Origin of the sequence: Kosmotoga sp. DU53, from assembly GCF_001639905.1 — a bacterium.
GTDB lineage: Bacteria > Thermotogota > Thermotogae > Petrotogales > Kosmotogaceae > Kosmotoga > Kosmotoga olearia.
This window is the reverse complement of sequence record NZ_JGCK01000059.1, coordinates 1-57043: the sequence shown is the minus strand read 5'-3', so window position 1 is coordinate 57043 and position 57043 is coordinate 1. Positions and strand designations below refer to the sequence as shown.

At 42.4% G+C, this 57043-nt stretch carries 49 protein-coding genes, 5 tRNA genes and 2 pseudogenes; 35 read left to right on the top strand and 21 right to left on the bottom strand.

The genetic code is table 11. The annotated features are described in order from the left end of the window. Window positions 1-394, bottom strand: a pseudogene (locus tag DU53_RS07470) (ISNCY family transposase); the annotation flags it as partial. 349 nt (window positions 395-743) lie between these two features. Between DU53_RS07470 and DU53_RS07465 the strand changes: the two are divergent. The 3 genes from DU53_RS07465 (at window position 744) to DU53_RS07455 (ending at window position 3862) form a co-directional block, all read left to right on the top strand. Then, on the top strand, window positions 744-2054 hold the full coding sequence (locus DU53_RS07465) for an ABC transporter substrate-binding protein (RefSeq protein ID WP_015868762.1): 1311 nt from the start codon (window positions 744-746) through the stop codon (window positions 2052-2054). A gap of 91 nt (window positions 2055-2145) precedes the next feature. Further along, window positions 2146-3012: a carbohydrate ABC transporter permease gene (locus DU53_RS07460; RefSeq protein WP_015868761.1), complete on the top strand. Its 867-nt coding sequence runs from the start codon at window positions 2146-2148 to the stop codon at window positions 3010-3012. Between the two features lie 10 nt (window positions 3013-3022). Further along, on the top strand, window positions 3023-3862 hold the full coding sequence (locus tag DU53_RS07455; protein WP_015868760.1) for a carbohydrate ABC transporter permease: 840 nt from the start codon (window positions 3023-3025) through the stop codon (window positions 3860-3862). 146 nt (window positions 3863-4008) lie between these two features. On the opposite strand, the gene proB is transcribed toward DU53_RS07455, so the two are convergent. The 3 genes from proB to DU53_RS07440 form a co-directional block, all read right to left on the bottom strand. Further along, window positions 4009-5088 carry a glutamate 5-kinase gene (gene proB, locus DU53_RS07450; RefSeq protein ID WP_015868759.1) on the bottom strand — a complete coding sequence of 360 codons (1080 nt, stop codon included), beginning with the start codon at window positions 5086-5088 and terminating at the stop codon, window positions 4009-4011. Window positions 5089-5090: 2 nt separating this feature from the next. Beyond that, window positions 5091-6335, bottom strand: coding sequence for a glutamate-5-semialdehyde dehydrogenase (locus DU53_RS07445; RefSeq protein ID WP_015868758.1), 1245 nt, complete (start codon window positions 6333-6335; stop codon window positions 5091-5093). Window positions 6336-6727: 392 nt separating this feature from the next. After that, the gene (locus tag DU53_RS07440; protein WP_015868757.1) at window positions 6728-7501 is read right to left on the bottom strand and encodes an N-acetyltransferase; all 774 of its coding nucleotides are present in this window, start codon (window positions 7499-7501) and stop codon (window positions 6728-6730) included. Between the two features lie 1217 nt (window positions 7502-8718). Here DU53_RS07440 and DU53_RS07435 point away from each other — a divergent pair. The 3 genes from DU53_RS07435 to DU53_RS11965 are packed head-to-tail and all read left to right on the top strand — an operon-like array spanning window position 8719 to window position 10332. Then, window positions 8719-9222: a hypothetical protein gene (locus DU53_RS07435; protein WP_015868754.1), complete on the top strand. Its 504-nt coding sequence runs from the start codon at window positions 8719-8721 to the stop codon at window positions 9220-9222. Between the two features lie 13 nt (window positions 9223-9235). After that, window positions 9236-10021, top strand: coding sequence for a vWA domain-containing protein (locus tag DU53_RS07430; protein ID WP_161484777.1), 786 nt, complete (start codon window positions 9236-9238; stop codon window positions 10019-10021). Beyond that, complete coding sequence (locus DU53_RS11965; protein ID WP_153020841.1) at window positions 9958-10332, top strand: hypothetical protein; 375 nt, start codon at window positions 9958-9960, stop codon at window positions 10330-10332. The genes DU53_RS07430 and DU53_RS11965 overlap by 64 nt, the downstream gene beginning before the upstream one ends. Window positions 10333-10377: 45 nt before the next feature. Here DU53_RS11965 and DU53_RS07425 read toward each other — a convergent pair whose 3' ends face one another. Next, window positions 10378-11733, bottom strand: a complete 1356-nt coding sequence (locus tag DU53_RS07425) for a sodium:glutamate symporter (protein WP_015868752.1) — start codon at window positions 11731-11733, stop codon at window positions 10378-10380. Between the two features lie 543 nt (window positions 11734-12276). Between DU53_RS07425 and DU53_RS07420 the strand changes: the two genes are divergently transcribed. From DU53_RS07420 to DU53_RS07405, 4 genes are all read left to right on the top strand, one after another. After that, the gene (locus DU53_RS07420; protein WP_015868751.1) at window positions 12277-13602 is read left to right on the top strand and encodes an MBL fold metallo-hydrolase; all 1326 of its coding nucleotides are present in this window, start codon (window positions 12277-12279) and stop codon (window positions 13600-13602) included. A 61-nt stretch (window positions 13603-13663) separates the two neighbouring features. Beyond that, a tRNA-Leu gene (locus DU53_RS07415) sits at window positions 13664-13752 on the top strand. A 45-nt stretch (window positions 13753-13797) separates the two neighbouring features. Beyond that, a tRNA-Met gene (locus tag DU53_RS07410) sits at window positions 13798-13874 on the top strand. 10 nt (window positions 13875-13884) lie between these two features. Continuing rightward, window positions 13885-13961: transfer RNA gene (locus DU53_RS07405), tRNA-Met, on the top strand. Between the two features lie 492 nt (window positions 13962-14453). Here DU53_RS07405 and DU53_RS07400 read toward each other — a convergent pair. After that, complete coding sequence (locus DU53_RS07400) at window positions 14454-15164, bottom strand: hypothetical protein (protein ID WP_063728288.1); 711 nt, start codon at window positions 15162-15164, stop codon at window positions 14454-14456. A 107-nt stretch (window positions 15165-15271) separates the two neighbouring features. Between DU53_RS07400 and DU53_RS07395 the strand changes: the two genes are divergently transcribed. The 7 genes from DU53_RS07395 to infB all read left to right on the top strand — a co-directional run bounded on the left by DU53_RS07395 (window position 15272) and on the right by infB (window position 22408). Further along, window positions 15272-16819 carry an NAD(P)H-hydrate dehydratase gene (locus tag DU53_RS07395; RefSeq protein ID WP_015868749.1) on the top strand — a complete coding sequence of 516 codons (1548 nt, stop codon included), beginning with the start codon at window positions 15272-15274 and terminating at the stop codon, window positions 16817-16819. Then, complete coding sequence (locus DU53_RS07390) at window positions 16809-17972, top strand: RNA polymerase subunit sigma-54 (protein WP_015868748.1); 1164 nt, start codon at window positions 16809-16811, stop codon at window positions 17970-17972. The genes DU53_RS07395 and DU53_RS07390 overlap by 11 nt, the downstream gene beginning before the upstream one ends. Next, complete coding sequence (locus DU53_RS07385) at window positions 17969-18622, top strand: thiamine diphosphokinase (RefSeq protein ID WP_015868747.1); 654 nt, start codon at window positions 17969-17971, stop codon at window positions 18620-18622. The genes DU53_RS07390 and DU53_RS07385 overlap by 4 nt, the downstream gene beginning before the upstream one ends. After that, complete coding sequence (gene yfcE, locus DU53_RS07380; protein WP_015868746.1) at window positions 18598-19149, top strand: phosphodiesterase; 552 nt, start codon at window positions 18598-18600, stop codon at window positions 19147-19149. Before DU53_RS07385 ends, yfcE begins: the two co-directional genes overlap by 25 nt. Window positions 19150-19335: 186 nt before the next feature. Continuing rightward, on the top strand, window positions 19336-19974 hold the full coding sequence (locus tag DU53_RS07375) for an MBL fold metallo-hydrolase (RefSeq protein WP_015868745.1): 639 nt from the start codon (window positions 19336-19338) through the stop codon (window positions 19972-19974). 42 nt (window positions 19975-20016) lie between these two features. Continuing rightward, complete coding sequence (locus DU53_RS07370; protein WP_015868744.1) at window positions 20017-20343, top strand: ribosomal L7Ae/L30e/S12e/Gadd45 family protein; 327 nt, start codon at window positions 20017-20019, stop codon at window positions 20341-20343. Beyond that, window positions 20321-22408: a translation initiation factor IF-2 gene (gene infB / locus DU53_RS07365; protein WP_015868743.1), complete on the top strand. Its 2088-nt coding sequence runs from the start codon at window positions 20321-20323 to the stop codon at window positions 22406-22408. The genes DU53_RS07370 and infB overlap by 23 nt, the downstream gene beginning before the upstream one ends. Before the next feature lie 288 nt (window positions 22409-22696). Here the strand turns inward: infB and DU53_RS07360 are convergent, their stop codons facing one another. Together DU53_RS07360 and DU53_RS07355 are read right to left on the bottom strand one after the other, a co-directional pair. Then, a complete protein-coding gene (locus DU53_RS07360) occupies window positions 22697-23950 on the bottom strand; it encodes a Glu/Leu/Phe/Val dehydrogenase (RefSeq protein ID WP_015868742.1) in 1254 nt (417 codons plus the stop codon). Between the two features lie 220 nt (window positions 23951-24170). Further along, window positions 24171-24245: transfer RNA gene (locus DU53_RS07355), tRNA-Arg, on the bottom strand. Window positions 24246-24336: 91 nt separating this feature from the next. On the opposite strand from DU53_RS07355, the gene DU53_RS07350 reads away from it, so the two are divergent. Genes DU53_RS07350 through DU53_RS07340 form a run of 3 tightly spaced genes read left to right on the top strand, consistent with a single transcriptional unit; the run spans window position 24337 to window position 27395 of the window. Continuing rightward, window positions 24337-25047 carry a rhomboid family intramembrane serine protease gene (locus DU53_RS07350; RefSeq protein ID WP_015868741.1) on the top strand — a complete coding sequence of 237 codons (711 nt, stop codon included), beginning with the start codon at window positions 24337-24339 and terminating at the stop codon, window positions 25045-25047. 22 nt (window positions 25048-25069) lie between these two features. Further along, window positions 25070-25939, top strand: a complete 870-nt coding sequence (locus DU53_RS07345; protein ID WP_015868740.1) for a pseudouridine-5'-phosphate glycosidase — start codon at window positions 25070-25072, stop codon at window positions 25937-25939. Next, a complete protein-coding gene (locus tag DU53_RS07340; RefSeq protein ID WP_015868739.1) occupies window positions 25926-27395 on the top strand; it encodes an amidohydrolase in 1470 nt (489 codons plus the stop codon). Before DU53_RS07345 ends, DU53_RS07340 begins: the two co-directional genes overlap by 14 nt. 14 nt (window positions 27396-27409) lie before the next feature. Here the strand turns inward: DU53_RS07340 and DU53_RS07335 are convergent, their stop codons facing one another. Beyond that, window positions 27410-28117 (bottom strand): queuosine precursor transporter, encoded by a 708-nt coding sequence (locus tag DU53_RS07335; protein ID WP_015868738.1) that lies wholly within the window; start codon window positions 28115-28117, stop codon window positions 27410-27412. Between the two features lie 95 nt (window positions 28118-28212). Beyond that, window positions 28213-28290: transfer RNA gene (locus tag DU53_RS07330), tRNA-Ile, on the bottom strand. A 53-nt stretch (window positions 28291-28343) separates the two neighbouring features. Here DU53_RS07330 and DU53_RS07325 point away from each other — a divergent pair. Continuing rightward, complete coding sequence (locus tag DU53_RS07325; protein ID WP_015868737.1) at window positions 28344-28523, top strand: hypothetical protein; 180 nt, start codon at window positions 28344-28346, stop codon at window positions 28521-28523. Between the two features lie 20 nt (window positions 28524-28543). Here the strand turns inward: DU53_RS07325 and mnmG are convergent. Continuing rightward, window positions 28544-30447 (bottom strand): annotated as a pseudogene (gene mnmG / locus DU53_RS07320) (tRNA uridine-5-carboxymethylaminomethyl(34) synthesis enzyme MnmG). Between the two features lie 51 nt (window positions 30448-30498). Here mnmG and DU53_RS07315 point away from each other — a divergent pair. The 7 genes from DU53_RS07315 (at window position 30499) to lpdA (ending at window position 40498) form a co-directional block, all read left to right on the top strand. Continuing rightward, entirely contained in the window at window positions 30499-31896 is a 1398-nt protein-coding gene (locus DU53_RS07315; RefSeq protein ID WP_015868735.1) for a pyruvate carboxylase subunit B, read from the top strand. A 192-nt stretch (window positions 31897-32088) separates the two neighbouring features. Beyond that, entirely contained in the window at window positions 32089-33279 is a 1191-nt protein-coding gene (locus DU53_RS07310; protein WP_063728287.1) for a maltose ABC transporter substrate-binding protein, read from the top strand. Window positions 33280-33369: 90 nt separating this feature from the next. Continuing rightward, complete coding sequence (locus DU53_RS07305) at window positions 33370-35115, top strand: DUF4896 domain-containing protein (protein WP_015868733.1); 1746 nt, start codon at window positions 33370-33372, stop codon at window positions 35113-35115. Beyond that, window positions 35115-37166, top strand: coding sequence for a hypothetical protein (locus DU53_RS07300; RefSeq protein ID WP_082853878.1), 2052 nt, complete (start codon window positions 35115-35117; stop codon window positions 37164-37166). Before DU53_RS07305 ends, DU53_RS07300 begins: the two co-directional genes overlap by 1 nt. A 310-nt stretch (window positions 37167-37476) precedes the next feature. Then, window positions 37477-37884, top strand: a complete 408-nt coding sequence (locus DU53_RS12520; RefSeq protein WP_201030025.1) for an ABC transporter permease subunit — start codon at window positions 37477-37479, stop codon at window positions 37882-37884. Window positions 37885-37932: 48 nt separating this feature from the next. After that, window positions 37933-39126: an alkaline phosphatase family protein gene (locus DU53_RS07295; RefSeq protein WP_049753302.1), complete on the top strand. Its 1194-nt coding sequence runs from the start codon at window positions 37933-37935 to the stop codon at window positions 39124-39126. 19 nt (window positions 39127-39145) lie between these two features. Further along, window positions 39146-40498, top strand: a complete 1353-nt coding sequence (gene lpdA, locus DU53_RS07290) for a dihydrolipoyl dehydrogenase (protein WP_015868730.1) — start codon at window positions 39146-39148, stop codon at window positions 40496-40498. On the opposite strand, the gene DU53_RS07285 is transcribed toward lpdA, so the two are convergent. From DU53_RS07285 to DU53_RS13215, 7 genes are read right to left on the bottom strand one after another with little or no spacing between them, the layout of a single operon-like run. Next, a complete protein-coding gene (locus tag DU53_RS07285) occupies window positions 40489-41127 on the bottom strand; it encodes an endonuclease III domain-containing protein (RefSeq protein ID WP_015868729.1) in 639 nt (212 codons plus the stop codon). The genes lpdA and DU53_RS07285 overlap by 10 nt on opposite strands. Next, entirely contained in the window at window positions 41111-41782 is a 672-nt protein-coding gene (gene tsaB, locus DU53_RS07280) for a tRNA (adenosine(37)-N6)-threonylcarbamoyltransferase complex dimerization subunit type 1 TsaB (protein ID WP_015868728.1), read from the bottom strand. Before tsaB ends, DU53_RS07285 begins: the two co-directional genes overlap by 17 nt. Window positions 41783-41799: 17 nt before the next feature. Further along, window positions 41800-42660: a YitT family protein gene (locus DU53_RS07275; protein WP_015868727.1), complete on the bottom strand. Its 861-nt coding sequence runs from the start codon at window positions 42658-42660 to the stop codon at window positions 41800-41802. A 4-nt stretch (window positions 42661-42664) separates the two neighbouring features. After that, on the bottom strand, window positions 42665-43774 hold the full coding sequence (gene dnaJ / locus DU53_RS07270; RefSeq protein WP_015868726.1) for a molecular chaperone DnaJ: 1110 nt from the start codon (window positions 43772-43774) through the stop codon (window positions 42665-42667). Window positions 43775-43783: 9 nt separating this feature from the next. Beyond that, window positions 43784-44404, bottom strand: a complete 621-nt coding sequence (gene grpE, locus DU53_RS07265; RefSeq protein WP_015868725.1) for a nucleotide exchange factor GrpE — start codon at window positions 44402-44404, stop codon at window positions 43784-43786. Window positions 44405-44423: 19 nt separating this feature from the next. Further along, entirely contained in the window at window positions 44424-44870 is a 447-nt protein-coding gene (locus DU53_RS12875; RefSeq protein ID WP_255358894.1) for a hypothetical protein, read from the bottom strand. A gap of 1 nt (window position 44871) precedes the next feature. Further along, window positions 44872-45471 carry a hypothetical protein gene (locus DU53_RS13215; protein WP_255358893.1) on the bottom strand — a complete coding sequence of 200 codons (600 nt, stop codon included), beginning with the start codon at window positions 45469-45471 and terminating at the stop codon, window positions 44872-44874. A 108-nt stretch (window positions 45472-45579) separates the two neighbouring features. Here DU53_RS13215 and DU53_RS07255 point away from each other — a divergent pair, with 108 nt between their 5' ends. Genes DU53_RS07255 through murC form a run of 7 tightly spaced genes read left to right on the top strand, consistent with a single transcriptional unit; the run spans window position 45580 to window position 54188 of the window. Next, on the top strand, window positions 45580-47073 hold the full coding sequence (locus DU53_RS07255) for a UDP-N-acetylmuramoyl-L-alanyl-D-glutamate--2,6-diaminopimelate ligase (protein ID WP_015868723.1): 1494 nt from the start codon (window positions 45580-45582) through the stop codon (window positions 47071-47073). Then, on the top strand, window positions 47070-48410 hold the full coding sequence (gene murF, locus DU53_RS07250; protein ID WP_015868722.1) for a UDP-N-acetylmuramoyl-tripeptide--D-alanyl-D-alanine ligase: 1341 nt from the start codon (window positions 47070-47072) through the stop codon (window positions 48408-48410). Before DU53_RS07255 ends, murF begins: the two co-directional genes overlap by 4 nt. Next, window positions 48400-49335: a phospho-N-acetylmuramoyl-pentapeptide-transferase gene (mraY, locus tag DU53_RS07245; RefSeq protein ID WP_063728285.1), complete on the top strand. Its 936-nt coding sequence runs from the start codon at window positions 48400-48402 to the stop codon at window positions 49333-49335. The genes murF and mraY overlap by 11 nt, the downstream gene beginning before the upstream one ends. Next, entirely contained in the window at window positions 49335-50684 is a 1350-nt protein-coding gene (gene murD / locus DU53_RS07240) for a UDP-N-acetylmuramoyl-L-alanine--D-glutamate ligase (RefSeq protein WP_015868720.1), read from the top strand. The genes mraY and murD overlap by 1 nt, the downstream gene beginning before the upstream one ends. Next, complete coding sequence (locus tag DU53_RS07235; RefSeq protein ID WP_015868719.1) at window positions 50684-51781, top strand: FtsW/RodA/SpoVE family cell cycle protein; 1098 nt, start codon at window positions 50684-50686, stop codon at window positions 51779-51781. Before murD ends, DU53_RS07235 begins: the two co-directional genes overlap by 1 nt. Continuing rightward, window positions 51774-52847, top strand: a complete 1074-nt coding sequence (locus tag DU53_RS07230; RefSeq protein ID WP_015868718.1) for a glycosyltransferase — start codon at window positions 51774-51776, stop codon at window positions 52845-52847. Before DU53_RS07235 ends, DU53_RS07230 begins: the two co-directional genes overlap by 8 nt. A 3-nt stretch (window positions 52848-52850) precedes the next feature. Continuing rightward, a complete protein-coding gene (murC, locus tag DU53_RS07225; RefSeq protein WP_015868717.1) occupies window positions 52851-54188 on the top strand; it encodes a UDP-N-acetylmuramate--L-alanine ligase in 1338 nt (445 codons plus the stop codon). Here murC and DU53_RS12870 read toward each other — a convergent pair. The 3 genes from DU53_RS12870 to DU53_RS07215 all read right to left on the bottom strand — a co-directional run. Further along, on the bottom strand, window positions 54166-55155 hold the full coding sequence (locus tag DU53_RS12870) for a radical SAM protein (protein ID WP_235599749.1): 990 nt from the start codon (window positions 55153-55155) through the stop codon (window positions 54166-54168). The two genes, murC and DU53_RS12870, sit on opposite strands and share 23 nt — an antisense overlap. A gap of 61 nt (window positions 55156-55216) precedes the next feature. Next, window positions 55217-55939 (bottom strand): hypothetical protein, encoded by a 723-nt coding sequence (locus DU53_RS12865; RefSeq protein WP_235599748.1) that lies wholly within the window; start codon window positions 55937-55939, stop codon window positions 55217-55219. Window positions 55940-56560: 621 nt separating this feature from the next. Continuing rightward, window positions 56561-57043: DDE-type integrase/transposase/recombinase (locus DU53_RS07215; protein ID WP_153020840.1), on the bottom strand; the 483-nt coding region annotated here is incomplete at its 5' end.

Here is a 57043-nt window from a genome sequence, read left to right as displayed (position 1 = left end):
TTTTCCTCTCGCTGGATAACAATCTGTCGATAGTGGAAGCACTTATATTAAGAAGCTTCCTTTTTGTTTCTTCAGTCAATGTTAGATGCCCATTGCGAACAAGATTATCTATTACTTCACCCATCACTGCTTCGAGCCTTTTACCACACGGGAAATCCATTATCTCCCATATCCTCACGAGTTTCACGAAGACTTTGTGATCATATTTTTTCTTTCGACCCTTTTTCTGGCTGGGTGAGGTTGTCTTTCGCTTTTTTGAAGCTCCTCGTAGTAAAAACGATGCATAACTACGATTATATTTGGTAACTCGGGTGAACTCTTCTAGAATTTCGGATTTTTCCTTTTTGCGAGCTTTCCTGTACCTTTTTGAATAATCTTCCACCACATTTTTCATATCTAACCTCTTCATCTTCTCGCCTACCTTCCCGGGTATTCGAGAAGATTATCCCTCTTTTTTGAGTAGATTTATTTTTGACGCAACGTTCCCTTTTCGAGTAGATTTTTTTTGAAGCAATTCGAAATCTTGACTTTGTACATCACATTTTGCTATACTAAGAGCAGTGGTAGAGACCAAAGAGAAAACCACCGCACTAATTTGTTGCGGTGGTTTTTCTTTTAACTGATATACCAAAACGTTGATATCTTGTTTTTTTGGAGTAGCAAAAACATCTATAAATCTGTTAATATATTTTGTTCTTGAGTGGGGCGTCTTTCGTGCGCCTAATTTTGGGGGAGGTGTTTGTATGAGAAAGTTTTTTCTGATTGTATTGTTGGTAGCCCTTTTAGCAACTCTTGGGCTTGCCAAGGTAAAAATCCAGTTCTGGCATGCAATGGGAGGCTGGAGGATAGCGCTCCTCCAGGAAATGGCAGAAGAATTCATGGCTCAAAATCCAGACATCGAAGTTGAAGTACAGTATACAGGGGGTTACGGTGATACAATCAACAAGCTGAATGTCGCCGTGCAGTCGAACACAGCACCACATGTCGTTCAGGGTTATGATATCGCTACACAAATGCTCATCGATGGACAGATTGCTGTCCCGATGCAGGACCTTATAGACAAGGATCCTGACTTCGATATCAACACTTTCTTACCACAGGTACTTAACTACTATAAAGTAAATGGAAAACTCTATTGTATGCCATTTAATTCTTCGAACCCCATTCTCTACTATAATAAAACCCTCTTTAAAAAAGCTGGGCTAGATCCAAACAAACCTCCAAGAACCTTCGAAGAACTGATTGAATACGCCAAGAAATTAACTATTAGGGATGAAAAAGGAAACATAATCCAGGCTGGGATCACATGGAACCTCCACAGTTGGTTCTTTGAACAATTTATGGCTGTTCAGAATGCTCCACTTGTTGATAACAACAATGGTAGAACCGGAAGGCCCACGAAGGCTGTTTTTAATTCTGAAGCAGGTTTAAGGTTCTTTAAGTTGTGGTATGATCTGACGAAGAATGGATACATGATCAATACGAAGGTTCACGATTGGACCGGCGCCAGGAATCTCTTCATATCACAGAAAGTTGCCATGTTGATAAGTTCCACTTCTGACGTTAGGTTGATGGTAGATTCCTCAAAGGAAAATGGTTTCGAACTTGGTACTGCTTTCCTCCCGAGACCAAAAGATGCCGAATCAGGTGGTGTAGCCATAGGTGGAGGGAGCCTATGGATCATTGCTGGACATCCCAAAGAAGAAATTGACGCTGCCTGGCGTTTTGTCAAGTTCATGGCTGAACCGGAACAACAAATAAAATGGCACAAAGGTACCGGTTACTTCCCGGTTCGGAAAGACGCTATAGAGACTTTATTAGCCAGCGGATACTACAGTGAAAATCCTCACAATCTCACCGCAATCCTGCAACTTCTCCTTTCGACTCAAAATTACAACACAAATGGTGCTATAATCGGTGCTTTTGCTGAAGTTAGATCAATTGTAGAGAACTATGTACAGAAGATGCTCAACGGTGATATGACACCTGAAGAGGCATTGGCGGCTGCAGAAAGGGAAGCTACTAAAGCAATAAGAGAATACGAAGGTTATTGATAAAATTTGATTTAGTCCGTTCGGGGCGGATATATCCGCCCCGATTATAGTTCTATTTCAAATTTTTGTGTGTCGTATTGGGGGTGCAAAGATGCGGAGATGGGTACCATACCTCCTTCTCATTCCTACATTTTTGATCATCGTGCTATTTATTTATATACCAGCCGGATATTCTTTGAAAAATAGCTTTTACAAAGTTCTTCCATTTGGTAGAGGGATGCGCTACGTTGGATGGAGGAACTTTCAAAGGCTTTTTGAAAATCCGGATTATATACATTCGGTTGTTTTTACGCTGATCTATGTAGTTGTTTCCGTCACGATTACTATTTTCCTTGCATTCATAATCGCTTTATTGTTGAGTCAAAAGCTACCTGGAACAAGAGTTTATAGAACTCTTCTTTTTGCACCTTATGCGATTTCCCCAGCTATCGCAGGAACCTTATGGACATTTTTACTGAATCCTGTTGTGGGACATGTGAGCTACTTTTTCCAAAAGGTTTTCGGACTTCAAGTCGAGTGGTTGACCACCAAGCCTTATGCTTTCTATGCTTTGATATTTGCAACAGTATGGAAAATGCTTCCTTTTGATATGCTTTTCTACATCGCAAGTATCCAAGATGTGCCCGGAGAATTACTTGAGTCTGCCACTCTTGATGGAGCCAAAACCATGACCAGAGTATGGAAAATTATTTTTCCTTTAGTTTCCCCGATAACCTTTTACCTCGTAATAATGAATGTTGTGACGACGATGTTTTCGTCTTTTGCGATAATCGATGTCATGACGAAGGGGGGACCCGGAAATTACACAACAAATATGATTTACAGGTTATACCTTGATGCTTTTTACTTTCAGAAAGCCGGAGTTGCTTCCGCACAAAGCATCATTTTGATGGCGATAATGATAGTGGTTACCATAGTATATTTTACTTTTGGCGAACGCCGTGTCCATTATCAATGAGGTGAGGCCTATGAGGATCTCTTCTAGAAAACGAATGAACACGATTTTAAGTGAGACTGTTCTTATAATAGTATCCTTTATCTTTATATTGCCTTTAATATTGGCAGTGATCATGAGTATACAACCGCCTCAGAGTGTTTTTTCATTTCCACCCAAATTCTATCCCACGGGGTTTCACTGGCAAAATTATGTTGATGCTTTCAAAACGGTTCCGTTTGGAAGGTTACTTTTAAACAGTACATTGGTTGCTATTATGATCACGGTTGGAAAATTAATTACAGGAACGCTGGCAGGCTATGCTTTTAGTAGTTTCAAATTCTTTGGAAAAAACTTTGCCTTCGCATTTCTTTTTGCCACACTGTTTTTACCTGCTGAAACGCTCATGATTGTTCCTCTCTTCTCTATAATGAAAAAATTTGGTTGGGTGAATACTTATTGGGCTTTAACAATACCTTTTATGGCAAGCGCAACCAACACTTTTTTGATGCGACAGCATTTTTTAACAATCCCCAAAGAACTCGAGGATTCTGCGAAGATAGACGGCGCTGGACCAATGACGTATTTTGTGAAGATTCTGCTCCCGCTTTCCAAATCAATGATAGGTGGAGCTGCTATTATAAATTTTGTATATGCTTGGAATTTGTATTTATGGCCATTGATAGTTACTATGGAAGATAGAATGAAGACCGTTCAAATTGGCGTAAAGATGCTAATAGACGCCGAAGGCGCCAACAACTGGGGAATTATCATGGCTGGAACGGTTAGTGCGGTGTTTCCGACACTTCTTATGTTTTTCCTATTACAGAGTGTCTTTGTGAAGAGTCTCGTAAGATCTGGAATCAAGGGTTAATCCTTGTCTCATTATTGGGGGTCAGACCGGATGCTTTTTCGTACAACCCACAACCGACAACGATGATGAGCGAAGCGAGAAGTAACATCATTGTCGAAGGCAATCCTAGCATCGGTCAGCTCTACTGGATTCCAACATCGCAATTATCAATTATCCCGTTTCCATAGGTTATCGATATGTATAAGAACCTTACTGCAAGAATATCCGAGCACATCTTCCAGTTGGTCGCTCTTTAGACCAACTATTTTTTTTGCTTCTGCGGATGAGAAATTTATAATTCCTTTTCCGAGGAACGTACCATCATCTAATCTGATTTCTACAACATCCCCGGCTTGAAAGTCCCCTTCTATGTGAACAACACCAACGGGAAGGAGGCTGCGGTTGTTTTCGATTGCTATTTTTGCTCCTTCATTGATGAAGATACTGCCTTTTGGTTTTGAAAGGAATCCAATCCACGCTTTTTTGGCTTTTATAGGCCCAACCCTTTCGAATACGGTTCCAGTTTGGCCGGTGAGGACGAATTGTGCAATATTTTCTAGTTTTTTCCCATTACAAATAGAAGTTTGTATCCCCGCTGCGGCTGCAGCTCTGGCTGCACGGATTTTGGAAGTGATTCCCCCAGATCCCCAGCGTGAAGAGGCGTTTTTGGCAATCGCCATGTTTGTAGTATCCTCACGGTAAAAAGGTATTACTTTCCCATTTTGGTCTATAACTCCATCTACGGAGGTCATCAATAAGAGATAATCGGCATTCCATCCAATTGCAAACATTGAGGCAAGAACATCGTTATCCCCGAACATGATTTCCTCGGTTGCCACAGAGTCGTTCTCATTTACTATGGGCAGAATTCCCATTTCTGTGAGACCGATTAACGTGTTGCGAAGATTCAAAAAACGTTTGCGATGACTGAAGTCTTCGCGTGTAAGCAGGATTTGGGCTACTTTGATCCCGTAAAAGCTCATAGCACTTTCATAGAGTTTCATAAGCTGCACCTGTCCAACAGCGCACAAGGCTTGCTTCATGTAGAGATCCGCTTCCTGTGCATTGCTCTTGTTGAGATACCCATACCCTGCGGCACGTGCACCTGAAGACACTAGAACTACCTGATGTCCTTCAGACATTAAATTACCGATTTCACGACAGAGTTCTACTATATATCGTTTATCTAGCTGACCGTCTTGTTGCACTAACAGGTTGCTACCAACTTTTATGGTTATCTTTGCCATAATTATCTCCTCACGTTGTAATCACCAAGAATCACGTATTTATAAGTGGTCAAGCCTTCGAGTCCTACAGGCCCTCTTGCGTGGAGTCTCTGCGTACTGATTCCGATTTCACCGCCGAAGCCAAACTGCCCACCGTCAGTGAATCTGGTGGATGCGTTCACGTAAACCGCAGCGGCATCGATATTCTCAACGAATTTTTTTGCGTTGAAATAGTTCTCCGTAAGGATCGCCTCAGAGTGACCGCTTGAATATTTCTGTATATGGGCTATCGCTTCATCCAGTGAATTGACCACGCGAACGGCCAAAATGAGGTCGAGAAATTCGGTTTCCCAATCAGAATCGGTTGCGGGTTTAACTTTTATAAATTTCTGTGTCTGGCTACATCCCCTAATTTCGACACCTTTCTTTGAAAGGCGATCTGCCATCATAGGGAGGAAGGCTGCTGCAATACTTTGGTGCACCAGAAGTGTCTCAACAGCATTGCAAGTTCCCGGGCGCTGGGTTTTTGCATTGTCCACAATTTCTAAGGCTTTTTCAAGATCCGCAGAATCGTCTACGAATATGTGGCAGTTACCAACACCCGTTTCAAGTACCGGTATGGAGGAATTTTCAACGACGTATTGAATCAACCTGTTACTACCGCGGGGAACGATAAGCGAAAGATACTCCCGAAGTTTCAACATCTGTTCTACCAGTTTTCTGTCTGTGCTTTCAACAATTTCAATTGATTCCACGGGAAGAGAACTGCGAGAAAGTCCCTCTTTGATCGCTTTTACGATAGCCATATTGGAGTGAAATGCGTCCGAGCCACCACGCAAAAGGATTGAATTACCTGTTTTTAGGGCCAGGATAGAAGCTTCTACGGTAACATTTGGCCTGGATTCATATATTATTCCAATCGCCCCGATGGGAACCCTGACCTTACTTATACGTAAACCATCACTTTGCACCCAGGAAGCGATAACCTCACCTACGGGATCTTTAAGACCTGCAACACGGTGACATGATTGAATCATGTCATCGATTCGTTTTTGATTCAAAGCGAGACGGTCAATTAAGGAATCTCTGATTCCCTTATCTCGTGCTTCCTTTACGTCCATTTTGTTGGCTTTAAGAATGGCATCTTCCTTTCTTTTGAGCGCAGCCCCAATCTGAAGTAACGCTTCATTCTTCTGGACGGTTGAAACGGATTGAAGTTTTATGCTGGCTTTTTTCACCGAACGTGCTTTTTGGATTAATTCTTCCATTTTTTCATCCCCCTTTATCCCATTCTCGGGATTTATCAACTGTTTAATCAATACGAGATCTTGGAATTTTTTGAATTTTACAGTTTTTTTATGAAATTGCGGTTAGAAGCAATTTAAGGAGAAGCGATATTCAAGATTCGAGAACGGCTAACACCGTTGATGTTTGGGTTTGTTTACGGTAATTATGCTGGGAGCGCCTGCTAAAAGAGCGAGATTGGATGTTAGGTACTAGAGAATTGAAAAACCGATAACCGAGAACCATTATTGTAGGGGCATAGCATGCTGTGCCCTGTAATAGGTTTTTATAAAGGGCAGAACATGTTCTACCCCTATGATAAAAAATAGCAACATTGTCGAAGGCAATTCCAGTATCCGGAACGAAGTTCCGCATTTCAATTATCTACCACCATAAAACAACTCCAATCAGTAATCGTAAAACCGAGCCTTTCATAAAGATGCATTGCAGGATTCTTAACCGCCACTGATAATATCGCCCTAGAAAAGCCCTTGGTTTTTCCACGCCTGAGGACCTCTCTCATCAAAGAGGTTGCAATCCCCTGCCTTCTGAATTTTTCGAACACAAGAAGATCTGCTATCAAGAAAGCCCCGTTCGTTGATGGGCCGTCCATCTTGGCGCAGGTCACAAATCCTTTTAATGGGGTTCCTATTTTAATGGACAGTTCCGGAAGCCAATGCCCGAATTTTTCATTTATCATGAGATCTTCGAACATGCGTAACAGCTGATCTCTCATCTTTATGCCAAAAGCTTTCTTATCAACTGGAGAAAACGCATCGTAGATTTTATCAATGTTTTCTACAATATCTTCAAAGGTTAAAGCCTCAACCTTTTCATTTTCAGGGTAAGGGCCAAACTTATCGATCTCTAACTCCATCTGGACCCTTTTAATTACCTCAAAATGGGGCCCGTTGATTTCTTTGTCTACCCTTCCTATGTTCAAAACAATAGTTTTATCAGGAAAGGTCCTTTTTAGAAGTTCCGCCAATTTGTCCAGATAATTAGAAAAAACCTCTTTGTGTATTTTCTCATCCATAACAAGCCTGGCAGTGAAAAGTTCTGGTTCTGTTCTGAAATTAATAAGTCTGGCAGTGATTTTTCCGCTTTCAGTAATTTCGAAAATCTTCATGTTTTTCCTGATCAGTTTCATCCCTCAGCACCTCTTTCACAACAACAAAAATTTCTTCTTTACCCATCAATATAATACCACCATCTTTGGAATTTATCCGATCACCTCGAATAAATTTGTTGGATATTCCATAAAATTTTAAAGTGCACTATAATTTTTTGTACATGACCATTCTCCCCTCATAAACACAACTCGGCTATTAAAGCCACTTTTATTCAATACCAATTAGTATGTCCATTCCTCTCTCAAAAAAATTTGGAAAGCCAATCATAAAATTTATAATGTTATGCTTGACATTTTTAATTATTGATGGTATATTATTGATGTCAAAGATAAAAATCCTCACATAGGAGGGATAAAAATGAAAAAGAGAATCGTTGAAAGAAAGATTGAAAGACAGATCGAGGAAAGAAAGATCGAAGCATTACAGAGGTTGTATTCCGAGCCCCGTGCATTCTGAAAGCGGGCAGGCAGAAAGGGGGAGCACAACTATGGACAAGGAAAAAAAGATTCATTACAAAGAAATAGACAACCAATTAGAAAAGATAAAGATTGAAGTTTTAAGGCGTCTGTACGTTCAAAGCTAAAAGGCCAAATATAAAAAAGCACCGAGGAATAGGACATCCTCGGTGCTTTTTTATCAAGATTAAATCCTTCTGACTGAATGGGTGTGTCACATATTTTGTGTAAACCCCAAACTCCGGAAAAGATCAGACATAGGATTTCACCCAATCAAATTCTATCATCAAAGTGGCAAGGATTTTATCCCATTCATTTATTCTTCTGGTCCTTTCTTTGGTTATATTAATGCCAGTTTCATGAGTATCATGTCAGGATGAGTCAACAATTCATTTCATTCCAATCCTTCACTTTAATCTTCAATCAACAAAATTAAAGCAGCGCTTTTTATTCTCCCCTTGCGTAAGAAATAATAATTTAGTTACCTGAAAGTTTGCTTTGTATAAAGTCAAATAATAAATATATTTATTTCTTTCAGGTTAAATGTGGCAATTTCAAAATAATTCGCAGAAAAATTCAAACATCATGTTACAAACTCTTAAGTACTATCATCACAGAAAACGTTAAAGGCCTCTGGAAATATTTCTTTACGAATTACAACTGTTGTTTGGAACTGTTAACAATTCTTGACAGTTTATACAAATTCGAGTGTATAAAAATCTTTGTCAAATATTTGCATATTGATAAAATACAAACATACTCGAAGGGAGGTGTAAGTTATGAAAAAGCTTTTGATCACATTTTCTGTTCTTCTTTTGATCACATATGCTTTTTCTCTCAGTTTTCACGGACTTGCAGGAAGCGAGTTTGGTGGTTTGAACAGGCAGTTCATAGGAGCTGGCGTAGGCCTTGGTAACGGTCTACTGAGACTCGAAGTAAATGCATTTCTCCCGGTATCTTCATTATCGGATGTACCGGATCTTGACTGGAAAGAGATCAGCGTTTTAGAAATTGATCCAATGTTACTTTTAAACATTAGATTAGCCAAAGGCCTTGCAATTTACCTTGGAGGCGGTCCCATCATACTCGCAGATATAAAGGCTCCTGCTTTCATAATTTACTCAGACAGGATTTTCCACGTAAAAGGTGGAGCAAGTTTAATGTTAGGTAGCATACGCATTTTCGCTGAAGCAATGACCTCAATAGGCCTTATCGGTGGTCCTATAGGTTTTGGTTGGTCCGGCATTTACAGCATCCACGTTGGTGCCGGACTGGTGTTCTGAGGAGGTGATGGGAATGAAAACGAGAACAAAACTGGCTTTAATAATACTGGGAGTCATAATTCTTGCAGCCTGTGGCATCGTTCCAACGCTTCCTGGCCTTATTCCGCCAGATCCATTTGGGGTATCAAAACCTGATTTTTGGGGTGACGAAGTTCCAATTTATGGAAGTGTTGATAAAGCACCTATTTTAACACCTATTGATCTGCCTCTTGCGGTTAAAATCCGTGTCAGCATACCTGGATACGCAGAAGGATTAACTCCAGATAATTTCCTCGTTTTTGAAGACGATCGGGCTCAAGGATTCGCTCTGGTTAAGGAAGCTGAAGAAAGAAGAGGCGCCGACATTGTCTTTATTGTCGATGTAACAGGAAGTATGGGCACAGAAATAGCTGGTGTAAAGAACAGCATGGTTAACTTCATTCAGGCCCTTGAGGCTGGAGGTCTCGATGTAAGGGTTGGTATCGTTCCTTACGGTGATTACGCACCAGCAAGAGCCGATACTTCGGATAATATAGGTTTTGACCCCGCATTTCTAAATCTGTCGGATCCTACCGTAGCAGAGGGTTACGCTAATGGCCTCGGTGTTGGTTATGGAGCTGATGGCCCTGAAAATGCCTATGGAGCCATAATGTACGCATGGAACAATATGGCCTGGCGAAGAGGAACTCAGAGGATTTTCATCCTTATTACCGATGCTTTTAGTCATTATACTGGTGATATCGCTGATGGTCTCGAATGGCCGAGTGGTTGGGGCCCTCAAACGACTTCGACCCAAAATACACAAAAGATGAAGTTATAAATGCCCTTTATGGCTTTGCTACCCTTCACATCGTCGCATCTACCGGCGGGTACTACAATACCACTGATACTGATTTCTCTCACCCCGGCGATCCCAGAGAAATCGCGCTTTTAACCGGTGGTTTGATCATTTATCAGGATCCTTACGGAGAACCCGATCTGTCCGCCATCGGAATCACTGAATATATAGCCTCTTCGTGGCTTATCATCTTTGAAAGCGATTCACCAGCCACTACTCATAATGTAGATGTTTACTTTGAAGGACCCGATGGTAAACGTGGAGAACTTCACCTGGCGGGAGTAACTTACTGATATAATAGACATGGAATAAAAAACCGGGCTTTAGAGCCCGGTTTTTTATTTTCTCCTAACGCTTAAATACCAAGTAAAAAAGATCGCTAAAAGATACACACCAAGGGCAAGAAGAGTATAGAAGAAATATGTTGGATTATTCGTCTTTATCCCGATAATCGGAATATTAATGATCACCAACAATGGAATCCCGAAAATCAAGGCCACCCCGCTGCCAAGAACCATATTTTCAGCCGCACCGCTTTCAAAGTTTGGGTCTATCTCCCTGAGAAGTGCCATACCCGTAGATATTGTACCGGTTTCCATTCCAAAAAGCGCGAGGGTGTTTTCCAGTACCGATTCCCTGTACGTTCTTTTACTGAACCAGATTGTGTAAAAAACAGTAAGAACCCCTCCAATGGTGGTTATCAGAAGAATTGGAACAAAATTCTCTTTCACCATTTTAAGCGGTATGGCTGCAATCGATGCAGCAACCATATAGTCGAACACCGCACCGGCAATTCTTTGAAGAAGAAAGTCATTCAGATACTGTGTTGTGTATTTCTCATCTCTTCTTAGAAAATCGTAGACTTTCCTGAATAAAAACGCGAACAGCACGCCCACGACAAAGTGTAATCCCCAGAGAACCCGGGCAAACGTCTCGCCATAAGAGTTGCCGCCGATACCAAGAACTGCTGTTATCCATTTTATAAAACCAAAGGTAACCAGGTAAACGATACCAATTGCCAGTAACTGAATAGTCATACCGTCTATGTCCGAAAACTCGTAATCCCTTACTGTTGAAACAACACTTTTTTTGATAAACTTTTTTTCAGATACGAGCTTGCTCTTTTTCTTAAAGAAAACAATGATATTCAAAAGAAATATTCCTCCGATGGTAGCCCAGAGAAATCCTATGGTAGCCATCACAAGCCCTATTGCCCCACCCGAACGAAAACCAAGTGCTTCCCATTGTGACCCTATCGAAAAGGCCTGGCCGGGTCCCTGGTCAAATGCAAGAGGCAACAAAAGCCCCATTAACGGGAATACATCCTTTGTAATAAGATAATAGAGAAATAGACTTACAGCAAAGCCAGCGATAGCTTGAATCGTCAAAGACATCGTAATTATCAACCCGGTATTGAACCCGGTTTTGGAAAGTTTTGAATTACTTTTCTTCAAGGCAACTGCTATAAAACCTATTGCGAGCATATGGTATATCATGAACCCAAGATTATCGCTATTGAAGTTGAAAATCCCAAGAACATCAGGGCCAAACAACACCGCTAAAAAGCCAGCGATGATTGAATTTGGAATGAGTAATTTTCTCATTCCCGGAATGCTCCGTTTAATGACAGCAGAAAGACCAAGAAGAAAAGAAAGATACATGAAATCCATAACAAGATCCCAGCTTCCATCCATGCTTTGTTACCCCCCTATCAGGTGCAACCTCAAATTGATTTATACAGATTGATCTTTCCCGGTTTCGTGATACCATGAACCTATACTATTATAATAATGTCCTTAACATTTAAAAAGCACTCTTACTCAGGTTTTTGAAAAGTTCTCTCAAGTTATGCAAATAACTGTTATAATGAGTGCGGAGCAAAACTCCGGAGGCTGGGAATCAGCTTCGCTGACTGATGCTTGGAATGGCTACGCCATTGACGCTTGCGAGGCTGTTAGCTGGTAAGCACGCTTCGCGTGGGTAAGCACAACTACGCTGGGGGTAAGCCCGGTTATGCCAGGGGTAAGCACTCCTTTGGAGTGGGGAAAAACAAGAGGCTTGCAGACGCTGTGCGTGACTTCGTCACGGCTGTGCGCCTTCGGCGGATAAAAGCCGAGACTCTTGTGTTTTTCGTACAACCAACAACGTACAATTGCCGCGCAGCGGCTTTCTCGGATTCTCGGATCTCGATTTCCGGCTCTTGGTTCTCGATCATAGCGAAAAATAGGAGGAAATGTATGCGTTTTGTACCATTAGGTGGTGGAAAAGAAATAGGAGCAAACAGTTATCTGTTGCAGGTTGATGGAAAGAATATCCTGATAGATTGCGGTCGGCACCCGATTAAAGAGGGTTACGAATCGTTACCAGCTATCGATGAAATAGACAAGCTCGATTATGTTTTCATATCTCACTCTCACTACGATCATCTTTCATCATTACCACATCTTGTGAAATTTTTTCCAAATGTTCGTGTTTTAACCTCAAGAGAAAACAAAAAGCTTTCGGTAAGGATTCTCCGCAATTCAGTAGAGGTAATGAAGAAGAAAAACGAAAAAGATGGCGAGCCGATACTTTACAACCATTCAGATGTGAAGAAAGCTAAAAAGAGAATGATAGGAGTGGAATATTACGAACCATTCAAGATTTCTAAAAAGCTGTTCGTAACCTTTTATCCAGCCGGGCATGTAATGGGGGCCAGTTCTATATTGCTCGAATATAAAGGAAAGAAGATTTTCTATACAGGTGACATCTCTCTTTCTGACCAATTAACAATTCCTTCTGCTGTTTTGCCCGACAAAGTCGACGTTTTAATCTCTGAAGGGACCTATGGACTTAAGGAAGAAGCGACCGACACACGGCATTCTGAAATACGTCGGCTGGAGCTCTCAATAAAAAAAGTTCTAAAAAACAAAGGCCGCGTACTCTTGCCAGTTTTTGCACTTGGGAGAGGCCAGGAAGTTCTTTACATGATCCTAAAAATGCTGGATGAAGAAAAGATCCCGGATGTTCCAGTTTATACAAACGGCATGGTTTCCATCATAACAAACCTCTACCTTCAGGAATACGCCGGCATGCCACCGGAAAAGAAAAAGTGGTTTAATAATGCCATCTTAAGAAGGGTCCGAACCGTTCCAAAAAATTACAAAACACTTCTATACGACAAAAGACCCATGATACTCATTCTCAGCTCAGGAATGCTCATAGAAGATACTTTATCTTATTTATTCGCAAAGGAAATCCTTCAAGACAACCTGAGCGCTATCTTTTTCATGGGCTACCAGAGCCCGGAATCCATTGGTTACTCCATACTTGAAGCCGCCAGAAGCAGAGAAGAAGAAATTTCATATGGTGAGGAAAGGATTCAGCTCAGATGTACAGTTAAAAAATTCAACTTTTCTGGCCACGCTAGCTACGAAGAACTGATTTCACTTCCCAGAGAACTCCAACCTTCAAAACTTGTATACGTACACGGAGATGAAGAGGCACTTTTGAACCTTTCAAAAGAGCTGGAATATGAATTTGACATATCCGTGCCATCGAACCTCGAAACGGTACTTCTTTAGTGGATACAAAGCTCTAAGGATCTTGACAACCTTTTTTGTAGGTGTTATGATAATAAACGGCGCCGGGGTGGCGGAATTGGCAGACGCAACGGACTTAAAATCCGTTGGAGCGAAGGCTCCGTGTGGGTTCGACTCCCATCCCCGGCACCACTGGGAGAGAATGATGCCAATGGCCTTTGTAATATAGATATGCGGTGCGGGGTGGAGCAGTCAGGCAGCTCGTTGGGCTCATAACCCAAAGGTCGCAGGTTCAAATCCTGCCCCCGCTACCATTTTTTGTGTGGCGGTGTAGCTCAGCTGGCTAGAGCATGCGGTTCATACCCGCAGAGTCGACAGTTCGAGTCTGTCCGCCGCCACCAACCAAAAAAATCCCCTCCAACTGGAGGGGATTTTTTAATTTCATCATTCCGAAAGGCTGCTACGCAGCGATAAAGACCGTTGTCGGTTGTACGTTGTGCGTTGTACGCAAAAAAACGAGAACCGAGAGTCTGGGAGCCGGTAAGCACGCTGACGCGTGGGTAACCCGGCTGCGCCGGGGGTGAGCCTGACGAAGTCAGGGGTAGGCACTCCTTCGGAGTGGGGGAATAATAGACGCTTGCGACAAAAAACACTAGAATCCGAGAGTCCGAGAATCCGAGAGAGCCGCTGTGCGGCATTTCCAAAGTACTAGTCACCGGCGGAGCCGGTCGGGACAACTCCGCAGGAGTTCGTAACACTGGCGAAGCCAGTCGCAACCACGCGAAGCGTGCGTGCCCGGCCGCAGGCGCTTACCCTGATGAAGTCAGGCTTACCCACGCGCTGGCGTGCTTACCTGCTGACAACGTCGTGAACCCCCGGGGCGCAACCCCACGTCAATCACCAAAGGATTGATAATAAATCTTTCTCAAGTTCTCAAAAATACCCGTATGCGTTTCGAAATCAAAAGTTTTGAAGGTTATGGTTATTGATTCTCTTTTCAACCGATCGCTAATCTTTAGATAGAGTGGAATAGGGAACCTTCCTTCTTTGCCTTCCAAAGCAAGTTCAAGACTCATAATGTTTGGAATATATCCCCCGCCCCCAATCAATCCAAGAAACCTCAATTTTGCTTCGTTGGGTTCCAGTTTGTAAAGATAAAGATCTTCTTTTTTCTCCTTTACCCAGGAAAAATTCCTTTCATCCAGCAATCCCTTGAAGAAGGTTGATAGGAATCCTCCGAGAACATACAGATCGTCCTTCGTGCGGTACTGTTTCCATGGGTTCCCATCGATCACGCTGAACAAAATCTCTTCCTTTTCTAAATAAACAAATTCAATGCCGGCCAACTCTTCAGGACCAGTTACGGAGATCAACCAATCGGAATTCTCGTTTGTCTCAAATTTAAAAGCAAAACTAAAATCAAAATAAGAAGGCGTAGCAGCCTTTTCGTCAAATATATGGAAATTAACTGACACATCTGTAGAAAAGGAACGGGTTCTATTGAGTTCGCTTATTAACAACGTTATCGGTTCAGATTCCACTGAAAAAACAGAGACCAAAGTAGCAAAAACAAAAAAAACCAAAAATATAAAGACTTTTCGCATTATAAACACCTCACAAACGATTATAACATCTCCATGTTCCTAAAAACTCTGAAACAAAAAATGAAATATGCCGGGGTTAATGCTAATATTAAGTGGGGGTGTGGAAAGTGAAAATAGCTTATCCCGATGAAATGAAGAAAATAGATCGCCGGACCATCGAAATAGGTGTTCCCTCAATAGTGCTTATGGAAAGTGCGGCGATTGCGGTCGCCAACGAAATAATGAAAAAAATGCCAAAAAAGGTGACTCTGCTGTGTGGTAGAGGAAACAACGCCGGTGACGCTTACGCTGTGGGGAGGCACTTATTAGCGAACGGTGTAGAAGTTTTCGCCGTAATGTTAGCTGAACCTTCCACAAAGGATTGTAGAAAGAATTATCGGCTCTTTCGTAGATTCGGTGGAAACGTTATTAAATTCTGTGACCTGAAGAAACACTGGAATAAAATCAAAGAATCTGATGTGTTTGTAGATGGGATTTATGGGACGGGATTTAAAGGAGATTTATCATCGGAAATCGTCGAGTTGCTTGAGGCGGTCAATAAAATTCACGCTTTTCGGGTTGCTGTGGACATTCCTTCCGGAGTTGACGGGAAAAACGGTGAGGTCCGTCCTACCGCTTTTAAAGCCAACCTTACCGTAACGTTCGGTCTTGCTAAACCCGGACATTTCTTCTATCCCGGAAGAGCTTTTGTCGGCAAATTGAAAATCATCAATATAGGTTTTCCTGAGAAATTTATGACCGAAGAGGCTTCTTTGAATCTACTTACCGATAAAGAAGCCTCTGAATTACTTCCATCACGCCCACCTTACGGACACAAGGGAACCTTCGGTAAGGTCTTGACCATAGGGGGAAGCGAGGATTACAGTGGTTCAGTTGTATTAGCCGCCCTCGGAGCAATAAAAGTGGGAGCGGGTATGGTTTTTACCTTCACTCCAGAAAAGGTTCAGAGCGTGGTCAGAAACAATATACCAGAAGTAATAGCCCTTGCCGGTAACAAACCTCATCTGGCTATCACAGATCTTGAAAGCATTCTGTCTACACTTTCAAAGGTAAACGTGGTTATAATAGGTCCGGGAATAGGAAGAAAAGAAGAAACCTTTGAGCTTATTAAAGAGCTGTTGATCGAATCTTCAGCACGAAAAATCCCGGTCATCGTGGATGCGGATGCCATACATGCTCTTAAAAGTCTCAACCATGATCAGATTAACTGGGAAAATATCGTCATCACACCCCACCCCGGTGAATTCTCATCTATCACAGAGCGAAAAATCGAGGAAGTGATAAACAATATAGATCTTGTAAAAGAGTTCTCAAAGAAAAACAAAATAAACGTTCTTCTCAAGGGAGCAACCTCTATTTTTAGTTCGTATACAGGGGAAATCTGGCTAAATACGACCGGAAACACCGGTCTGGCAAAGGCGGGAAGTGGAGACCTCCTAACAGGAACAATTGCTGGATTTATCGCTCAGGGGATAGATATGAAAGCTGCCACAATACTTGGGGCCTATTTCATGGGAAAAGCTGCGGAGATGTGCGAGATATATGAAGCCTCTATGAGCGCGTCACAGGTGAGTTCTGTTTATTCTAAAATATTTAAACACCTTAATACAATTAGGGCTTCTACAGGAAAAATCGGGGGCAATCATGAAACTTGAACACAAACTTTCGCAAAAGCTCGAACAAAAGTTGCACCTATCTTTGAAAGTGCAGCACGTGTTGAAACTATTACAACTAAATTCACTAGAGCTCATGACAGAGCTCAGAGAAATTGTTGATGGCAACCCCCTACTTGAACTGGAGGGAGAGGATTACAAATTAATCGACGAAAACGATATTGAAACACCCGAAGAAGAAAATTACGAGTCCAAAAGTGATTCCCCTTACTTTCCGAAGCACTACAACCCCGATTTCGACGGTTGGGACTTTGAACGTCTTGAAGGGCCGCAGCCTTCTTTTGAAGAAATGCTTCGCAATTTCGCTTTTTACATTTTAGAGGACGATGAATTCAAAATATTCGAAATTCTTATGGACAACATGAACGAGTTTGGTCTGTTAAAAAGGTCAATCGAAGAGATTTCAAGAGAAGTTGCGGTGAATGAACGCGACATAAGAAAAGTTATAAAAAAGCTCAGAGATTCCGGATTTGACGGTCTGTTCGCCGAAAAGCTCGAAGAATTGAAGGAACTCGGTGAAGGAATCGTACTTCCCTCATCCGGTTACAACGATGGAAATCCTATCATGTACATAGAGCCTGAACTTTACATTGATTTCGTGGATAATAGATTCATTGTTACTGCAAAGGATTACGGATTGGCCATACGGGTGGACGAAGTATATCGGGAACTTCTAAAAAACGAAAAGGATGAAGCAGGGAAATTCCTTAAGGAAAAATTCCAGGAGGCGGAGTTTTACGTAAATGCCCTTGAAAAAAGACGCAGTACATTGATCACAATAGGTGAAGAACTGGTTAGAACTAATCCTGATTTTCTACTCGGTTACTGCAAAACCCTCAGACCTTTAAAAATGACAGACATTGCTGAAAAGCTCGATGTTGTTGTTTCAACCATTAGCAGGGCGGTGAAAGGAAAATTCGTACAGACTCCCATAGGGACCTTCCCGCTCAGATACTTTTTTGGTAGCGAACAAACACGCGAACAGGCCATGGAAATCATAGCCAAGCTTTTGAAAGAGAATCCAAAGTTGAGCGATTCAGCGATAGCAAAAAAACTAAATGAAATAGGTATAAAAATAGCCCGAAGAACGGTTAATAAATACCGTAACGTTCTTCTCAAAAAAGGTGAACTATGAATTTAGCGGCAGTTTTTCTTGGCGGGAATGATGGACATTCCGACAAATTTTATAGAGAAAAAGCAAATTCAGCAGATTTGATCGTCGCTGTCGATTCCGGAGCTGAGGTCCTTAGACGACTGAACATCGTACCGCATCTCCTTATTGGTGATATGGACTCCATTTCTCCAGAAACCCTTTCCTGGTGTTCCAGTATGGGTACTGAGATAAAGAAATTCCTTTCTGAAAAGGATGAAACCGACACAGAGCTTGCCATTGATGAATTGGTCAAGCGCGGGATTAAAGACGCTCTTCTTTTAACGGCTACTGGTGAGCGCCCTGATCATTTTTACGCTATACTCATGCTTCTTTATGCCTTTTCAAAAAAACTAGAGCTGAAAATCTTAACTGAAGAATTGGAAATCGGTGTAGTTCATAATGAAGAAAAATCCTTCGTGGTTTCAACAAAAGAGGTCTGGTCTATATTTCCTATTGGCAGTCAAATACCCGTGGTAACATTGAAAGGATTCAAATACTCCATTACTGAAAAGGAAATGCCATTTGATAAACCCTATGGTGTTTCCAACATTTCCATCTCGTCTTCAGTATCTATAAAAACCAGCAGAGGGGCGGTGATTTATTACAGATGGTTGAAGCGAGAAGATTGTTAGTTATATCAGATACCCACGGTTCATTGACAGCCGTTCAGAAAGTTTTGGATAGAGTCAAAGATTTTGATGTTCTTCTCCATGCTGGAGATTACCTTTACCATGGACCCAGAAATAGAATTCCCAAGGGTTATGATCCCATTGGACTATCTGAACTTTTCCAGAGTCTGGGAACAAAACTCGTAGGAGTTCGCGGGAATTGCGATGCCGACGTAGACCTTATGGTTATGAAAATCGATGATTTACCGCAAAGCAAGATCTTCTCATTAAGAGGGATGGAAACTTTTCTTTACCACGGCCATCGGGATCTAAAGATTCCTGATTCATCGAGGATCATTATCTCGGGTCACACCCATATCTCGCAACTAAAAATGATCGGAGATACTATCTATTTGAATCCGGGAAGTGTAGCTCTTCCTAAAGATTCTACAGATGGCACTTACGCCTTAATTGAAATCTTTGATATTATAAGGCTCAATTTGTTTGACATTCACGGCAACCTGTTAAAAGAATTGGAACTAATCCAATGAAGAACAACTACCAGATAGAAAGGGTAGCTTTTTTAGAGAATAGCTGGTTCGCTTTTGCTTTAACTCCCGAAATATTCGTGATTTAAATAAGCTACAAATTTCAAAGGTAGCTCATTTAATTTTCATAACGGTTGGTACAATACCGTATTTGAGAAGCGTGCTATAATTACGGTGGGGGTGGTGAAAATGTTGATACGCTGGCACGGTCACGCTTGTTTTACGATAGAAAGTGCAGGTAAAACACTTCTCACCGATCCTTTTGATTCAAGTGTCGGGTACGCTATTCCAGATATTGAACCAGATATAGTCACAGAAAGCCATCAACACTTTGATCACAACGCTCATCATTTACTAAAAGGCAATTTTAACCTAATCAAAGAAACGGGGCACTTTTTCGTTGAAGGATACAGAATTAACGGATTTCTAACCTATCATGATGAGTTCAAAGGCAAAAAACGCGGCACAAATATCATCTATGAAATCATAACTCCTGACGGGTTTAGAATCGTTCATCTTGGAGATCTGGGAGAATCTCTAAGCAGGGAGCTGGAACAGAAGCTAATGCACCCTGATATTCTTATGATTCCCGTTGGAGGAATTTACACAATAGGACCAAAAGAGGCCCATAATCTGGCAAACGAGTTGAAACCATCAATTGTAATTCCGATGCATTTCAAAACAAAAAACCTAAAATTCGAGCTAAAGGAACTGGAGAATTTCACAAGTAAATTCGAAAATGTTGAAAAAATGAAGGAGCTCAACCTTAATTCCAGGAAAGAAGTCGAAAATCTCCATTTGAAAGTAATTGTTTTAGACTACGAATAGATCTGGAGGTGCTCTATAATAAACGAACAGAAAATTCTTGCGATGCTTGGCTTTGCGGCAAAAGCAAGAAAAATTGTTTTTGGTAAAGATCAAATCAGAGCGTATCTCAGAAACAGAAGACAAAAGAAAAAAGTTCTCGTTCTGGCAAGCGATGCCAGTGAATCTATAAAAAAAGACTGGCTGAAGCGTTGTGAGAGCCAAAAGGTTCCTTTTGTTTTGCTGAAAAATACTGATCGCATAAGTTTGGCAAAAGCGTTAGGCAAAGTCAGCTTTTCAGCCGTTGGAGTTACCGATGAAGAACTCGCAGCTGAGATCGTAAGATTAGCCGAAGCAGGAGGTGAAAAAAATGGCGAAGACCCGAGTTTATGAACTCGCTAAAAGATTGAAAATCACTACCAGGGAACTTATAGACGAATTGGAGGAGCTGGGAGTCTCTGTTAAAAGTCACATGTCCGTTTTAGATGATGAAATTGTCAATATAATCGTCGGCCTGTATGAGGAAGAAGAAAAAGCAGCAAAAATTAAGAAGTCAGCTTCTTCCAAGAAGAAAACCGAAAAAGAAGTAGAGGAAGAAGAAATTGAAACTCCCAAAAAGAAAAAGAAACAGGAGGAGAAAATCCCTGGTGAGGAAAAAGTCCTTCGTATCACCCCCGATGAATTGAAGCTTGACTTACTCGCCGAGAAAATGAGGGTACCTGTTTCAAAAATCGTGAAAGATCATTTTATGAAAGGGATCATATTACGCCCCGCACAGTCATTATCACTTGAAGACGCTAATCAAATTGCCGCTCAATACGGTTGGAAGCTTGAAATAGAAAAAGAAGAGATGGCTGACCCGCTGGAAGCACTCAAGAAGAAATATGAAGAACTATACAAAGATGAATCCAGACTTGTACAACGTCCCCCGGTAGTAACGGTTATGGGTCATGTTGACCATGGAAAAACAACGCTTCTCGATAGAATAAGAAAAACCAGTATAGCAGAAAAAGAAGTTGGTGGCATCACACAATCAATCGGTGCGTACCATGTAGAGGTAAACGGAAAAAAAATAACCTTTATAGACACTCCCGGCCACGAAGCATTCACAGAAATGAGAGCAAGAGGTGCTCAAGCAACGGATATAGTCATCCTTGTGGTTGCGGCCGATGATGGTGTCATGCCTCAAACCGTTGAAGCTTACAACCACGCAAAAACCGCTCAGGTTCCTATAATAGTCGCCATAAATAAAATCGACAAACCAAATGCAAGTATCGAAGCAACCAAACAGCAGCTTGCTTCAAAACTCGGGCTCGTTCCCGAAGATTGGGGCGGAGATACGATAGTTGTTCCCATATCGGCAAAAACAGGCCAGGGTATCGACGAACTTCTGGAAATGATTCTGCTTGTGGCCGAGATGTCGGAAATAAAGTGTATTCCCACAGGAAATGCTAGAGGAATTATTATCGAGTCTGAGCTTGATAAAGGTGTTGGTCCACTTGCGACAGTTATAGTTAAGGATGGGATATTGGAAGCCGGCGACTATATCGTTGCAGGAGCTACATACGGTAAAGTTCGCGCTTTGAGAGATGAAAAGGGTAAGCGTGTTAAAAAAGCTGTCCCGGGCGACCCTGTTCAGATAATAGGGTTCAATGAGGTACCGGATGTTCACGCCATACTCTACGTGGTAGATTCTCTCGATCAAGCGAGAGAAGTAGCGGCCTTTGCTCAGGAAAAACAAAAGAAAGAAAAGCTACTGAAAGGCAAGCGTCACGTGAGATTGGAAGAATTCATGCGTATCGGTGGTAAAGACGAAACAAAAGTCCTGAACCTCATACTTAAGTCCGACTCCTTTGGTTCTGTCGAAGCTTTGAGACAAACGATAGCCAAACTGGAAACAGAAGAAGTTCATATCGAGGTAGTTCATTTTGGAATAGGTACGATAAACGCAAGTGACGTTATGCTTGCAGCAGCTTCTGATGCCGTAATTATAGGTTACAAAGTAAAGCCAGACAGCCAGGCTCGAAGACAAGCAGAAGAGGAAGGCGTTCAGATCCGCGTTTATCAGGTAATCTTCGATCTCATCGATGACCTCAAAAAAGCCCTTGAAGGTCTTCTGGAACCCGAAGAAATTGATGAAACCGTTGGCCATGGCGAAATCAGAAAAGTGTTTAAGATAAAGAAAGTTGGTAGCATAGCCGGTGTACAATTACTCGATGGCTATGTAACAAAAAAAGGTTTCGTCAGAATATACAGGAACAATCAAGAGATATTCGATGGTGAAATTGAGTCGCTTAAACATTACAAAGATGAAGTCTCCAGAATAGACGCACCCAAAGAATGCGGAATCAAATTCCTGAACTTTGACGATATTCAAGAAGGTGATCAGTTAGAGTTCCATGTAAAGAGGAAAGTGAAGAGAACATTAGACTTCAACGAAAGCTCTTCGGATAGCTAAATAACGAGAACCGAGAGTCCGAGAGCCGAGAGCCTAGAAATAGAAAATGGGGACTGTCCAACAGAGGACTGTCCCCTTTTTCCCTAATCTCAGGTTTTTCCAAACCCTAGACCTGATATTTGCTCCTCCCGCCGAAGATGCGCATCATCGGCGAAGCCGATTTAGACAACTGCTCAGCAGTTCGTGACAGCCACGAAATGGTTCGAAACAACTCCGAAGGAGTTCGCAACAATCCCGAAGGGATTCGTATCTTCGCTGCGAAGCAGTTTTCTCGGATTCTCGTTTTTCTTATGGATAAATACCTCTAAGCTTCGTCGCAGTTGCTACCCTATCGATGGCAACGATGTAAGCTGCCGTTCTCATATCTGTGTCATACTTTCTCATCGTGTTGATAACACTGTAGAAGGAATCGCGCATTATTTTATGAAGTGCCTTCCTAACATCTTCGATGTCCCAGAAGTACCACTGAAGACCCTGTACCCATTCGAAATATGAAACAGTAACACCTCCAGCGTTGGCCAGGAAGTCCGGAACTATGAAGACACCTTTTTTAAGGAGAACCTCTTCAGCTTCTGGGGTTACAGGTCCGTTTGCACCTTCAACAATTATTTTTGCCTTAACGTCTTCAACGTTGTTCATTGTGATCGCGTTTTCGAGAGCAGCGGGAATAAGGATGTCAACGTCCATTGTCAGCAGTTCCTCGTTTGTCATTGCAGTTGCCTTTGGATATCCTTTAATGAGTCCATTGTTTTGATCGCGGTAGGCTACAACATCATCTATATCCAGGCCATCCGGATTATAAATAGCACCAGAAACATCGCTAACAGCAATGATTTTGCTTCCAACTTCTTCCTTTATGAGCTTTGCGGCGTAAGAACCAACATTTCCGAATCCCTGAACGGCAACTGTACAGTTCTTGGGATCAAGGCCGTTGTAGTTTATAGCCTCTTCAGTGACTACCCTGACACCTCTACCAGTTGCTTCTGTTCTACCAGCAGAACCGCCAACATCTAACGGCTTACCGGTAACGATTCCTAAAACCGAATGGCCAACATTCATGGAATACGTATCCATATACCATGCCATGACCTGGGGGTTCGTATTAACATCTGGAGCAGGTATATCTTTATCCTCACCGATTATTACCTGAATTTCGGAGAAGAACCTTCGAGAGAGTCTTTCTAATTCAGCTGGTGAAAGTTCTGCTGGATCAACAGCAACTCCACCCTTACCACCGCCATAGGGAATCCCAACAACGGCACATTTCCATGTCATCCAGAAAGCGAGAGCTTTGACTTCATCAAGAGTAACGCTTGGGTGATAACGGATACCACCTTTAGCTGGTCCTCTTGCAATGTTATGCTGGACCCTGTGTCCGGTGAATACTTTAATGCTTCCATCATCCATTCTTACTGGGAAATGGACTGTAAGCTCCCTTTTAGGGTGCGAAAGAACCTCGGCTATACAGGGATCGAGTTCCATAACTTCCGCAGCCTTGCGAAATTGCTTTAAAGCATTTTCAAAAAGACTGATGTCGGACACTTGTAACCCTCCTCAAGAAAAAGTGGTTTTCCACGTTGATTTTATTCCTCGCCTTTATTTGTGAACAACTCCACAAAATCATAAAGGAAAGGCGTTATTTTCAATTAGAATGCTCTATGTCTCTATTGCACCAATCTCTTTGAGTATGCGAAACCATTGATACATTCTCAACTCACATTTTGTAGCTCTCTAAAGAAAAACGCGGGGACTTCCCCCGCAATGGTACCCCCGGAAGGAATCGAACCTTCATTTACGGATTAGGAATCCGCCGTTCTATCCGTTGAACTACGGGGGCACAACCGCTGGTAATTATATCATTACCCCCTTCGCATTTCAACTGTCAATTTGGTAGAATCTATTGATAACTCAGTTGGAGGCGATAGTAGATGTTCCCTTTAAGAGACACAATTCCCAGTGAGAAAAAACCTTATGTGATGTGGACGATTATTCTGATAAATGTTGGGGTTTTTCTATACGAGTTACTCCTTTCAGACGGTGAACTTCTTCTCTTTATGTACAGACACGGTCTCGTTCCTTCAAGATACACCAAAGGTTACGCTACTTTGGAGCCTTATTACACATATGTCTTAAAGCTAAATCGATTTAACCTTTTTCCCTTCGTTACCTCGATTTTTTTACACGGAGGTTGGACCCATATAATCGGAAATATGTGGACACTGTGGGTCTTCGGAGATAATGTGGAAGATAGATTAGGACACTTCAGATTTCTACTCTACTACCTCTCATGGGGAATCGCTGCCAACCTGTTTCAATTTCTGGTGGCGCCCATATCATCTACCCCCATCATCGGCGCTTCAGGCGCAATCGCTGGTGTTATGGGAGCTTATCTGTTCTTTTTCCCATGGAGCAGGATCCTCACCTTTATTCCTATCTTCATAATCCCTTTCATAATCGAAATACCGGCATTCATCTTCCTAATCATATGGTTTACAATACAGTTTTTCAACGGGACCCTATCAATAGTCGGTGCTAACTTCTCTGGAGTTGCATGGTGGGCACACATTGGAGGCTTCCTTGTGGGTCTTTACATGGCCAAACGATTTGAGACAAAATATCCAGGATACTGGTATAGATAATTTAAGCTGGAGGGATTGAAAAATGAAGAAACAACCCATTGTAGCTCTAGAATCAACGGTAATAGCTCATGGCTTACCATGGCCAACTAATTTTGAAACAGCGGTTTCCATGGAAAACAAAGTAAAAGAAAAAGGTGCCATACCAAAGACATTGGGCATAATAAACGGCGAGATAAAGATAGGCTTGACAGAAAAAGAAATAGAACATCTGGCAAAAGCAAAGAATGTTATGAAGATCGGTACGGCTGAAATCGCGGCAGCCATTGCCTTAAGGAGAAATGCAGCAACCACCGTCAGTGCCACGATGCGCCTGGCGAAAAACGCAGGGATAGACGTTTTTGCTACCGGTGGCATAGGCGGGGTACATCGGAACGTTCCCTGGGATGTTTCACAGGACATAATGGAACTCTCCAAAACACGAATGATTGTGGTTTGTGCCGGTTTCAAGAGCATTTTAGACGTAGAAAGAACTATAGAATTTCTCGAAACCTTTCAGGTGACCGTTGTCGGATATCAAACGGACTATATGCCCTTATTCCACACAAAAGAAAGCGAATACAAAGTCAACATACGTGCTGATTCCCCCGAAGAGATCGTGGCTATATTCAACGAAAAAGAAAAACTTGGAATTGAAGGAGCTATTCTCGTTGCCAACCCCATACCAGAACAATCCGAGATCCCAAGAGAAGAATTGGAAGAATACATAAAAAAAGCTGTCGCTCAAGCAAAGGAAAATGGTATTTCAGGAAAATCCCTGACACCTTTCCTTCTAAGCAGATTGACAGAACTCTCAGGTGGCAAAACGCTCACCGCAAACATTGCTTTACTCAAAAATAACGCCTCACTTGCCGGAGAGATAGCGGTGGCTCTTAGCAGGGGTGGTAGAGATTAAAAAAGTATGCTTCCGAAACGCAAAACTTTATGACCCAAAAATTGATTCATATATCAAAAGGGATTTACTCGTTGTAGACGGAGTTATCGTCGAAGAAATCTCTAAGCCTTTTGTAAACATAGACCTTAACGATAAATATGTCTATACTGGATTTGTAGATTCACACGCCCATCTTATTGCAACGGGGAAGTCCAGACATACCCTCGATATCACAGATGTAAAAACGGCTGAAGAACTCAAAGATGCTATCAAAAAAGCTCAAAAATATTCCGAAATAATTCGTGGCAGAGGATGGAATCAGGAAACACTCGGATTTATACCCAATAGGAGTTTCATTGATAGCATCACCGAAATACCGACCATACTCGTAAGAAGGTGTGGACACGTCGCCACGGTAAACAGCAAAATGATAGAAAAATTCAATCTTGAGGAACTCGATGGTATGGATGGCTCTGATATAAGCAAGGGTTTCTTGAAAGAACGTGCTCTGGACGAATTCCGAAAAAGAGTGAAACTGACAAAAGCTGAAATAAAGGCTTTCCTGAAAAGTGGAGCAGAAGAATTTTTGAAGTACGGAGTAACCGCTGTGCATTCCGACGACTATCATGACTCAGATCTCGATGACCTTCTGGAGATTTTATCTGTTCAGCAATTGATAAGGATTTTTGAAAAGCTGTACCTCGAGGATGCCAGTCAGATTAAGTTTTTCGATAAAATCAAAAATTACCAGAATGCTTTCCTCGATCTAAAAGCCGCTAAAGTCTATTTGGACGGTTCTTTTGGGGCAAGAACCGCTGCTTTGATAGAACCCTATGCTGATGATCCCGAAGATAAAGGTATTCTCTATATGGATCGTTACCAGCTGAAGGAATACGTTAAAGCTTGTGAAGAAAGGGGCATTCAACTAACCGTTCATGTCATAGGTGACAGAGCACTGGAAGAAGCGCTGGCGGCTTTTGAAGGAATAAAAAAAGGCAATCCTTTAAAACACCGGCTTATCCATGTTCAAATTGCCTCAAACGAGCAGATCGAAAAGATAAAAGAACTTAACCTTAAAGTCTCGGTTCAACCCATATTTTATCCATCAGACCGTGAAATGGCTATTTCCAGGCTTGGAGATAGAAGGTTCAAGCAAGCTTATCCATTCAAAAAACTTTTTGAAAAAGGAATAGGCGTCTCGCTTTCTACAGATTCACCTGTTGAGAGCTCGAACCCTTTCAAAAACCTGATTGCTGCCGAGAGCTTTTTCGACAGAAAGACGGCTTTTAAGCTTTATACCGAATCTGGAAGACGTCAGGCTTTTTCTAACGAAAGCGGGAGACTAATACCGGGAGAAAAAGCAGATTTCTTTGTTACAGAACAAGACATTTTTACTCTTCCAAAGGAAGAACTCTCAAAATTGTCTGTTTACATGACCGTGGTAAATGGCGAGATTGTTTACGCGCGCTCTGAATAGCCTTTTTAGTACCTTTAAGCCTTAACTTCTTTCTCCCAGAGCCATTTCGCAAGGTATATGAAAGGCGTATCGATAGCAGCAACGATCCATTTGAAGATATATGTTGTCCATAGCACCTGCCACCAGATCGAGAAATCGAAAACGCCCCAGAAAGCTATGAAAACGAACACAAAAGAATCGATAAACTGACTGACCATTGTCGAAAGGTTGTTTCTCAACCACAAATGCTTCCCGGAAGTAATCTTTTTCCAGAAATGAAAGGCCCAGACATCATGAAACTGAGATATAAGGTAAGCTGTGAGACTTCCCAGAGCAATTCTCGGCATGATGCCGAAGATCGTCTGGAGAGCATTTTGAACCGCATTAGCCTCCTCAATTGGCTTTATGTAAAGTGCAAATTGCATGTACAGCGTCATCATGAGAAGTGATGCGAATCCAAGGATTACACCCCTTCTCGCTTCCTTCTTGCCATAGATTTCACTGAGAATGTCAGTGGCAAAGAAAATTGAACCATACAAAATATTTCCAAGAGTCGCGGTGAAACCAAAAAGTTCGACAAGTTTTACAACCTGTATATTTGCCAGAATGATATTGCCCACAATTAGCATATAAAGGCCGTCCCGCTTGAAAAACTTAAAAAGCACAACTGCAACGGATAAATCCACCATCATGAAGATAAACCATAGTAGTTCATTCGGAAGGGAACTAAAAAAAGCAAACAAGACGATCACCTCAATCGATACCATTACAAATTGCTAAAAACCGTGAAATATGTTAAAATTAAATTAGTACAACAAAAGAGCGGCCTTTGCCGCTCTGGTGGGCTCGGGTGGATTCGAACCACCGACCGCCCGGTTATGAGCCGGAAGCTCTAACCAAACTGAGCTACGAGCCCTCAGTCAGAGAGATTATAATATGCTTATAAGCTTCTGTCAAGAGGTTTAGGAGATGGTAGATTTGCCTGCCAAACGATTAGCAAAGAGGGCAAAGCCTGACCCGATCAAAAGTCTAACCTGTCGTTACCCAAGAGTTCTTGTGCTGAAAGCCGCATTCAGAATGCTCAAAGACGGGAAGCGCTTAAGCCTGAAAGAATTGGAAATCTTTTTGGAAAAGCTTCTAAAGAATTGAGGAACGGTGAAAACCGTTCCTCAATCTTTTTGCCCCTCGCCAATATTCCTCAAAGATTTTAGATAAACTGACAGGTTCATTATGTCTGCCGGTGTAATCCCCGGAATTCTCATGGCCTGTCCAATGGACCGTGGCCTCAATTTTTTCAGCTTTTCACGGCTCTCAGTGGAGAGATTCGGCACCTCATCATAATTGACCTTTGGCGGAATTATCTCCATTTCCAACCTTTCGAAGCGTTTAAGTTCCTGCTCCATTCTTAATATATATCCTTCATATTTTAGCTGTATTTCTACTTGCTCCCTCAGTAAAAGATCCTCTATCGGTTCAGGATCGAACTCTTTGAGTATTTCATAGCTCACCTGGGGCCTTTTGAGCAACTGAGACAAACGCGTCGATTGGTATATCGGCGATGTTCCAGCTGCCACAAGTTTATTATTGAGCGTACTCAAAGGCTTTACGACTACATTGTTTAATCTCTCTATCTCTCCCTCTATCTGTCTTTCTAAATCGAGAACCTTTTCGTAGAACCATTTTGGAATCAACCCGTATTTGTATCCATACTTGCTGAGTCTGATGTGAGCATTGTCGTGCCTTATCAACAGCCTATACTCCGCCCTGGAGGTTAACAAACGATAAGGCTCATCGACTCCCTTTGTAACCAGATCATCTATCATCACACCTATGTACGACTCCGAACGTTTTGGAACAAACTGCTCCATACCAAGAAGCTTTGCCGCCGCATTGATACCCGCAACGATCCCGAGCCTGCGGCCTCTTCATACCCGCTGGTGCCGATAACCTGACCGGCAAAATACAGATTCTCCACCAATTTTGATTCTAAAGTCGGATAAAGCTGGTCGGGAGTGACATAATCGTATTCAACAGCGTAAGCCGGCCTCACAATAACCGCATTCTCCAATCCGGGAACAGTACGGATCATCTCCACCTGTGTTTCAAAGGGAAGACTCGTTGAAAGACCGTTCAAATAGTACTCATCTGTATTCTTTCCTTCAGGTTCAACAAAGACTTGATGGCTCTCTTTTGAAGAGAATTTAACAACCTTGTCTTCTATTGAAGGACAATAACGCGGCCCAATCGATTGGATCAGCTTCACATCACCGTAAAGGGGAGAAAATTTCAAATCACGCCTTATGACAGCATGAGTAGAAGGATTTGTGTGGGTCAACCAGCAGGGGTAATCTTTGGGAAGAACCCTGGGTTCATCAAAATATGAAAAAGCCAGCGGTTCATCAGAAGTGTCCTGTCTCTCCATTTTTGAAAAATCTATGCTCTTCCCTTGTATTCTTGCGGGAGTTCCTGTCTTGAACCTCGAAAGCGTAAACCCAAGAGTCTCAAGGGATTGACTCAATGCTTTCGCTGGAAATTCACCGAGCCTTCCAGCCTCAAAAACCTTTTGACCTACAAATATCTTTCCCCTGAGAAAGGTCCCGGAGGTAACAACAGCCGCCCTGCAACGGTACACGACACCGAAATGTGTGACAACACCTGAAACCTTCCCATTTTCCACGAGAATTTCTGAAGCTATTCCACTCCTTATGAAAAGATTTTCTTGAGATTCCAGTATTCTCTTCATTTCCATGCTGTATTCATGTTTATCGATCTGAGCTCTCAGAGCTCTAACAGCTGGTCCTTTGCTTGTATTCAGCATTCTAACGTTTATCATCGTGGCGTCAGTGGTTTTTGCGATCTGTCCCCCGAGAGCGTCCACCTCTCTAGCTACAATCCCTTTGGCTGGCCCACCAACAGCTGGGTTGCAAGGAGCCCAGCCAACAGTATCGAGATTTATTGCTAAAACAAGTGTTTTCAACCCCATCTTTGCAGCGGCGAGTCCAGCTTCAATGCCGGCATGCCCCGCACCAATAACCACTATATCAAAGTTGTAATCATTAATTGTTTTGGACATAACATCCCTCCTTTATTCTTATTAATTGTACAACAGAGGGGAGGAGTTAGCGTGGAAAAAGTTACTTTCACAGATACAACTTTTCGAGATGCCCATCAATCGTTGCTTGCTACAAGAGTTTCAACAAACGAACTAAAAGAAATTGCCCCCTTGGTTGATGAGGTAGGTTACCACGCTGTTGAAATCTGGGGCGGTGCCACCTATGACGCGTGCGTTAGGTACCTTTTCGAAGATCCCTGGGAAAGACTTGATGAACTTCGTAAACGCTTCAAAAAAACGAAAATACAGATGCTTCTTAGAGGTCAAAATCTTCTGGGATATAAACATTATGCAGATGATGTCGTTGAGTTGTTCGTAAAAAAGATGGCAGATCACGGCATGGACATAGTCAGAATCTTCGACGCATTAAACGACTTTAGAAATATCGAGAAGACCTGTAAAGAAGTAAAGAAAAATGGAATGCACCTGCAGGTGGCGTTAGCTTACACCATCAGTCCCGTTCATAACGTGGAATATTTTGTTTCTTTAGCCGAAAAAGCTGTTAATCTCAACGCAGATTCCCTTTGCATAAAAGATATGGCAGGCCTTTTAACACCCGGCAAAGCCTATGAACTTGTTAAAGCAATCAAAGAAAGATTCGACCTTCCACTGGAAATTCATGCACACTTCACCACGGGGGTTGCGGATATGTCGTATATCAAAGCGGTCGAAGCCGGGGCGGATATCCTGGATACAGCCATAAGTCCCCTGGCTTACGGCACTTCACAGCCAGCGGTTGAAAGCCTCTGGATTGCTCTGCACGACCTGGGAAATGCGTACGAACCTGATCTAAAGCTTCTTGAAAGAATAGCAAACTATTTTGAAGAAGTGAGAAAACGGCATTCGGATACGGATGTGAAACTCACCACAACAAAACCAGCGATTCTCGTGAACCAGATCCCGGGTGGAATGTATTCCAACCTGATCAATCAGCTTAAAGGACAAAACGCGCTACATCTCTTAAACGACGTTCTCGAAGAAGTTCCAAGAGTCAGAAAAGACCTTGGTTATCCACCGCTGGTGACACCCACATCCCAGATTGTTGGTGTTCAGGCGGTGCTGAACGTCCTCTCAGGAGAGAGGTATAAGCTGATAACCAAAGAAGTGGAAAGGTATGTCAGAGGATATTATGGAAAACCACCAGCAGAAATCTCACCCGAACTCAAAGAAAGAATTCTAAAGGATGAAAAAGCGATAACTTGCCGTCCTGCTGATCTGCTGGAACCAGAGCTGGATAAAGCCCGGGAAAAAATAGGAATTCTCGCTAAAACTGATGAAGATCTGCTCACGTATATTCTCCTTGGAGAAGTAGGAAAGAAATACCTATTGAAAAAATATGAAAAAGAACTCGCAGTGGATTTCAGTACAGCCGATGAGTACTCAGATACCACTGCAGTTTACCCAATTTAAGTTATCTGAAGACGTTAGAGAGTCTTATAAATAGGAAATGACAAAAAACAACCGTTAATCAATTCTGAACGTCGTTAACGCCAGATAATTGGAAATAGCTATGTACTCTCAACCTAATCTGTTTTGAAGTAAAACTGATAGAATTGGTTTGTGGCGATATGCCCAAACTATGAGTAAAGGGGGTCAAAGAGAATGAGAAAGCTCTCTCTTGTTCTTTTTATTGTACTTGTTCTGGTTACAGTGCTCAGTGCTAAGATCGTGATTTGGTCCTCCGAAAATCAGATCCCTGCACTTCAGAAATTAGCTGCAGATTTCGAAAAAGACTATGGTATTAAAGTTGAGATCCAGCAGGTTAACTTTGGTGACATCAAATCCAAATTCCTCACAGCTGCTCCTGCTGGTGAAGGTCCAGATATTATCGTTGGTGCTCATGACTGGGTAGGGGAACTCGCAAAGAATGGGCTTCTCGAACCCATTCCATATTTACCAGATGCCGATAAATACTATCCCGTTGCTCTCAGCGCTTTCAGCTACGGCGGAAAACTCTACGGCGTTCCTTACACAATCGAATCCATCGGTATAATTTACAACAAGGACCTTGTTGAAGAAGTACCAACAACCATCGCTGAACTCGAAGAAATGGCCAAGGAAATTTCCGACGACGAAATCGTTGGCTTTGTTTACGACGCCGGAAACTTCTACTTCTCCTTCCCATTCATCGCTGGTTACGGTGGGTACATCTTCAAGGAAACAGAAAATGGTCTCGATGTTAACGACATCGGACTCAACAATGAAGGCGCCATAAAGGGTGCATCTCTTATCAAGAAATGGTTCGATGAAGGGCTCATTCCACAGGGTGCTAACTACAACCTTATGGATTCCCTCTTTAAAGATGGCCTTGCCGCTTTCATTATCAATGGTCCATGGGCAACTCCGTGGTACAGAGATGCCGGTATCGATTATGGCATCATTCCGTTCAGCGATATCGAACTCGAACCCGGTGTTACTCCGAAACCATTCGTCGGTGTTCAGGGTTTCATGATCAACGCCAAGTCCAGGAATAAACTTGAGGCTATTGAATTTGCCGTTAACTACATCGGCAGCTTCCAGGGACAGCTTGGCATGTTCCTCGGCGAAAGAAGAGGAACGGCAAGATCCGATGTTTTTGACTATGTAGCCAAAGACGCTGGCCCTGAACTCTACGACGTTCTTCAGTTCTCCAAGAGCGCTTCTGTTGGAACACCGATGCCCAACGTTCCTGAGATGGCATCCGTCTGGGGAGCCATGGGAGATGCCCTCAGCATAATCATCAACGGTCAGGATACCATAGAAAACGCTCTTAATTCAGCGGTTGAAAAGATAAAAACTGCCATTGAGGAATAATTATCTTCTGTATTTGCTTATTGACTAGCGGGGTGTTCTATACACCCCGCGTTTGTCTAAAAAGTTGACTTAACTCTGGAGGTAATCGCGGTGAGCGGAAAAAAACTCGTTGGGTTTGTTCTTATCCTGTTGATCTTAGCTGTTTTTAATTCTTTCGCGGTCTGGAGCATAATGGTTCTCCTATCGAGTGGAAATTACGGTCTTGGTATCATAATGGCCATTTTAACGGTGGCAATTGATTTTGTTGTCTTAAATCCCAAAGCTTATCCCTATCGATACATGATCCCTGCGATGATACTGTTATTCATTCTAACCATCTATCCAATGTACTACACGCTGAGAACGGCCTTCACAAATTTCGGAACAGGTCATTTGTTTACCCGTCAACAGGTGGTACAAAAGCTTCTAACCGAGTATTTTTATACTCCTGAAAATCCAAAAGAATATGATTTTTCCATCTTCGTGAACCTAAAAGACTACCGCCCTACAGACGACTTTGTGATTCTTTTTACCGATACCGAAACCGGTAAACAATACATTGCCCCTCGACCCGTTTCAATCCAGAAAGACAGCGAAGGAAATATTCTTCAAGCAAGAGGGAAAATGTTTATTGTCGAAAGGAATCTGGCCTCCATTGACGGTACTTTATATAGGCTTGTACGCTCTGCCACAGACCAGATCATTTCGATAACAACTGATTCCGGAAAGAAATATCTGTATTTCTACTCTCCTAAAGATGAAACGACCAAACCAAACGCCCCCTTCTATCTAAGGGATATCCGTGGTGTCTGGCTGAAGGGCGCAGAGTTTTCCAACCCTGAAGGTTTACAGGTCAGGCTAAATCCAATGACGCTCTACAGGAACTTCGCAACAACTGAAAGAAAATACGGGCTGAAAACCATCACCATCCTTGAGAATGGAAGAGCTGTGCAGAAAGATGTCGTTTACAACAAACAAACAGGGAAGACACTCGTAGAAAAGGACGGTTATTTTTACGATATAGATGAAAACGGGCAACAATACATCGTCGATGGATACGTATCTAATGTTGGGTTCTCCAACTTTATAAAGATGATAAAGGATCCAAGGATAAACAAACCCTTCCTTCAAGTATTCACCTGGACATTCACATGGGCTGCTTTGAGCGTTCTGTTCACATTTACAATAGGATTGGCACTTGCTTTGGTACTGAACGATCCAGGCATGAAAGGGAAAAAGATATACAGAACACTTCTCATAATTCCGTGGGCGATTCCAGCTTTTATATCCGTTCTTGTGTGGAAAAACGGCATGTTTAACGAAACCTACGGAATAATAAACCGTTTCATAGTTCAGGGATTGTTTGGCGCTGAAAAACCTATCAAATGGCTTAGTGATCCTCTCTGGGCGAAGGCCGCCGTTCTAATCGTCAACACATGGCTTGGATTCCCTTACATGATGACCGTATCTCTCGGCGCCTTACAGAGCATTCCCGGCGAGCTTTACGAAGCTGCCGCTATCGACGGAGCAAATGGAAGACAACGCTTCTGGAAAATAACCTTTCCATTGTTGATGGTATCTGTTGCCCCCTTGCTCGTTGGAAGTTTTTCCTTTAACTTCAATAACTTCGTTGGTATATACCTATTGACCGGTGGCGGTCCCGCGATTCCAGGAAGCTCTACCCCAGCCGGTGCTACCGACATCCTGATATCCTATACCTACAAACTCGCTTTCGAAGGTAGGGGCCAGGACTTTGGTTTCGCCAGCGCTATCTCTATCCTGATATTCATCATAGTAGGTAGTTTCAGCTGGTTGAATTTCAAACTTTCAGGCGCATTCGAAGAGGTGAGCAGATAATGGCCGTAGAAAAGAAAAATTACTGGTTGAGACATATAATTCTGGTGATTATTGTTGCAATCGTGCTGTTCCCCATGGTATGGCTGATAAGCACCTCCATTCGAAGAGACCAGGCCGCGTTTTCTCCAAAACTATTTTCATCCCGTATCACTTTGCAACATTACAGAAACCTGCTCTTTCCTGAAAGAAGCATTCCCAGACTCATCCTGGATGTCCAGGAAGCAACATATCTCCTTGGAAGATTTCGTGATAAATCCGAGGAAAAAATTATAAGTACCGTCGAAAGATATATGAACAAATTCGATAAATTGATGGCTGAATCAGAAGGATTGGTCTCCACAATAGATGATAGCTTCTCCTCTCTGAGCGAAGAACTCAATAACTCCGGCCTGTCAGAAGCTATTTCCACAATAAACGCAATAAGAAAAGATGATCTCGAATTGGTAGAGCAAAGATTACTCGAGTTGAAGCTCGACAAGAATTCCGAACTTTATCTCTACGCCCTGGGAAACATCCTAAACAAAACGAAACCATCGATCAAAGACAAATACCTGTTCTATGTGAGCAATTCCGGCGAATACGGTAAGGAAGTTCTAACACTCGCTGAAGAACTAAAGAAAACCTACGGCGAAATTCTCAACAAAAGAGACGAACTTTTAACCCTTCTCGAGACAGAAAACTTTGATGAAAAGCCTCTTGTCATCGAAAGTTTGAAAAGAACAGAAAAATATCTGAGTGAAAAGGGTGTTGAATATTCGAGCTGGAGAAAAACAGAATGGTTCAAGGTTATCAACAAATATCTGCGAACCCTGGAAAAAGAAATACCTGAAGAAAGAGCAAACATAATAAACGCAACAAGAAAAGCCATGTACAACAGCTTCAAAGCTGCGAATTCTCTGTGGGATGACTTTGCTGAAGCCCACAATGCTCTGGTAAATGGACTCCTTGACTTAAAAGAAAAGGCACTCGGGCCAAGATTTGTCGAGTATGAAGAAACCACTCAAAGACTCGATGAAATTGCTGCAAAAAAAAGTGCAATAGAAAAAACACTGGAAAAAGACGAATTGGCAATAAAAGAAATCGAAGATGCATTAGAAACCGTTACACCCATAATCGTCCCTGAAGCGGAAAGATTAAAAATACTCAGAACCACCATTGAAAAGTCACTTAAAGAAACCGCACCGGAATCCCCCAGTTCAACTCTCTCCGACTTTTTCGAGAAACTCCGGGAGCTTTACTCCCGGGTCGAAACAGTGAAAGATAGTATAGAAAAATTAAACCTTAAAGATTCTACTCTTTACGCTGGTGTAGCTGACCTGTACACAGAATTGAACTGGTTCTTAAGCAACGAAACCAAAATCTCCGCATTTTCGGACGATCCGGATGTCAAGAGAGCTATCGATATATTCGAAGTGAGCAGAGCAAATATTGAGCGTGCTCTTCCAGATCTCATATTTACACTGAATGAAGCCAAAGAAATAAACGAAAAAGTAATGGCAATGAAGAATAATTTGATAACTCTCTCCAAAGAAAGCGGCGTATTGCAGCAGAAGATCTCAGAACTTCAGGAAGGCTACTTGACTGCACTTCAAAAACTTGAAAACTGCAAACAAGGAATAGAGCTTGGTTTTGTCAAAAAACTAGCAAACAAACCTATAAACAGCATAGATGACGCAGCCACATACTTTGAGAATGCTGCCGATATCATCGAAACCTATTTTGACAAGAAAAAGAACCTGAGATACCGTGCTTATACCTGGTATGAAGATTTCCAGCGGGCTTATCAGGAAGCTCTTGAAGGGTCCAGGGTACTATCTTCCGCCATAACAACACTTTCGAAGATGAAAGAAAATCTTGAAAGCAAGATTTACGATTATATCCACCTACGCTTCCTTGGTACCCAGATAACCCTGGAAACCTTCACAAACATGGTCGATTCCTACAATAAAAGCTTCCAGATATTCAACGCCAGATACCAGAGGCTTCTCGCCTTGTTTCGGATCTTCTGGATTATCCGGCAAACTATGCAGCACAGTACAGCCACAAGCTGAAAGCTCTTGACAAAGCTCTCTTCAGGGTCAATCAGATATGGGCGCAAAAAGAGACTACCTACTTCTATTTCGTTCGCTGGATAGGGAATTCTGTTCTTGTAGCACTCATGGTATCCTTGATAAGTGTCACGGTTGCGGCCCTCGCCGCCTATCCTTTCAGCAGGATGCGGTTCCCGGGTAGATCCCAGGGGCTTCTGTTTTTGCTCTTGATACAGATGTTCCCATCAATAATGTTCATGGTCGCCGTCTATGCCCTGTTGCAATTCATGGGCAATTATGTATCATGGCTTGGCCTGGATAGCTTGGTGGTTTGATATTCGTATATTCTGGAGGGATCGCTTTCAACACGTGGTTGATCAAAGGTTACTTCGATACCATTCCAGACTCTCTTGAGGAGTCAGCTATGATTGATGGCGCAACAAGACTCCAGACCTTCTGGAAGATAGTAATTCCTTTGGCACGACCCATACTCGCTGTTATAGCCATATTGACGTTCATGGGAATATTCAACGAGTTCATAATGGCCAGAATTCTCCTGCAGGATATAAACAAATGGACGTACGCTGTCGGATTGCAACAATTCTCTGGACGTTTTGAAACAAGCTGGGGTCCATTCACTGCCGCTGCTCTCATAGGTGCAATTCCGATGGTAACCTTTTTCCTTATCCTTCAGGACTACATCGTTGGTGGCCTAACAAAAGGTGCCGTGAAAGGTTAAGCAAGCAATATGGAGCATGGGAAATCCATGCTCCTTTTTCTTGAGGTGATGAGCTTGTTAGAGAAAAAACTGGTACTGCCAGATTACAGCAACAAAAAAACCATTCCAAACTTTTCTTCAGCCATACTGCAGCATTTCGGCGTCGAACCTCCTTTTGAGCCTTTTCCACTCGCACTTGAAGATATTAATCTCAAGGGCATAGACAAAATCATCATCTTCATCATCGACGCTCTCAGCTATAATGCTGTCCTAAAACTGCTTGGAAAAGGCGGCTTTGAACATATAAAGCCGGATACCTTGAAGAAAATGACATCGGTTTTCCCTTCCACTACAACAGCGGCACTCACAAGCTTTTTCACAGGCGTTCCCCCTGCACAGCACGGAATGCTTGGATACACTCTATATCTCAAAGAATTCGGTGGGCTTTCTAACATGATAGAACTCACACCAATGGCCCAGGAACGCGATGGACTGACAAAGGTGGGGTTTGACCCCATGAAATTCCTGCCGTTGCCAACAATTTTCCAACAACTCCATGAAGCAGGCATAACCGGTTACCATATAACATCCAAAAGCTTTGTAAACACGGGACTATCGAGAATGCACAGCATTGATGCCCACATAAAAGGTGTCTACGGTCTTGGGGATATGATCGAGGAAGTACATCACATCATCTCCTCAGGGCCAAAGAAAAGCCTCACATACGTTTATTGGGGACTGATAGATTCCTACGGACACCGTTATGGTCCAAAGTCTGAAGCTTATATGGAAGAATCCTATTGGCTCTTACGTGCACTGGATGATTTTTTCGGAAAACTACGCAGCAAAAAAACCGCTTTTTTCATTGTTGCAGATCACGGACAGATAGAAACACCATGGGAAAAAGAGATATGGTGGACGAAAAGAGAAAAGATCTACGACTACCTTTACGCCCTTCCAGGGGGTGAACACAGAGCCATGTACCTATACACCCACTACCCTGAAGAGCTGAAATCGGTTATACTCAATAATTGGAACGAACAACTCATGGTGTTGAACCTCGAAGATGCCGAAGAACTGAATCTATTCGGCGGCCATCTTAAAAAAGACCTAAAATCAAGAGTAGGGGAACTTATCGTAATTCCTCGTGATGATTATGCCTTTTGTTTTAAATACACCGGTCAGGAACATTCCATGAAGGGCAGACATGGTGGATTAACGGATGACGAGATGTTCGTTCCTTTGATTTTTTTGCGAAAGTGATTGATGGGAGGGATAAACGTTGCCAAAGTATGATGTTATTGTTGTTGGTGGAGGCCCTGGCGGCAGTGACTGTGCGATAAGGCTGTCACAGAGAGGAAAGAAAGTTGCGATAGTTGAAAGAAAAGAATTCGGAGGTACGTGTACGAATGTTGGCTGCATTCCAACGAAAGCCCTTCTTACTGTCGCAAAGCTCTATTCAGATATCAAGGAAAAAGGAAAAAGACTCGGTGTGTTAGCACAGGTTGACATAGACTTAAAGACCGTTATGAAACATATGAACCGTTCTATCCTCATGTCAAGGAAGGGAACAGAAACCCTCCTGAAAAAATACGGCGTGGAAATAATAAAAGACAACGTGGTCTACAAAAACGGCAGCTTTTACCTTGAAAACGCAAATGAAATACTCGATACAGAAAAGATCGTCCTCGCAACAGGATCGAAGCCAAAAATCCCCAAAACCCTTGCCGTTGAAGGCATCTGGACCTCCAATGAGGTCTTTTCCATGTCCGAATTTCCGGAAAGTATTCTCATAATAGGAGCTGGTTACATCGGAGTAGAAATGGCCACTATATTCAATGCTTTTGGAACAAAGGTCATTCTTGTTGAACTGCAGCCACGCATAATCCCTTTCGAAGACATTGACGCTTCCATAGTACTTGAAAAATCCCTTAAAAAACGCGGTGTGAAAGTAAAAACGGGTGTAGCGGTAGAAAAAATAGAAAAGCTCGATAATGGATTCCTGACAGCCCTTTCTGACGGCGAACAGCTCGAAACCGAAAAGGTTCTCGTTGCCATAGGCAGGGCACCAGTCTATCCGGAGGGATTGGAAGACACTGAACTGGTGGAAAACGGCAAAATCACTACAAATAAAGATTTTGAAACAAAATGGCCAAACGTTTACGCGATAGGAGACGTAAGAGGGGCCATCATGCTCGCCCACGTTGCCAGTGCTGAAGGCATCGCTCTCGCAGAAAAACTTTCAGGAAAAGACTACGACTATTATAGTGAAACTGTTCCTGCAGTAATATTCTGTGAACCGGAAATTGGTTCCACTGGTATCAAAGAAACAGAAGATGGTTTGAGTGATGACTACGACAAATTCCTCTTTCCCATGAGCGCCAACCCCAGAGCTAACATACTGGCAGAACGCGACGGTTTCGTAAAATTGATAGCAAACAAGAGTGATCACAAAATCGTCGGAATAACTATTGTCGGTCCTAATGCCGTTGAACTTCTTATGGAAGGTGTTGTGGTAATAAACGAACAGCTCACGGTAGAAGAATTACTGAAATCCATTCACCCCCATCCAACCCTGTCAGAAATTATTCGTGATGCAGCGGAGGGTCTTGAGGGAAATCCCATTCATATCTGAGATTCCTTTCTGAATTTACAGTCACCTATAAAGCAGCCGGCACAGTCCGGCTGTTTTTTACAGTATTTTTTTGCATGTTCCACTATAAGAGCGTGATATTCCTTATAAAGCTCAACATCGGGTTTAAGCTGTTCATGAAAGATTCTTTGAACTTCATCATACGTCTCATGAGTGGTTATACCCAGTCGAGTGACGAAACGTACGGTGTATTTGTCCACAACGAATATCGCCCTATCGAAAGCATAAAGAATAATCGAGTCGGCAGTTTCCTTACCGATTCCCTTTATCTTGAGAAGCCTCTTTCGCAGTTCTTTCGTGGATAGATCTTCCCAACGCTCAGAAAGATACGCCTTTGTTACTCTCAAAAGCGTTTCGCTTTTGGCATTATAAAAACCGGTTGGTTTTATCAAAAGGGCAAGTTTCTCCTTTTCTAACCCGATTAATTTCTCAGGCTCTAAAGCATCAGCGTTCTTCAAATTTTCAATTGCACGTTCCACATTCTTCCACGCTACATTCTGCGTCAGCACTGCTCCCACTATCACTTCAAACTGAGTATCCGCAGGCCACCAACCCTGCGGGCCATAAACATCATAAAGGAGGCAGTAAATCTCCTCAAGTCGATTTCCCATGCTTTCTCTCCCAGTTCAATTCAGCAACAGATTTTTGAAGGTAATATGGTTTTAGTTCTCTCACATCAATGGTTTCTCCTGCTTCGAAGGCTTTCACAATGATTTGCTTCATTATCTCGGGAGAAGGTGGAAGGGCAATCAATGAGTCATACCCCTCGAACTGTTCTTTCTCCTGTTCGTTTTCGAATATCAACACTTCGTTTTTCGTAAGAATCCCGCTTTTCAGCTTATCTACACTATCGAATCCGGGCTCTTCCACCGGAACAGGTTTATAACCTTCAAACCTATATTTTCGCCAGTAATAATACCCTTCTCTTCCCCGCCTCATAACCACAGCACTGCTCAAATAGTTATTGTATGCAAGAAGATCCAAAGAACAGAAGGAAATCACGGGAATATCGAAGGGATACGCAAGACCTTTAACGGTGGAAATCCCCACTCTCAGGCCTGTTAAAGAACCCGGTCCTATACCGCAACCGATAAAATCCAGCTCCTTTACCGACATCTGAAGATATTCAAGCAGATCCTTTACGGCCGGAGCGAGATAAGTGCCATGTCTTCCAACATTATGAAGCGTAACCCCCATGGTTTTATCTTCATTAACTCCAAGCAACAACAATCGTCTCGACGAACTGTCTATGGAAAGATACTTCATCGCCTCACCTCAATGTTTTAATTGATGTTCTTAAATCCTTCTCCAAAAACCTCCGCGTTATTCACTATTATCGTAAAGGACTTCGGATCGATCTCTCTTATAATCCTTCTGAGCTGCCCGATTTCACGACGCCTGATGGATACCATGATAACCGGTCTCTTAACACCTGTAAAACCACCCTCGGCATGGATAAGCGTTACCCCACGCTCCATGTCCCTCAGGATTTTCTTCTTTATATCTTCATGACGCTCGCTTATTATGAAAGCCGTCCTCGTGTTCCCAACACCTTCTATCAAACCGTCAATGGTTTTACTGGTGGTGAAAATCGTTATAATTCCGTACATAGCCACAATAGGGCCAAACACAATTATGGCAAATATGGTTATCAACGTATCGGCAATAAGCAATCCTGAACCCGTACTTATATGAAAATACTTGTTCAAGATCATAGCGATTATATCCGTACCACCAGTTGACGCACCACGCCAGAGAACCAATCCCATTCCAACACCCGCAATGACACCACCATATATCGCAACAAGGAGACCACCATCCTGAACGGTAGAAGCCTGAAATACCGGAAAATTGAGCTGTTGCAGAAAGTCTACGAGAAAAGAAAGCATTATTGCCGAGTATATGGATTTTATTCCAAAACCTATACCGAGCAAAGCAAAAGCGAGAACAAACAACACAGCGTTGTATACAAACATCTGTACCCCAACCCACCAACCAAAAAGGCGGTAAAAAATTATGGCGAGGCCGCTAACCCCGCCCGCTATAATATTGTTGGGTATCATGAAAGAAACCAGCGCAATCGCCGTTAAAAGAGAACCGAGCGTTACAAGTGTATAATCGAGAATTACCTTTCTACTGTTCATCTTTTCACCCGAGCCCTTTCAGTTTTGCTATTTCTTCAAGCAGCTTTTTCTCTTTTCGAGATGGTTTGGGAATAGAAACCTTAACGGTCACTATTATATCTCCTCTTTTTCCGCTTGTAACGGAGGGGGCTCCAAAACCCTTGAGGCGGAAAATCGTTCCGGGATTTGTACCGGCAGGTATTCTTAGATTCTCTGTTCCACCCTCTGGAAGGGGTATTTGAACTGTTGTACCGAGTGCCGCCTGAGTGTAATCTATCTCAACGCTGTACAAAAGATCATTCCCGCTTCGCTTGAACTCCGGAGGCATCTTAACACGAACGGTCACGTAAAGGTCACCGTTCGGTCCTCCATTCTTTCCTGCATGACCATGGCCGCTGATTCTTATTGTGGCTCTATCTTCAACCCCGGGTGGTATGTTTATCTTCACTCTGTGCTTTTCTCGAGTGTATCCTGAACCACCACAGGTGCTACAACGTTGGTCTACTATCCTTCCAGTACCATTACATACCTCACAGGTATGAGTATTACTGAATATTCCAAAGAGTGAACGATGTTCTTCCGTAATCATACCGCTACCACCGCAGCGCGGACACGTGCGGAAACTCGTTCCGCCTTCGGCTCCGGTACCATTACAGGCATTACACGTTACCTTTCTATCGTACTCCAGAAAGACAGACTTACCGGTAATCGCATCCTTCAAATCAACTGAAACATTAGCGTATATATCGTCACCTTTCACGGGCCTTGCGGTTCTTTCTTTCCTGCTTCTTGTACGGCTACCTCCGAAGAAAACATCAAAAACATCCTGAAAATCACTGAAAATATCATCAAAAAAGCCTCCACCCGGTCCAGCAGTTTGGCCAGAACCGGTGTATGAAGGTTCTCCAACATATCCAAACCGATCGTACATACCTCTTTTTTGTGGATCAATGAGAACCTCGTAAGCCTCCTGAATTTCTTTGAACTTTTCTTCAGCATACTTCTTATCGGAACCTTTGTATGTATCAGGATGCCATTGTTTTACCAATTTTCTGTATGCCTTTTTTATTTCTTCCTGGGATGCCCCACGGGACACACCCAGAACCTCATAATAATCCTTTTTCGCAGCAGCCATTTACATCACCTACCGTTTCTTCGACTCTTTTCCTCCCTCGTCTTCAGGGTTTTCCTTTTTACTATCAGCTTTTTTGGGCTTCATAGCAACAATAACACGCGGGGGTTTTATAATCTTACCGGAAAATTTATAGCCTTTCTCAGCTACTTCCAGAATAGACATATCTTCAACAACATCAGATTCAACGGTTTCGGCAACCTCATCCCTGAACGGATCGAAAAGCTCGCCAACCGTTGGAACGATTTCTTCTACTCCCTCCTCTTTGAGGATACTTTCCAACTTCTTGTAAATCATCCTAACACCCTTAATCAATGGGCTGGCTTCTTCACTAAAATGATTCATAGCCCTCTCAAAATCTTCCTTCAGATCCAACAACTTGAAAATCATATTTTCCTTTTGCTTCAAAACGAGTCGATTGGTTTCCCTCTCCAGAGCGAGTTTAAAATTGTGAAACTCTGAACGCAAACGGGATATATCATCTTTCAATGTTTTTATCTCTTTCTCTTTTTCCTCAAGCGTTTTCCTAAGCCTTTCAACTTCCTTTTCCGAGGCTTCCTTCTTTATCTTTTTTTCAAACTCTCCTTTATTCTCAACACTCTTTTTCAAATTCTTTCTGGCTTCTTCTGACATATTATCACCTCCTGACTCACTACCTCTTGCTAAACGCTTCCGAAAGCCTATTCGAAGCGAATCGCAAATACGCGTACGTTGTTTCATAAAGGTTTATTTTCGACGCCATAATCACTATCATCCCCAGTTTCTCACTGAATCGTTTATAAGGTGCAACAAACAGAGCAAAGTTCTTCAATTCTGGAATTTCTATCTCATTACCAATAAGAACCTTCTCTGTCGATACTTCCGAAAATTTGCTCATAAGTATCTCAAGCTTTCTGGGATTTTCAATGTACTTTACCAGCCCGGAGATATCCTGCCAGCCGAGATTCTTATTAGTAACGAGATATTCCAGACCATATTTATAATACCTTTCACCACCATCGTTTTCAAAAACACCTCCGAGAAAATAGAACAGCTCTTCGATTTCTTTGCTATACCACTGTTCCTGAACAAGCTTAAAATTCCTTAGCCCTTCTCTGATCTCACCGATATGTTTTTCCCGCTACGACGCTGTTTACGCGTTTTTGAAGGTCCAGATAATTGTGATATTCATAACCGGCAAAAACCGTTGAATTGACTGTAACTCCAAGATCTGTAACGACTGTCACATTCAAATAGCCTTCCGTTACCGGTGATATAGCTACATGCTTGACTACAAGCTTATCTATGTCAGGACGCTCTACCATAACAAAAGCCGAAGAAACCTTTGCTATGATTCTGGCCATCCCCATCAAGAGATGTTCTATATCACCTATTACCGAAACCTGCCGTAGCGATATCGCCGCGGAGCTTTCTTTGAGCTCATCATTCAACTCCTTTATAGATTCGAGATAGAAACGGAGCCCCTTGTCAGTGGGGATCCGCCCCGCTGATGTATGAGGTTGATAGATATAACCGAGGAACTCCAGCTTTCTCATATCATTTCTAATAGTTGCCGAACTATACATCAGGTCAGAACGTTCCAATACCTGCTTTGAACTTACAGGTTTCCCGTGAGTTATATATTCCCTTGTTATACAATATAAGACCCTTACCTGTCTATCGTTGAGTTTTGGACCATCAGTTTTTCTTCTCGCCGGCATATTAGCACTCCTCCCTGGAGACTGCTAATTTAATATTAGCATGTAGTATACCTGTTGTCAAGTCGAAATTGCGATGATACAATAGTTTCAGCGAAAGGGGGGAGGCATGTGAAACTTTCCCATCTCATCGAGCTTCTCGGTAATAACCTCGTTGAGGTTACCAACCTCAACGGGAAAGACCCCGAGGTCAATGATGTGGTGAGTAACTCCCGCCTTCTCAAGCCCGGAAACCTCTTTATCTGTCTTCAAGGTACTTCTTTTGACTCCCATTTGCTCGCTCCTGAACTTCAAGAAAGAGGTGCAGCTGCTTTAATTGCTGAGAAAAAAATCGATGTTGATCTTGATATTCCTATTATATACGTTAAAAGCAGCAGGCTTGCAGAAGCACATTTGTACATGGAAATCAACGACCATCCCTACAAAAAACTCACGACAATCGGAGTTACTGGAACGAACGGAAAGACCACGGTAACCACTCTGATAAACCACATTCTCGAAACCTTTCAAAGAAAATCTGCTCTCGTGGGAACCGTAAAGAACGTGATCGGTGACTATGTCTCGACAAATCCCAAAAACACCACTCCCGGACCAGCTACTCTGGCGAAATACATGAAGATGGCTGTAGAGAAAAATCTAGAATACTTCGTTATGGAAGTTTCTTCTCACGGTCTTGCAATGCACAGAGTCGATGGAATGCGCTTTGATGTTGCTGTGCTTACAAACGTAACACGTGATCACCTCGATTTTCACGCTTCTTTTGAAGATTATTACAGGACTAAGTTGCGGATCTTTAATTTACTCAAACCTGTCGGAAAAGCTGTGGTGAATTCGGATAACGTAAATATTGGAGATATAAAGCTCCCGAGGGATAAAATAATAACCTATGGCTTTGGAAACGAATCTGACTTTCGCATGGAAAACCTGGAGATCTCCAGAACAGGTATGTATTTCACCGTTGAGACACCGTTTGGTTCCAAACATAAAGTTTACACGCGCCTCGTTGGCGAACACAATGCTTATAACGTAACCGCCACAATCGCTACAATGGAATCTTTGAATTACGACACCGAACACATCCTGGAAGCAATTTCCACTTTCAGTGGTGTCCCGGGAAGATTCGAATTCGTTGAGGAAGCTACAAAATACGGCTTCGATGTCCTTGTAGATTTTGCTCATACTCCAGACGCTCTGGAAAAACTTCTGAAAACTGCAAAAAAACTCTCAGAGGGAAGAATCATTATTGTCTTTGGCGCCGGTGGAGACGCCGATAAAGGTAAAAGACCGTTAATGGGAGAAATCGCCTCCAGATTCGCTGATGTTGTTATCTTAACGTCTGATGATCCCAAAAAAGAAGATCCCGAAGAAATCCTGAATGACATAGAAGCAGGAATAAGCAAAACAAAGCCGTACCTTGTCATTCCGGATAGAAGAGAGGCTATATCTGTAGCTCTTACGCTGGCAAATCGACAGGACACCGTTTTAATAGCGGGAAGAGGACATGAAGATTATCAGGCCTTTGCGGATTATGTTGTAGCTTTTAATGATAAAAGAGTCGTTAAAGAGATTCTGGATACAAAATTTCGGAGGCATGCTAAAAGGTGAGCTCATCTAAACAACTTGACGTGAAACGTTTTCTGAAACTTACTGACGGAAGAAAAATCAGAATCGACTCGCGAGTGGTTAAAATCGGGGACGTATTCATAGCCTTGAAGGGCACGAGGGTTGACGGAAATGATTTCATAGACGACGCTCTCAAACGTGGAGCAATTTTTGGCGTCTCAAACCGAAGTTCAGACAATCCTGCTGTTTTCTTTCATCCAGACCCGAAGAAACTGCTCATTGAAGCAGCTGCTTTTATTCTGAAGCACTCAAAAATCAAGCACAAAATCGCGATAACCGGATCTAACGGAAAAACAACGACCAAAGAAATTCTTGCTTCCATACTTTCTGACTATGGTAAGGTGTTCAAAACACCAGGTAACCTCAACACTGAAATAGGTATTCCCATAGCTATTCTCGAAAACCGTTCACAGCTGGCAGAATGCGATTATGCCATCTTTGAATTCGGAACGAGCAAAAAAGGGGATATCTCTTTTTTGACAGACCTTGTAAATCCAGATATTGCCGTTCTCTTGAACGTGGGCACGGCTCACCGGGGGAACTTCAATGACGAAACCGAATTACTTCAGGAAAAGTGCTCGATATTCGAAACTCTTCAGAAAGATTCAACAGCAATCACAAACGGTGATGATAAAAGAATCAGGTCAATGATTTCGGAGCTCAGTTGCAAAAAGTTGTTTTTTGGACAGCGCAACGGAGATTTGAAGATAATGAAATTTGACTATTCCAAAAACAATACCTTTGTCGCTTTCAAAGCTTTCGGAGAAATGAAGATGGCAAAGCTCAAAGGGATCTGGAATTCCGGTCAATTACTGGACTTTGGTGCCGCTTATCTAACAGCTCTTTCTTTAAAAATTGAAGAACCGCTCCTCAATATCAACAGAATTATCTTACCTTTCAACAATCGCTTCTCAGTGGAGAACATTGCGGGAATAATCCTGATAAATGACTGTTACAACAGCAGTTTAGAATCTGTAGAGTCTGCCATAAAAAGTATAGCCAAGCTAAAAAAAGAGAGAACTTTTGCTGTTGTAGGCTCTATACTTGAACAGGGAAAATATTCAAAAAAAACCCATGAAGAACTCGGAAGACTATTGAACTTTTTTGACCACATAGTTCTTTACACAAAGGACACCCAGGTTGAGGCAGTACAAAATACCGCAAACATTGATTTCAAAAGTTCGAATCCGGAAGAAGTCGCCGAATGGCTGAAAAAAAACTGCCGCTATGGCGATCTGGTTTATTTCAAAGCATCAAGAGGTGTTGCACTCGAAGAAGCTATCCTGAGTTTTCGTAGGAGGTTGCAGAGTGGAGAATAACGTAATTGTTTTTTTTCTTTCCTTTTTAAGTAGTGTCGTATTTATTGAGGGATTCAAACGTTTCCAGAAAAAACTTCGAATCGGACAATACATTCGCGAAGAAGGCCCCGATCTTCATAACTACAAAACCGGAACCCCTACAGCAGCGGGTCTCGTTTTCATCCCGATTTTCATTGCGGTACTTCTGAATTTCAACAGAGGCCCGGAAAGTTTTCTTATCGCATTCTCTGCTCTTTCCTATGGGTTAATCGGAGCCATCGATGACTTCATGAAAATAAAGCGAAAAAACGCCTCGGGGATAACAGCCGTTCAAAAATTGTTCATGCAATTTACGGCAGCTTTCATTATCGTTTATTTCATTCAGCAAATAAACCCCCATACGTATCTGATCGTTCCTTTCAGCGGTTATAAACTGGATTTGGGATGGTTCTATTATCTCCTTTCATCAGTGGTTATCGTTGGGGTCAGCAACGCTGTGAATCTTACAGACGGTGTTGACGGCCTTGCGGGATTCGTTTTTATCGGTTCAATTGTACCTTTGCTCATTGTAGGATACCAATCCGTTGTATATCTTTCCCTGATTGGCCTGCTGGTGGGATTTTTATGGCATAACTGGCATCCAGCAAGTATCTTCATGGGGGATGCCGGTTCACTGGCACTCGGAGGGATTCTTGCAACCTCTTTCGCTCTGAACGGTCTGGAGCTTTTCTTGATATTCTTTGGTTTTATCTTTCTACTGGAGACCCTGAGTGTTATTATACAGGTTACCTCATTCAAGTTCAGGGGAAAACGGGTTTTCAGGATGTCCCCTATTCATCATCATTTCGAACTTCTTGGCTGGAAAGAAGAAAAAATTGCGTTCCGTTTCTCAACACTCGCTTTATTAGTTTCTTTACTCGGAATAATCGGCTGGAGGGAATTATAATGTACTCCGGAAAAGCAGGGATAATCGGCCTTGGCGAGTCGAATTATCGACTTGTGGAGTATCTTCTACAAAATTCACACTCAGAAATCTTTGTTTCAGAAAAAGGGAAACTTGATCTCGAAAAAAAAGAATTTCTAAAGACAAATAATATAGAGTTTGAAGAAAGCGGTCATACTGAGAAACTCTACGATTGTGATTGGTTCATCCTGAGCCCGGGAATTTCTCCACACTCAGAAGTCGGCGAGAGAATTCTCTCTTCGGGAAAACCCTTTACAACAGAACTGGAATTCGCCCTCGATAAACTCAAAAAACTCGAGCACGGTGTAATCGTTGGAATAACCGGTACCAATGGAAAATCAACAGTTACCACCATGGTTGGACATATCGCAAAAAAAAGTGGGTTGAAAACCTTTATCGGAGGAAACCTGGGAACTCCACTAATAAGCTCTATCAATGAACGTTTTGATGTTTACGTAGTTGAAGTGAGTTCCTTCCAACTCACGTGGTTCGGCAAAAAAGAAAAATACTTCCATCTATCTTCAATACTGAACATCGCCCAGGACCACCTCGACTACCATAGGGACATGCGGGAGTATGCTCTCGCCAAACTCAAAATAATAGAGCTGACCTCCGGGTCTTCCATAATAAACTCCGAAATACTCGAAAATTTTGGAGACCTACTGGTAGATAAAACCAAAAAACAAATTATTCCTTTTTCAACCAGAAAAGATAGCTTCTTCTGCCTGAAAGACGGTATAATGAGACTTCACAAATTATCCATATCTCTGGATAGTCTGAACTTTCCAGGAATTCATAATCAAGAAAACGCCGCGATAACCCTCGGACTCGCACAATTTCTGGGGATCCATGTCCACGACGCTCTGGAAAAACTCCAGGATTACGCATTTCTCGACCACAGAATGCAAAAATGCGGGCAAATAAACGGCGTAACATTTATCAACGACTCAAAAGCGACTAATGCCCACGCCGTTATCAATGCTTTGGAAAATTTCGACCTTGAAAAAGTTATAATCATCCTATCAGGAAAAGAAAAACGTGAAGATTACACCCCGTTGATCAAAAAAATATCCAGAGTAAAGCATATAATTTTTCTTGGTGATTCCTTAAAAAGCCTTATAGAAAGATTGAAAAAGAAAGGAATCACCTATGATGTGGTTCACACAATAGATGAGGCTCTCAAAAAAGCCGTGGAGCTATCAAAAGCAGGTGACATTGTCTTGTTCAGTCCCGGTGGATCGAGTTTCGATCTGTATAAGAATTACAAAGAACGCGGAAAAGATTTCGTCAAAGCCTTTAACAACCTGATAAAAAGGGAAGAAGTGATCTGATGAAACGGTCTTATCTTCTCCTAACCCTTTTTACCAGTGTTCTTTTGGTTCTTGGCTTTGTGTTTATATACAGCGCAGGGATCAGCATGGAAGCAAGACTTCCCTATCTTTCTGCTCGCGATTTTCTCACCAAGCAGCTCATTGCTTTCGTTATAGGTCTGATCGCCGCAGTGATAACCGTGCACATAAAAAGTTCCACCCATTTCAAAAACGTCTTTTACGTATATTATCCAGCGATAATCTTTCTTCTTGTCACAGTCCTCCTCTTTCCAAGCAGGGGTGGTTCTCACAGGTGGATAGAACTCGGAGGTTTCTCACTTCAGGTTTCAGAATTTGCAAAAGTCGTTTTGATAATGGCTTTAGCAAAATATTTCGGATGGATAGAAGAAAAAAACCTGAATTTTTTGAGAACCTTTATAATACCATTGCTGATTGCCGCTCCATTCATTTTCCTGGTGTTCATTGAACCAGACCTGTCCACTACCGGTCTCCTCATTTTGATAACCCTGGTGATGATGTTCCTCGGTGGAATAAAAATAAGGCATATTCTCCTTGCAGTAGCACTCACCATTGTTCTGATCTTCGCCGCATACCGATTAGAATTATTGAAATCTTACCAGATAGAAAGGTTCATAACCTTTATCTCATCCTTCAGAGGACAGGAACATGAGCAGATTTCGTACAGTCTCAAAGCTATTTCAGCTGGCGGTTTATTTGGAACAGGGCTCGGAATGGGAACAGTGAAGTATTACCTTCCGGTAAGTTACTCTGACTTTATCTTTGCCACAATAGGCGAAGAACTCGGACTTGTAGGGATTTTCCTGCTGATGATTTCTTATATAGGATTTGTCCAAAAGCTGGTGCTGATAGGTTTGAAAGTCCCAAAGAAAAAGGAAGGAAAATTGTACATCATTGGTTTTGCCTTTTATGTGATGATACAGGCTACGATAAACATCGCGGTTAATCTCGGCCTATTTCCACCGACGGGTGTAACATTGCCTTTTGTCAGTTACGGGGGTTCATCTTTGATATCCCTGCTTATAGGCTTTGCTTTCGTTTTCAGCATCATTTTAGAAAAGGAAGAAGATCATGCGTAAAAACCTTAAAGTAGCATTCTGCGGTGGCGGAACGGGCGGCCACTACTATCCTGCCATCGCCGTGTACCAGGAACTCTCAAAAAGGTTCGACATCGAAGCGTTGTATTTCACCATAGCCGGGAGGCTTGATGATAAAAACGTAGAACAGGACATACCACGAGTAAAAAGAATTCCTCTCAAAGTGAAGGGATTGCGAAGGCCCCTGGCCCATCCTGAGAATTTTTTCCGGGTTTTGTCACATCTTCGCACCTCTTCAAAAGTAAAAAAAATCCTGAAAGATTTCAATCCTGATCTCGTTTTTTCGACGGGAGGGTACATTTCATATCCCGTTGTTAAAGCTGCACACACGCTTGGAATCCCCATCTACATTCACGAACAAAATTCCATTCCAGGGATTGCCAACAAAAAACTTTCTGTCTTCGCACGAAAAGTATTCGTTTCCTTTTCAGAAAGTGCGGATTATTTCCCTGTACCAAAAGATAAAATAATCGTAAGCGGAAACCCTGTCAGAAAACCCGTTAAAAATCGCGAAGAACTTCTCAATCAACTAGGGTTCGACCCAAAAACTCCCTTTGTGGTCATAACCGGGGGAAGCCTTGGATCGGATTTGCTGAATAAATTGGCACTTTCGCTTTACTCAAAGATACTTGAACACGGCCCTAACATAAATTTCCTTCACATTACTGGAAATGAAAATATCTCTGCTAAACTGAATGAATTCCCCTTTGTTATTGAGAAAGCTTATGAACCAGAACTTCACGAATACATAAATATAGCTGATGCAGTTATAGCGCGTGGTGGCGCAACAACGATAGCCGAAATCCTTAATTACAAGAGCTTTGGTATAATAATACCGTGGGAAGGCGCCGCAGAAAATCATCAATATTACAACGCTGTTTCACTGGAAAAACAGGGGCAGGGTTGTGTTATACTTGAAAGCGCAGCAACTCCAGAAAAAATTTATTCCACACTCGTTACAACCCTAAAAAGGATGAGCTTCAAAAACAATGAGGTTTTCAGAAATCCCGCAAGGGTTATAGTAGAACATGTAGTTCGGGAGGAATAGAAGTTGAAATATCATTTTATTGGTATTGGCGGGATCGGAATGAGTGGTCTCGCTCTTCATTTAGCGGCTGAGGGTAATGAGGTTTATGGCTCAAATTTCGAAGAAAATGAGCGGGTTGAATACCTGAGGCGCGTTGGTATGCGCATTTATATTGGACATGCCCGCGAGAACTGGGAAAACCCCGATGTGGTTGTCCATACAACCGCTGTCAGTAGAGGAAATCCCGAGCTTGAACGCAGTATTTCCGAAGGTGTTCCCCTTCTTTATCGTATGGAACTTCTCAGAAAAGTAATAGCTTCCCGAAACTCACTCAGCGTTACCGGTACGGATGGCAAAACAACGACAACCGCTATGCTTTCCAAAGTAATGATAGACGCAGGAAAAGACCCTGTTGTCTTTCTTGGAGGAAAATCTCCACATCTGGAACATGGAAATTACAGAAATGGTGAAGGACCTATTGTCGCCGAGGTTGATGAAAGCGATGGTTTCTTTGCTTCATTTTCTTCACTTCACGCTATAGTGACTAACGTTCGCGGAGATCATTTAGAACACTACAACAATTCTCTAAAAAACCTACAAGCTCATTTTCACTACTTCGCCAAAAGAATAACCGGCATCTTCATATACAACGCCGATGATGAGGCTTCAAAAAGGCTCTTTGGCGGGATGGGAATCACCTTTGGTGAAAATGATGGTGATTACAGATTTACCAAAAGAACCTGTGATAGGACAAAACAGAGTTTCGAAGTTTATCATGGTAAACATTCCCTCGGGCGTTTCACGCTGAACCTTCCCGGAATACACAACGTTTATAATGCAACAGCCGTAATCGCTATGGCTGCCGAACTTGGAATTCCAATGGACATTGTAAAAAACTCATTGGCAACGTTCAAGAGCGTAGACAGGCGCTTCACTTTTAGAGGCTTTAGTGAAGAGAAAAATCTTTACTTCATAGACGATTATGCCCACACACCTGACGAAATAAGAAACACAATAAGGGGAGCAAAAGAAAGTTATCCAGATAGAAAGATCATTGTTGTATTTCAACCCCACAGATACTCGAGGCTTGCCAGGGAAAATGGACGGTTTGCAGCATCCTTAAAAAGCGCCGACGCTGTGTGCGTTTACAAGCTTTATGACGCCTACGAAAAAGGAAGATACGCTGTCAGCGAAGTTGAAGTTTTGGAAGGCCTGAAGAATTACGGCGTAGAATCCTACCACGCCGACGACTACAACGACATCCTCAACTGGCTGGACAGCAAACGTGACGCTGTGGTTCTCTTTCTTGGAGCCGGCGATATAACAGAAGCTTCAAAACTCAGTGCTTTAAAATTCGGATAAGTCTGTTAGCGACCTTCAAATCCGGGCATACTCCACAAAGACTGCAAATATCCCATCTGCAATCAGGGGTTGTTTCCCCCCTAAGTGCTTTTTTATATTCCTGAATCAGGAATTCTTTTCTTATTCCAAGGGAGACATGGTCCCACGGTAGTGGTTCTGATATTGAACGTTCTCTCGTATATTCTTCGGGTTTGATCCCGCTTTCTTCAAAAGCCTTCAACCATCTTGAAAAAGAAAACTCTTCACCCCATTCATCAAACAGGGCACCAAGGGTGTAAGCTCTATATATCGCTTTAGCTACCTTTCTATCTCCTCGACTCAACACGCCCTCAACATAACTCTTTCCCGGATCGTGAACCTGTAGTTTTCCGAACTTCTTTATCGCCCTGAGTATTTTCATTTTCTTCCTTGCTTCAGTCGGGTCAATCTGCTTTGCAAATTGAAAAGGAGTGTGAGGTTTTGGAACAAAGATCGACACAGAAACCGTCACATCTTTCAAACCGGCTTTCTTGGCTTTACGTGCAAGTTCAACAATTCCATTTATATCTTCCTCAGTTTCCGTTGGAAGACCTATCATGAAGTACAATTTCAATCTTCTCCAACCATGCTTGATTGCGGAATTAACGGAATTCATAAGATCCTCTTCTGATATGTTTTTATTTATTACGTCCCTCAATCGCTGTGTACCCGCTTCGGGAGCGAAAGTAAGGCCTGTTTTTCGTACAGAAGCAATCTTTGAAGCAATCTCAATTCCAAAGCTGTCCACTCTCGTTGAAGGCAAAGATAACGCAACTTTTCTCTCACCAAGGTACGGTAATATGCTGTTCGTAAGTTCCTGAATTGCCGTATAGTCCATGGTGCTTAGAGAAAGGAACGAAAGCTCTTCATATCCTGTGTTATCAATTAGCTCCTTTATATCTTCCAGAATGGCCTTATGGTTTCTCTCCCTCACAGGTCTGTAAAACATTCCTGCCTGACAAAATCTACAACCGCGATCGCAACCTCGCATAACCTCTACTACTGCTCTGTCATCGAACGACCCCCATGAAAGGAACGACAGGCTTGGTATCTATTCTGTAATCATTTATGTCGGAAATTACAGCTTTGACGACTTTACCATCATTTAGAGAGGGAACGTACATTCCTGGTAGTTCTTTAAGCATTTCCAAAAGCTCGCGTCTCTTGCCTTTTTTCAGCAAGTCTAGATTTTCTTTAACAATCCTTGCCAGCTGGAGAGTAATGGATTCTCCATCGCCGATTACAAAAGCATCAAAGAAATCCGCTATTGGTTCAGGATTTGCCGTACACGGTCCCCCGCCAATGACGAGCGGCTCTGTGGTTCTGTCTTTCTGCCAGATCGAGATCTCAGCCAGATCCAAAAGTGCTATCACGTTGGTGAAGCTCAATTCGTACTGCAAGGTTATTCCAAAGATATGAAACTCCTTGGCCGGAGTATAGGTTTCCAGAGAATAAAGAGGGACGTTATTCTCTTTCATCTTTGCCATCATATCTTTCCATGGAAGATAAGTTCTCTCAGCGTATATCTCCGGATCTTCATTAAGATATTTATAGAGCAATTTCAGACCTAAATGCGACATACCGATCTCATAGGCATCCGGAAATGCTAAAAGAAATCGCAGCTTATTTCTTGGGTCTTTTTTTACTATATTCAATTCTTTTCCTATGTATCTGGAAGGCTTTTTGACAGTTGAAAGAACGCCAGAACTAACAAGCCATCTATAAATATCCATCTTTTACCTCCATTTCACCTCTCCATTCCTTTCTTTTTCCTGATTACTTCTCCTATTTTATCTTACATCTCTCAATTATGCATGGCACAACCCCAATCGAGATCCGAGATTCGAGAAGGCGAGAACAGGTACGACTGGATTCGCCAGTGTTGCGAACTCCTGCGGAGTTGTTGCGAACCACTTCGTGGTTGCTGCGAACTGCTGCGCAGTTGCTCGACCAACTACGTTGGTGATACGTGCCTGCGGCAGATGTAAGGGACGTTGTCGGTTGTGAGTTGTAAGTTACTCGAAAAAAGTCGAGAGTCCAAACCAAGAGTCCGAGAACCGGTAAGCACACCTTGAAAACAGGGACTGTCATCCTGAACTTGATTCAGGATCTCGTACTTAAGAAGACCAGATTCTCGATAAAACATTTCCATAATGACGGTTTTTTGAATCGTGCAGCGGTTCGCGTTACTTTATTTGACAGCGTAGCAAGCCTCAGCCTCGCAAGCGTCGCTCTACCAGCTGACAGCGTTGCAAGCCTCGGCTGCGCAGCAGCTATCGGCTCTCGGTTCTCGATTTTTACGTACAACCTACAACGCGGTCTGACCCCCAATAATGAGACACGGGTTAACGAGATCAAGCTTTAACAGACTGAATCATGGAAATGCTACAGTGTTTCTTAAAGGCTTGTGGTGTCATGTATTTCAAAGAACCATGTGGTCTGAGATTATGATAGAAATCCATGTACACCTGGTATTTTCGGTGAACGTCTTCCGCTCTCTCAAACACATTCATAGCCACAAATTCCCTTTGCACATTCGAATGCTGTGATTCAATAAAGGCCTGGGAATCAGGGTGGTGCTTTATCCCAAATTCCTGGATTATCTCGTTCTTTTCAAAATATTCCCGGGTGTAATTAGCTGTAAACAGGCTTCCATTATCCGTACGGACCAACTGAGGTACCGTTTCCTGGTAAAGCATTGCCCTTCCCAGTGTTCGAGTAAAATCTTTGCACTTGCAACTCTTCCCAAGATATGAACCCACTATTTCCCTTGAATATACATCTATTATGTCCAATAAGGCTATATTCCCTTCCTGTATTGTGGTTATGTACTTAAT

Bases quoted from the DNA above. Each gene is read 5' to 3' on its own strand.
- DU53_RS07465 (WP_015868762.1), top strand. From the start codon at position 744: ATGAGAAAGTTTTTTCTGATTGTATTGTTGGTAGCCCTTTTAGCAACT.
- DU53_RS07460 (WP_015868761.1), top strand. From the start codon at position 2,146: ATGCGGAGATGGGTACCATACCTCCTTCTCATTCCTACATTTTTGATC.
- DU53_RS07455 (WP_015868760.1), top strand. From the start codon at position 3,023: ATGAGGATCTCTTCTAGAAAACGAATGAACACGATTTTAAGTGAGACT.
- proB (WP_015868759.1), bottom strand. From the start codon at position 5,088: ATGGCAAAGATAACCATAAAAGTTGGTAGCAACCTGTTAGTGCAACAA.
- DU53_RS07445 (WP_015868758.1), bottom strand. From the start codon at position 6,335: ATGGAAGAATTAATCCAAAAAGCACGTTCGGTGAAAAAAGCCAGCATA.
- DU53_RS07440 (WP_015868757.1), bottom strand. From the start codon at position 7,501: ATGAAACTGATCAGGAAAAACATGAAGATTTTCGAAATTACTGAAAGC.
- DU53_RS07435 (WP_015868754.1), top strand. From the start codon at position 8,719: ATGAAAAAGCTTTTGATCACATTTTCTGTTCTTCTTTTGATCACATAT.
- DU53_RS07430 (WP_161484777.1), top strand. From the start codon at position 9,236: ATGAAAACGAGAACAAAACTGGCTTTAATAATACTGGGAGTCATAATT.
- DU53_RS11965 (WP_153020841.1), top strand. From the start codon at position 9,958: ATGGCCGAGTGGTTGGGGCCCTCAAACGACTTCGACCCAAAATACACA.
- DU53_RS07425 (WP_015868752.1), bottom strand. From the start codon at position 11,733: ATGGATGGAAGCTGGGATCTTGTTATGGATTTCATGTATCTTTCTTTT.
- DU53_RS07420 (WP_015868751.1), top strand. From the start codon at position 12,277: ATGCGTTTTGTACCATTAGGTGGTGGAAAAGAAATAGGAGCAAACAGT.
- DU53_RS07400 (WP_063728288.1), bottom strand. From the start codon at position 15,164: ATGCGAAAAGTCTTTATATTTTTGGTTTTTTTTGTTTTTGCTACTTTG.
- DU53_RS07390 (WP_015868748.1), top strand. From the start codon at position 16,809: ATGAAACTTGAACACAAACTTTCGCAAAAGCTCGAACAAAAGTTGCAC.
- DU53_RS07385 (WP_015868747.1), top strand. From the start codon at position 17,969: ATGAATTTAGCGGCAGTTTTTCTTGGCGGGAATGATGGACATTCCGAC.
- yfcE (WP_015868746.1), top strand. From the start codon at position 18,598: ATGGTTGAAGCGAGAAGATTGTTAGTTATATCAGATACCCACGGTTCA.
- DU53_RS07375 (WP_015868745.1), top strand. From the start codon at position 19,336: ATGTTGATACGCTGGCACGGTCACGCTTGTTTTACGATAGAAAGTGCA.
- DU53_RS07370 (WP_015868744.1), top strand. From the start codon at position 20,017: ATGCTTGGCTTTGCGGCAAAAGCAAGAAAAATTGTTTTTGGTAAAGAT.
- infB (WP_015868743.1), top strand. From the start codon at position 20,321: ATGGCGAAGACCCGAGTTTATGAACTCGCTAAAAGATTGAAAATCACT.
- DU53_RS07350 (WP_015868741.1), top strand. From the start codon at position 24,337: ATGTTCCCTTTAAGAGACACAATTCCCAGTGAGAAAAAACCTTATGTG.
- DU53_RS07345 (WP_015868740.1), top strand. From the start codon at position 25,070: ATGAAGAAACAACCCATTGTAGCTCTAGAATCAACGGTAATAGCTCAT.
- DU53_RS07325 (WP_015868737.1), top strand. From the start codon at position 28,344: ATGGTAGATTTGCCTGCCAAACGATTAGCAAAGAGGGCAAAGCCTGAC.
- DU53_RS07310 (WP_063728287.1), top strand. From the start codon at position 32,089: ATGAGAAAGCTCTCTCTTGTTCTTTTTATTGTACTTGTTCTGGTTACA.
- DU53_RS07300 (WP_082853878.1), top strand. From the start codon at position 35,115: ATGGCCGTAGAAAAGAAAAATTACTGGTTGAGACATATAATTCTGGTG.
- DU53_RS07295 (WP_049753302.1), top strand. From the start codon at position 37,933: ATGAGCTTGTTAGAGAAAAAACTGGTACTGCCAGATTACAGCAACAAA.
- DU53_RS07285 (WP_015868729.1), bottom strand. From the start codon at position 41,127: ATGGGAAATCGACTTGAGGAGATTTACTGCCTCCTTTATGATGTTTAT.
- tsaB (WP_015868728.1), bottom strand. From the start codon at position 41,782: ATGAAGTATCTTTCCATAGACAGTTCGTCGAGACGATTGTTGTTGCTT.
- DU53_RS07275 (WP_015868727.1), bottom strand. From the start codon at position 42,660: ATGAACAGTAGAAAGGTAATTCTCGATTATACACTTGTAACGCTCGGT.
- dnaJ (WP_015868726.1), bottom strand. From the start codon at position 43,774: ATGGCTGCTGCGAAAAAGGATTATTATGAGGTTCTGGGTGTGTCCCGT.
- grpE (WP_015868725.1), bottom strand. From the start codon at position 44,404: ATGTCAGAAGAAGCCAGAAAGAATTTGAAAAAGAGTGTTGAGAATAAA.
- DU53_RS13215 (WP_255358893.1), bottom strand. From the start codon at position 45,471: ATGCCGGCGAGAAGAAAAACTGATGGTCCAAAACTCAACGATAGACAG.
- murD (WP_015868720.1), top strand. From the start codon at position 49,335: ATGTACTCCGGAAAAGCAGGGATAATCGGCCTTGGCGAGTCGAATTAT.
- DU53_RS07235 (WP_015868719.1), top strand. From the start codon at position 50,684: ATGAAACGGTCTTATCTTCTCCTAACCCTTTTTACCAGTGTTCTTTTG.
- DU53_RS07230 (WP_015868718.1), top strand. From the start codon at position 51,774: ATGCGTAAAAACCTTAAAGTAGCATTCTGCGGTGGCGGAACGGGCGGC.
- DU53_RS12870 (WP_235599749.1), bottom strand. From the start codon at position 55,155: ATGTTTTACAGACCTGTGAGGGAGAGAAACCATAAGGCCATTCTGGAA.
- DU53_RS12865 (WP_235599748.1), bottom strand. From the start codon at position 55,939: ATGGATATTTATAGATGGCTTGTTAGTTCTGGCGTTCTTTCAACTGTC.